Source organism: Campylobacter concisus (genome assembly GCF_015229965.1).
GTDB classification, from domain to species: Bacteria; Campylobacterota; Campylobacteria; order Campylobacterales; family Campylobacteraceae; genus Campylobacter_A; species Campylobacter_A concisus_BD.
This window is the reverse complement of record NZ_JAAKZB010000016.1, coordinates 1-50514: the sequence shown is the minus strand read 5'-3', so window position 1 is coordinate 50514 and position 50514 is coordinate 1. Positions and strand designations below refer to the sequence as shown.

48 protein-coding genes, 1 tRNA gene and 1 pseudogene are annotated in these 50514 nt (G+C 39.5%); 28 read left to right on the top strand and 22 right to left on the bottom strand.

Annotation, left to right across the window (positions count from 1 at the left end; translation table 11 throughout):
• From G6W43_RS07675 to G6W43_RS07625, 11 genes are all read left to right on the top strand, one after another.
• On the top strand, positions 1 to 677 hold a 677-nt coding region (locus tag G6W43_RS07675; RefSeq protein ID WP_194169518.1), incomplete at its 5' end, for a YaaA family protein.
• Between the two features lie 124 nt (positions 678 to 801).
• Positions 802 to 1104 carry an HU family DNA-binding protein gene (locus G6W43_RS07670; protein WP_012001719.1) on the top strand — a complete coding sequence of 101 codons (303 nt, stop codon included), beginning with the start codon at positions 802 to 804 and terminating at the stop codon, positions 1102 to 1104.
• A 71-nt stretch (positions 1105 to 1175) separates the two neighbouring features.
• Positions 1176 to 1262: transfer RNA gene (locus tag G6W43_RS07665), tRNA-Leu, on the top strand.
• A 65-nt stretch (positions 1263 to 1327) separates the two neighbouring features.
• Positions 1328 to 3088, top strand: a complete 1761-nt coding sequence (locus G6W43_RS07660; protein ID WP_194169517.1) for a response regulator — start codon at positions 1328 to 1330, stop codon at positions 3086 to 3088.
• A gap of 94 nt (positions 3089 to 3182) precedes the next feature.
• Positions 3183 to 4088 carry an AEC family transporter gene (locus G6W43_RS07655; protein WP_002942203.1) on the top strand — a complete coding sequence of 302 codons (906 nt, stop codon included), beginning with the start codon at positions 3183 to 3185 and terminating at the stop codon, positions 4086 to 4088.
• Positions 4089 to 4151: 63 nt separating this feature from the next.
• Positions 4152 to 4499: a pyruvate kinase gene (locus G6W43_RS07650; protein WP_103617433.1), complete on the top strand. Its 348-nt coding sequence runs from the start codon at positions 4152 to 4154 to the stop codon at positions 4497 to 4499.
• Between the two features lie 9 nt (positions 4500 to 4508).
• Positions 4509 to 5171, top strand: coding sequence for a response regulator transcription factor (locus G6W43_RS07645; protein WP_002940533.1), 663 nt, complete (start codon positions 4509 to 4511; stop codon positions 5169 to 5171).
• Positions 5164 to 6333, top strand: a complete 1170-nt coding sequence (locus tag G6W43_RS07640; protein WP_103617432.1) for a sensor histidine kinase — start codon at positions 5164 to 5166, stop codon at positions 6331 to 6333. The genes G6W43_RS07645 and G6W43_RS07640 overlap by 8 nt, the downstream gene beginning before the upstream one ends.
• A gap of 126 nt (positions 6334 to 6459) precedes the next feature.
• Positions 6460 to 7935: an aldehyde dehydrogenase family protein gene (locus G6W43_RS07635; RefSeq protein WP_103569504.1), complete on the top strand. Its 1476-nt coding sequence runs from the start codon at positions 6460 to 6462 to the stop codon at positions 7933 to 7935.
• 125 nt (positions 7936 to 8060) lie between these two features.
• Positions 8061 to 8777: a metallophosphoesterase gene (locus tag G6W43_RS07630; protein WP_103617431.1), complete on the top strand. Its 717-nt coding sequence runs from the start codon at positions 8061 to 8063 to the stop codon at positions 8775 to 8777.
• Positions 8764 to 9789, top strand: coding sequence for a hypothetical protein (locus G6W43_RS07625; RefSeq protein ID WP_149712255.1), 1026 nt, complete (start codon positions 8764 to 8766; stop codon positions 9787 to 9789). Before G6W43_RS07630 ends, G6W43_RS07625 begins: the two co-directional genes overlap by 14 nt.
• A 77-nt stretch (positions 9790 to 9866) precedes the next feature.
• Here G6W43_RS07625 and G6W43_RS07620 read toward each other — a convergent pair whose 3' ends face one another.
• The gene (locus G6W43_RS07620; protein WP_103639446.1) at positions 9867 to 10688 is read right to left on the bottom strand and encodes a YihY family inner membrane protein; all 822 of its coding nucleotides are present in this window, start codon (positions 10686 to 10688) and stop codon (positions 9867 to 9869) included.
• Positions 10689 to 10691: 3 nt separating this feature from the next.
• On the bottom strand, positions 10692 to 11414 hold the full coding sequence (locus G6W43_RS07615) for a plasminogen-binding N-terminal domain-containing protein (protein ID WP_002942758.1): 723 nt from the start codon (positions 11412 to 11414) through the stop codon (positions 10692 to 10694).
• A 114-nt stretch (positions 11415 to 11528) separates the two neighbouring features.
• On the opposite strand from G6W43_RS07615, the gene G6W43_RS07610 reads away from it, so the two are divergent.
• The 5 genes from G6W43_RS07610 (at position 11529) to G6W43_RS07590 (ending at position 17299) form a co-directional block, all read left to right on the top strand.
• A complete protein-coding gene (locus G6W43_RS07610; RefSeq protein ID WP_021085605.1) occupies positions 11529 to 12698 on the top strand; it encodes a peptidoglycan DD-metalloendopeptidase family protein in 1170 nt (389 codons plus the stop codon).
• A 9-nt stretch (positions 12699 to 12707) separates the two neighbouring features.
• Positions 12708 to 14075, top strand: a complete 1368-nt coding sequence (mgtE, locus tag G6W43_RS07605) for a magnesium transporter (RefSeq protein WP_103617429.1) — start codon at positions 12708 to 12710, stop codon at positions 14073 to 14075.
• Positions 14060 to 14644 (top strand): NUDIX domain-containing protein, encoded by a 585-nt coding sequence (locus G6W43_RS07600; protein WP_103617428.1) that lies wholly within the window; start codon positions 14060 to 14062, stop codon positions 14642 to 14644. Before mgtE ends, G6W43_RS07600 begins: the two co-directional genes overlap by 16 nt.
• Positions 14645 to 14807: 163 nt before the next feature.
• Positions 14808 to 16925 (top strand): RNA degradosome polyphosphate kinase, encoded by a 2118-nt coding sequence (locus G6W43_RS07595; protein ID WP_262366897.1) that lies wholly within the window; start codon positions 14808 to 14810, stop codon positions 16923 to 16925.
• A 224-nt stretch (positions 16926 to 17149) separates the two neighbouring features.
• The gene (locus G6W43_RS07590) at positions 17150 to 17299 is read left to right on the top strand and encodes a hypothetical protein (protein WP_180997177.1); all 150 of its coding nucleotides are present in this window, start codon (positions 17150 to 17152) and stop codon (positions 17297 to 17299) included.
• 62 nt (positions 17300 to 17361) lie between these two features.
• Here the strand turns inward: G6W43_RS07590 and G6W43_RS07585 are convergent, their stop codons facing one another.
• The 4 genes from G6W43_RS07585 to G6W43_RS07570 are packed head-to-tail and all read right to left on the bottom strand — an operon-like array spanning position 17362 to position 20935.
• Positions 17362 to 18165: a 3'-5' exonuclease gene (locus G6W43_RS07585; protein ID WP_103617426.1), complete on the bottom strand. Its 804-nt coding sequence runs from the start codon at positions 18163 to 18165 to the stop codon at positions 17362 to 17364.
• On the bottom strand, positions 18162 to 18809 hold the full coding sequence (rpe, locus tag G6W43_RS07580; RefSeq protein ID WP_103573831.1) for a ribulose-phosphate 3-epimerase: 648 nt from the start codon (positions 18807 to 18809) through the stop codon (positions 18162 to 18164). Before rpe ends, G6W43_RS07585 begins: the two co-directional genes overlap by 4 nt.
• A 9-nt stretch (positions 18810 to 18818) precedes the next feature.
• The gene (locus G6W43_RS07575; RefSeq protein ID WP_148824741.1) at positions 18819 to 20192 is read right to left on the bottom strand and encodes a prephenate dehydrogenase; all 1374 of its coding nucleotides are present in this window, start codon (positions 20190 to 20192) and stop codon (positions 18819 to 18821) included.
• Positions 20189 to 20935 (bottom strand): hypothetical protein, encoded by a 747-nt coding sequence (locus tag G6W43_RS07570; protein ID WP_103608188.1) that lies wholly within the window; start codon positions 20933 to 20935, stop codon positions 20189 to 20191. Before G6W43_RS07570 ends, G6W43_RS07575 begins: the two co-directional genes overlap by 4 nt.
• Before the next feature lie 151 nt (positions 20936 to 21086).
• Here G6W43_RS07570 and rpmB point away from each other — a divergent pair, with 151 nt between their 5' ends.
• The 3 genes from rpmB to G6W43_RS07555 all read left to right on the top strand — a co-directional run bounded on the left by rpmB (position 21087) and on the right by G6W43_RS07555 (position 22764).
• A complete protein-coding gene (gene rpmB, locus G6W43_RS07565) occupies positions 21087 to 21278 on the top strand; it encodes a 50S ribosomal protein L28 (RefSeq protein WP_002942221.1) in 192 nt (63 codons plus the stop codon).
• 22 nt (positions 21279 to 21300) lie between these two features.
• Positions 21301 to 22431, top strand: a complete 1131-nt coding sequence (locus G6W43_RS07560; protein WP_194169516.1) for a potassium channel family protein — start codon at positions 21301 to 21303, stop codon at positions 22429 to 22431.
• Positions 22432 to 22557: 126 nt separating this feature from the next.
• Complete coding sequence (locus G6W43_RS07555; RefSeq protein ID WP_103581349.1) at positions 22558 to 22764, top strand: DUF465 domain-containing protein; 207 nt, start codon at positions 22558 to 22560, stop codon at positions 22762 to 22764.
• Between the two features lie 104 nt (positions 22765 to 22868).
• Here the strand turns inward: G6W43_RS07555 and htpG are convergent, their stop codons facing one another.
• A complete protein-coding gene (htpG, locus tag G6W43_RS07550) occupies positions 22869 to 24725 on the bottom strand; it encodes a molecular chaperone HtpG (RefSeq protein WP_103617424.1) in 1857 nt (618 codons plus the stop codon).
• A gap of 680 nt (positions 24726 to 25405) precedes the next feature.
• Here htpG and G6W43_RS07545 point away from each other — a divergent pair.
• A pseudogene (locus tag G6W43_RS07545) lies at positions 25406 to 25612 on the top strand (thiamine phosphate synthase); the annotation flags it as partial.
• Between the two features lie 36 nt (positions 25613 to 25648).
• On the opposite strand, the gene G6W43_RS07540 reads toward G6W43_RS07545, so the two are convergent.
• The 11 genes from G6W43_RS07540 to G6W43_RS07490 form a co-directional block, all read right to left on the bottom strand.
• Complete coding sequence (locus tag G6W43_RS07540) at positions 25649 to 26218, bottom strand: hypothetical protein (RefSeq protein ID WP_012001695.1); 570 nt, start codon at positions 26216 to 26218, stop codon at positions 25649 to 25651.
• Entirely contained in the window at positions 26219 to 26758 is a 540-nt protein-coding gene (mog, locus tag G6W43_RS07535) for a molybdopterin adenylyltransferase (RefSeq protein WP_009293784.1), read from the bottom strand.
• 13 nt (positions 26759 to 26771) lie between these two features.
• Positions 26772 to 28424: an ATP-dependent metallopeptidase FtsH/Yme1/Tma family protein gene (locus G6W43_RS07530; RefSeq protein ID WP_194169519.1), complete on the bottom strand. Its 1653-nt coding sequence runs from the start codon at positions 28422 to 28424 to the stop codon at positions 26772 to 26774.
• Positions 28411 to 29649, bottom strand: a complete 1239-nt coding sequence (gene mtaB / locus G6W43_RS07525; protein WP_194169515.1) for a tRNA (N(6)-L-threonylcarbamoyladenosine(37)-C(2))-methylthiotransferase MtaB — start codon at positions 29647 to 29649, stop codon at positions 28411 to 28413. Before mtaB ends, G6W43_RS07530 begins: the two co-directional genes overlap by 14 nt.
• On the bottom strand, positions 29649 to 31238 hold the full coding sequence (locus G6W43_RS07520) for a mechanosensitive ion channel domain-containing protein (protein WP_194169514.1): 1590 nt from the start codon (positions 31236 to 31238) through the stop codon (positions 29649 to 29651). The genes mtaB and G6W43_RS07520 overlap by 1 nt, the downstream gene beginning before the upstream one ends.
• A complete protein-coding gene (aroB, locus tag G6W43_RS07515; protein WP_149712250.1) occupies positions 31235 to 32272 on the bottom strand; it encodes a 3-dehydroquinate synthase in 1038 nt (345 codons plus the stop codon). Before aroB ends, G6W43_RS07520 begins: the two co-directional genes overlap by 4 nt.
• Before the next feature lie 3 nt (positions 32273 to 32275).
• A complete protein-coding gene (locus G6W43_RS07510; RefSeq protein WP_194169513.1) occupies positions 32276 to 33694 on the bottom strand; it encodes a COG3400 family protein in 1419 nt (472 codons plus the stop codon).
• 103 nt (positions 33695 to 33797) lie between these two features.
• Entirely contained in the window at positions 33798 to 34358 is a 561-nt protein-coding gene (locus tag G6W43_RS07505; RefSeq protein WP_149712248.1) for an ABC-type transport auxiliary lipoprotein family protein, read from the bottom strand.
• On the bottom strand, positions 34355 to 35287 hold the full coding sequence (locus G6W43_RS07500) for an MlaD family protein (protein ID WP_107829716.1): 933 nt from the start codon (positions 35285 to 35287) through the stop codon (positions 34355 to 34357). Before G6W43_RS07500 ends, G6W43_RS07505 begins: the two co-directional genes overlap by 4 nt.
• Positions 35288 to 36028 carry an ABC transporter ATP-binding protein gene (locus G6W43_RS07495; RefSeq protein WP_149708728.1) on the bottom strand — a complete coding sequence of 247 codons (741 nt, stop codon included), beginning with the start codon at positions 36026 to 36028 and terminating at the stop codon, positions 35288 to 35290.
• Entirely contained in the window at positions 36025 to 37131 is a 1107-nt protein-coding gene (locus G6W43_RS07490; RefSeq protein WP_103571330.1) for an MlaE family ABC transporter permease, read from the bottom strand. The genes G6W43_RS07495 and G6W43_RS07490 overlap by 4 nt, the downstream gene beginning before the upstream one ends.
• A gap of 85 nt (positions 37132 to 37216) precedes the next feature.
• Between G6W43_RS07490 and tgt the strand changes: the two genes are divergently transcribed.
• Positions 37217 to 38347 carry a tRNA guanosine(34) transglycosylase Tgt gene (gene tgt / locus G6W43_RS07485; RefSeq protein WP_194169512.1) on the top strand — a complete coding sequence of 377 codons (1131 nt, stop codon included), beginning with the start codon at positions 37217 to 37219 and terminating at the stop codon, positions 38345 to 38347.
• On the top strand, positions 38337 to 39035 hold the full coding sequence (locus G6W43_RS07480; RefSeq protein ID WP_194169511.1) for a CorA family divalent cation transporter: 699 nt from the start codon (positions 38337 to 38339) through the stop codon (positions 39033 to 39035). The genes tgt and G6W43_RS07480 overlap by 11 nt, the downstream gene beginning before the upstream one ends.
• A 50-nt stretch (positions 39036 to 39085) precedes the next feature.
• Here G6W43_RS07480 and G6W43_RS07475 read toward each other — a convergent pair whose 3' ends face one another.
• The gene (locus tag G6W43_RS07475; protein WP_087583177.1) at positions 39086 to 41659 is read right to left on the bottom strand and encodes an ATP-dependent Clp protease ATP-binding subunit; all 2574 of its coding nucleotides are present in this window, start codon (positions 41657 to 41659) and stop codon (positions 39086 to 39088) included.
• Between the two features lie 252 nt (positions 41660 to 41911).
• On the opposite strand from G6W43_RS07475, the gene G6W43_RS07470 reads away from it, so the two are divergent.
• Genes G6W43_RS07470 through G6W43_RS07445 form a run of 6 tightly spaced genes read left to right on the top strand, consistent with a single transcriptional unit; the run spans position 41912 to position 46776 of the window.
• Entirely contained in the window at positions 41912 to 43186 is a 1275-nt protein-coding gene (locus G6W43_RS07470; protein WP_342672227.1) for a S41 family peptidase, read from the top strand.
• 16 nt (positions 43187 to 43202) lie between these two features.
• Positions 43203 to 43913, top strand: a complete 711-nt coding sequence (gene purC, locus G6W43_RS07465) for a phosphoribosylaminoimidazolesuccinocarboxamide synthase (protein WP_149703079.1) — start codon at positions 43203 to 43205, stop codon at positions 43911 to 43913.
• Positions 43914 to 43921: 8 nt separating this feature from the next.
• Positions 43922 to 44158, top strand: coding sequence for a phosphoribosylformylglycinamidine synthase subunit PurS (gene purS, locus G6W43_RS07460; RefSeq protein WP_009293857.1), 237 nt, complete (start codon positions 43922 to 43924; stop codon positions 44156 to 44158).
• Complete coding sequence (purQ, locus tag G6W43_RS07455; RefSeq protein WP_107797119.1) at positions 44155 to 44820, top strand: phosphoribosylformylglycinamidine synthase I; 666 nt, start codon at positions 44155 to 44157, stop codon at positions 44818 to 44820. The genes purS and purQ overlap by 4 nt, the downstream gene beginning before the upstream one ends.
• The gene (locus G6W43_RS07450) at positions 44814 to 46121 is read left to right on the top strand and encodes an SH3 domain-containing protein (protein WP_103581139.1); all 1308 of its coding nucleotides are present in this window, start codon (positions 44814 to 44816) and stop codon (positions 46119 to 46121) included. Before purQ ends, G6W43_RS07450 begins: the two co-directional genes overlap by 7 nt.
• Positions 46102 to 46776, top strand: coding sequence for a lysophospholipid acyltransferase family protein (locus G6W43_RS07445; protein WP_258032540.1), 675 nt, complete (start codon positions 46102 to 46104; stop codon positions 46774 to 46776). Before G6W43_RS07450 ends, G6W43_RS07445 begins: the two co-directional genes overlap by 20 nt.
• 483 nt (positions 46777 to 47259) lie before the next feature.
• Here G6W43_RS07445 and lpxD read toward each other — a convergent pair whose 3' ends face one another.
• The 3 genes from lpxD to G6W43_RS07430 are packed head-to-tail and all read right to left on the bottom strand — an operon-like array spanning position 47260 to position 50371.
• Positions 47260 to 48213: a UDP-3-O-(3-hydroxymyristoyl)glucosamine N-acyltransferase gene (gene lpxD / locus G6W43_RS07440; RefSeq protein WP_194169509.1), complete on the bottom strand. Its 954-nt coding sequence runs from the start codon at positions 48211 to 48213 to the stop codon at positions 47260 to 47262.
• Positions 48213 to 48674, bottom strand: coding sequence for an acetolactate synthase small subunit (gene ilvN / locus G6W43_RS07435; RefSeq protein WP_223227516.1), 462 nt, complete (start codon positions 48672 to 48674; stop codon positions 48213 to 48215). Before ilvN ends, lpxD begins: the two co-directional genes overlap by 1 nt.
• Before the next feature lie 2 nt (positions 48675 to 48676).
• Positions 48677 to 50371, bottom strand: coding sequence for an acetolactate synthase large subunit (locus G6W43_RS07430; RefSeq protein ID WP_223228763.1), 1695 nt, complete (start codon positions 50369 to 50371; stop codon positions 48677 to 48679).
• Positions 50372 to 50514: the final 143 nt, after the last annotated feature.

The window sequence follows — 50514 nt, the reverse complement described above, 5'->3', positions numbered from 1 at the left end:
GTAAAAATTTGATATTTCCAGAGCTTTTTAACAAAAGGACTGAAATTTTAAATAGATATGATGACTTTTTAAAAAGTGCAAATTTAGACGAGATAAAAAAGCTTTTTGGACTAAAAGAGCTTGAAGATAGCGAGCAACTGCGAGAAAGTCTATCTAAAAAAGGTAGCATAAAAGCTATCTTAAGATATGATGGCGTTGCCTACAAACACCTAAACTACCGCGGACTAAGCGATGACGCTCAAAAATATATAGATAATAATGTTTTGATATTTTCAAATTTATTTGGGCCAATTTTAGCAAAAGATGAGATAGCTGAGTACAAACTAAAGCAAGGCGAAAAGCTAGCTGGCTTTGATATTTCTAAATTTTACGAGCAAAATTTTAGCAAGGCGGTCGATCGTTTTTTAGAAAATGATGAAATTTTAGATCTTAGAGCTAAATTTTATGAGAAATTTTATGTGGTAAAAAAAGAATTTACAACATTTTGTTTCTTGAAAAATAAAAAGATACTAAGCCACCATGCAAAAGCTTATAGAGGTGAGGTTTTGCGCCAGATCGCAAATGCTAAAGTGACAAGTAAAGATGAACTAATGGCTCTAAATTTTGAAAATTTAAAGCTTGTAGATATGAAAAAAATAGGGCTAAAAAACGAGCTTACATTTGAAATTTGTGAGTGAGAGTTCAAAATTTGGTCTTTTTTACTAAAAAAATGCAAAAAAAGAGCTAAATTTAGGGAAAAAGTATTGTATTTTTTTTTAAAAGAGTGTAGAATTGCCGCATAACTTCTTAAAAGGATGGTTCATGAAAAAAGCTGAATTTATTCAAGCGGTTGCCGACAAGGCTGGTCTTTCAAAAAAAGATACTCTAAAAGTTGTTGATGCTACTTTGGAGACAATCCAAGCGGTTCTTGAAAAAGGCGATACAATTAGCTTTATAGGCTTTGGTACTTTCGGTACTGCTGACAGAGCTGCAAGGAAAGCTAGAGTTCCTGGAACTAAAAAAGTAATCGACGTTCCTGCTAGCAAAGCAGTCAAATTCAAAGTTGGCAAAAAACTTAAAGAAGCAGTTGCTGCTGGCGCTGCTAAAAAAGGTAAAAAGAAATAATTTTCTTTTTCGGGGAGCAAGTCTCCCCTTTTTCTTTCTTCTCACAAATCTAAAATATCAATCTTAACTTAGCCCGAGTGGTGAAACTGGTAGACGCGTCAGACTCAAAATCTGATAAGGGCAACCTTGTGTCGGTTCGAGTCCGACCTCGGGCACCATTATAAGCTTAAACATTTTATAAATTTAGCCGATATTAAGTGCAACATCTTTAAAAGGATTTTAGATGAATGTTGCACCGCAAAAGTATGATTTTATAAATTTAGATGATTTGCAAAATCTCTCTAAAAGATTTTTAAATCATGGTGATCAAAATAGCTCAAAAGTAAATTTAAGCCAGCTTAACGAACTTTATGAAGCAAACAAAACAGATACCATCTACATAACTGAAGCTGATATCAAAGAATACAACAAACATCTAGCAATACAAAAAGCAGAAGAAATTTTAAAAGATTACTCGCAAAATTTAATAAACAGCAACAATAAAATTTACTCAGACGAACCTTCTAATAGCTTTAGCAAAAACGCCTACTTTAAAAATATAAATGCCACAGATGACGCTGCCATGCTGCCTGTCTTAAAAAGTGGCTACTTGGAAAACACAAAATTTAAAAATTTAAACGACTACGCCTACTCAAACACTCTAAAGACAAATTATGGTGAAGTGGAAGTCTTTTTAGACATTTATGGCGATAACGACGAGCTAGGCGTTGGAAAGTTAGAAAACAACAGCGCACTTTTTAACTTTGATAGCAATAATGACGGCACACTAGATCAAAAAGATATGCTCTTTGACAAGCTAAAAGTAAGAGGATACGACAAAGACGGAAATGAAAAAATAGCAAATTTAAGTGACATCACGGACAAGGTTGATCTTAGGCAGTTTATCAGCACAAATGTCATAAATCACAACCAAATAGCAAGAGAAGAGCTAAACCACAAAGCAATAACCACAAATAGTCCCGATCTTTACGTAGATACAAAAGAGATCGATCACAGGCACTCCTACTACGCCTCAGATCCAAATACCTTGTTTGCTGCCGAAAATAGGTATGAAAAGATAGGCAAAAATGATATAAATAATTTCTTTAAAAAATATGCTCAAAATGACGGCTGGGTCGATCTAAGGCACAATAATATCTTTGGTAAGGATAGCTCTTTTAAAAATTTCGCTTACACAAAAATAGGCTTTGATGATAGTGCAAGACTAAGCGAGTTTAACCCGATCATCGAGTCAAGCAAAGAGCACAAAAAAGGTGAAAATTTCTCATATACAAAATTTCAAAAAGATAGTTTTATGAAATTTTATAGCGACTACAACACCGAGCTTGATGAGCATGAAAAGACGATAGAAAATCTTAGCGCTAATTTAAAGAAATTTGACGAAAATGCAGACGCTTACATATCAAAGCTTGAATATACAAAATCCGCCAAAATGATCGCAATGGAAAATGAATTTAAGCAAGTAACTGGGCTTGATTTTAGCATCTCAAATTTAAAAAAAGTAAAAAAGGCTTTTACTACAAATGAAGCCACAGCTGCCACTGCACTGCGAGATAGCGATAGCGTCATAGCTATGAAGCTAAATCAAGATGGCACGATAAGACTAAAATTTGATAGTGGCAGAGAGCTAGACGTAAATGGGCTTTACAATGACACTGGCAAGCTAAATACGCCAAGCGAGCTAAAAACTAGCGTAAATTTAGATGCAAAAAAGATGGACAATGCACAGCTAAATAGCCTAAATTTCAATGATATCGGCGTCATGCAAAGCGGCAAGATCACAAGCCTAAAAGATGCTGGAGCGATCGCTATCATAAACCTATCAAATAAATTTGAGAGCAAATTTTTAATCAGCCTAAATAGCGGCAAAAGCATATCCGCAAGAGAAATTTATAATATCAACTATCTTGAAAACGATCTAAAAAATAAAGAAAAGATAGATGAAAGAGATAAATTTTACAAAAAGGTTGATACTAGGGTTTAAATTTAAGGATAAAATCCAAAAAAGTTTATTGTAATTTAATCTTTTGGGGCATATAATCAATTCTTTGTAAATTCCAAACTTAAAAGAGACTGCTATGAATTTCACACCACTTTTTGCAATATTTTTCATAATCGCAACTGGTTTTTTTGCTAAAAAAGTCGGCATTGTTGAGCAAAAGCACTCGATCCCATTTGTGGATTTTGTCCTTTGTTTTGCAATGCCTGCGCTAATCTTTGACAAAATTTACCACGTAAATGTCGATGCCTCACTTATAAACACGATCCTAATCGGCTTTGCATCAACCGCCATTAGCGCCGCTTTGGCATTTGTCATAGGTAAGATTTTTAAATTTACCAAAATAACAACCGTCAGTATGGTCATGCTAAGCCTTTTTGGTAACACACTATTTGTCGGTATGCCTGTCATTCAGGGCTTCTTTGGCGATGCGATGGTAAATGAGGTCATCTTTTACGATCAAATAGCCACTGGTATCCCACTTTCGATCCTTGGACCACTCATCCTATCTTTTGCCGCACCTGAGAAGGTTTCGCTATTTCAAAATACAATGAAAATTTTAAAATTTCCACCATTTATCGCGCTCATTATGGGTCTTGTCTTAAAAGAAGTCCCACTTCCAGATTTTATCTTTGCGCCACTTAGGATGTTTGAAGGCAGCGTCACTCCAGTGGCACTTTTTGCGATCGGTGTTGGCCTTAACTTTAGTAGCATCACAAGCTCATATAAAGGCGTTAGCGTCGTGCTTTTGTGCAAGATGATCTTGCCAGCTATCGTATTTTTCATCATATTAAAAGTCTCAGGTATCCAGATGAGCAAAACTTGGGTCGTTGGCCTCTTTCAATGTGCGATGCCGACATCAGCCCTTGCAAGTGCGATGGTCATAAAAGCTGGGCTTGATAGCTCACTAGCCATCTCATCAGTAGCCATTGGTGTACTTTTTTCATTTATCACGTTACCAGTTATCTATTTTGTATTTGCGTAAATTCACACTTATTTCACACTAAGTGACTACAATTGCAACATAATTTAATTTAAAGGAGACTTTATGAAAAAGTTAATCTTAGTTGCACTTGGTGCTATGTTTATGTTTGGCGGTCTTGCAAATGCTACTGAAATGATGCAAAAGGACAAGATGGGCAAAGATGAGATGATGAAGAAAGAGCAGATGATGAAAGATGATATGTCTAAAAAACATCCTGTCAAAAAACACGAAGCTAAAAAAGAAGACATGGGCATGAAAGACGAAATGAAAAAAGACGACATGGGTATGAAAAAAGACGACATGGGCATGAAAGACGAAATGAAAAAAGATGACATGGGTATGAAAAAAGACGACATGGGTATGAAAAAAGACGACATGGGCATGAAAGACGAAATGAAAAAAGGCATGTAAAGGCACTTGATGGTCAGAATTTTGCTTGTTGAAGATGATGAAACATTACTTGATCTAATAAGCGAGTATCTGGGCGAAAATGGTTACGATGTCACCACTACAAACAATGCCAAAGACGCACTAGATCTTGCATACGAGCGAAATTTTGACCTACTTATACTAGACGTCAAACTCCCGCAAGGCGACGGCTTCTCCCTACTTTCATCGCTACGTGAGCTTGGCGTCACAACACCTAGCATATTTACCACCTCGCTAAACACCATAGACGACCTTGAAAAAGGCTACAAAAGCGGCTGCGATGACTATCTAAAAAAGCCATTTGAGCTAAAAGAGCTACTTATCCGCATGCAAGCTCTCATAAAAAGAAATTTCTCACACCAAAACGGCGAAGATATCAAAATTTTAGATGATCTTTGCTTTCACCCACAGAGCAAAACTCTAAGTAAAAACGGCGAAAATGTAAATATCTCGAGCAAAGAGAGCGACCTGCTCGCCCTATTTTTGCAAAACAAGGGCAAAATTTTAACCAAAGATGAAATTTTTAATAAAATTTGGAAATTTGACGAGGAGCCAAGCGAGCTTAGCCTTCGTGTATATATCAAAAATTTACGCCAAATTTTAGGCAAAGATGCCATTTTAAACAAGCGTGGAGACGGCTACATCTATGTCTGAAAAGACGCAAATTTTATTTAAAATTTTATCCCTCTATCTTGTTAGCTCTGTGCTATTTTTGAGCTATTTTTTTATACACGACTACCAAAATAAAAAAGAAGCACTCATCTTAAACGAGGTAAAAAGCCTAAAAGAGATCAAGATGGGCATATATATGAAAGCCAGGATGAATGGCCTAGACTCGGTCTCAAGCCTCACAAACGAAAAGGGCGTACATGCTTGTATCGTGCTGGAGAATGGTGAGAAAATTTATAAAGATTTTGAGTGCAAAAATATCAACAAAGGCAAAAATGTAAATTTGATAGACGGCAAGGTAGCGATCTTTGAAAAGATCCAGTATATGGAGGACAACGCCACAGACGAGCTCGCACGCGCAGACATCTTTCTAGTTGGCAAAAATATCAACGGCGAAATTTTATCCTTGCAAATTTCGACCACACTAAAGGCTGCATTTTTCCTCTTTGCCCTGCTCTTTGTCGCCTTTTATCTAGCAAAACTAAGCCTAAGACCGCTTTATGAAAAGATAGATACGCTAAATCACTTCATAAAAGACTCAACTCACGAGATAAACACGCCCCTAAGCGTCATCTCGATGAGCATAGAAACGGCTGATCGCAACAACCTAAATGAGCGAAATTTAAAGCGCTTTAACAACATCAGCCTTGCCGCAAAAAGCCTAGGCAGCATCTATGACGCGCTCGTTCATCTAAGCTTTAACCTCGATAAACCAAGCAAAAAAGAGCTAATCGATCTAAATTTACTAACCACGCAAAGGCTTAGCTACTTCTCGCCATTTTTTGCTAAACGCGGGCTTAAGATAGATGCTAGCCTAAAGCCAAGCTTCATAAACGCAGACCTTGAGGATGTGAGTAAAATTTTAGACAACCTCTTAAGCAACGCCTCAAAATACGCAGCGCCAAATTCAAAGGTTAGCATCGTTTTAGAGCCAAATTTCTTTAGCATAAGTAACTCTGGGCGCGGCATCAGCAAAGATGATCAGATGAAAATTTTTGATCGCTACACGAGATTTAACGACGATCAAGGCGGCTTTGGCATAGGGCTAAATTTAGTCAAAGAGTGCTGCAAGAAAAATAACATCACCGTAAAATGCCAAAGCGAGCTTGATGGCGAGACTACGTTTTTGCTCACTTGGCAGAGTTAAATTTAAAACCACTCTACTCTAAACAATAAAATTTATTAAAAAAGAGAATTTATGTCCAAAATTTATTTTTGATAAATTTTATTAATATTATAATCCTTTTACAAAATCTTAATCAAGGAGAAAAGTATGAAACTACTTGAAAAATACGGGCTTTTCATAAATGGTGAGTGGCGTGACGCAAAAGACGGCGCTACACTTGATGCCAAAAATCCAGCAAACGGCGAGCATCTTGCAAAGATCGCTGACGCTACCGAAGAAGATGTAAATGACGCAGTTCGTGCTGCACGTGAGGCTTTTAATAAATTTAAACACACCACAGTTAGCGAGCGCGCAAAGCTACTAAACAAGATCGCTGATATCATCGACGAGCACAAAGAGCACTTAGCAAAAGTTGAAAGCATGGACAACGGTAAGCCGATTAGAGAGACGCTAAATGTCGATATCCCTTTTGCAGCCGAGCATTTTAGGTACTTTGCTGGCGTCATCATGGGCGAAGAAGGCAGCGCAAACGTGCTTGACGAAAAGCAACTCTCTATCGTTTTACGCGAGCCAATAGGCGTTGTGGGTCAGATCGTGCCTTGGAATTTTCCATTTTTAATGGCAGCTTGGAAGCTAGCTCCAGTGATCGCAGCAGGCGATGCGAGCGTGTTTAAACCTTCAAGCGAGACAAGCCTAAGCGTGCTTGAGCTATTTAGGCTGATAGATAAAATTTTGCCAAAAGGTTTGATAAACATAGTAACCGGCAGAGGTAGCAAGAGTGGCGAGTGGATCAAAAACCACCCAGGTCTTGACAAGCTAGCATTTACCGGCTCAACCGAGATCGGCCGTGATATCGCCATAGCTGCGGCTCGCCGTATCATCCCAGCCACACTAGAGCTTGGCGGCAAGAGCGCAAATATCTTCTTTAGCGACGCAAATTTAGACAAAGCGCTTGACGGACTTCAGCTTGGAATTTTATTTAACCAAGGTCAAGTTTGCTGCGCAGGGTCTAGAATTTTCGTAGAAGAGAGTTTTTATGACAAATTTATCGAGGCTGCGGTTAAGAAATTTAGCACTATAAAAGTTGGCGATCCACTAGATCCTAGCACTCAAATGGGCTCTCAGATCAATAAAAAACAAGCCGAGCAAATTTTAAACTACGTAGAGATCGGCAAAAAAGAAGGTGCAAAAGTAGCAGTCGGCGGCAAAGCCTACACCGCAAATGGTTGCGACAAGGGCGCATTTGTCGAGCCAACGCTGCTAGTTGATGTGACAAATGATATGAGAGTGGCTCAGGAAGAGATCTTTGGACCAGTTGGCGTCGTCATCAAATTTAAAGATGAAGCCGAGCTTATCAAAATGGTAAATGATAGCGAATACGGCCTTGGTGGTGGAATTTTCACACAAGACATCACAAAAGCACTTCGCGTTGCAAGGTCTATGGAGACTGGTAGAGTTTGGATCAACACTTACAACCAAATCCCAGCAGGAAGCCCATTTGGCGGATATAAAAACTCAGGTATCGGCCGTGAGACGCACAAGATCATACTTGAGCACTACACTCAGATGAAAAACATTATGATAGACCTCACCGGCAAGGTTAGCGGCTTTTACGCACAATGATTTTAGGGGGTTTTGCCCCCTACTGCTTTAAATTTCATAAATAAAATTTCATTCTAAATTTATCAACAATTAACAATCTTTATTTTTAAGTTTAATAGACTAAAATTTGGCGCAAAGGAGAAAATTTGAGCGAGCAAATTTACATTATCGGCGACGTTCACGGCTGTTTTAACACGCTTTTAGAGCTTATCAAGCAGTTTCCAAACAAAGAAAAATCTCAAATTTGCTTTGTTGGCGACGTGATAGATCGGGGGCTTTTTAGCTGCGATGTGGTCGAACTTATCATGCAAAATGACTATAAAATGGTAATGGGAAATCACGAGCGAAGGCTACTAAACAATAAATTTGAGTTTTTAAACAACAAAGTGCCATTTGACAGGAGCTGGTTCTTTGGAAACGGCGGTGAAGCGACATATAGATCATATCTTGGACAAAGCATGGAGTTTAAACAAAGGCATGTGGATTTTTTAGAAAGCAGGCCAGTTTATCTGGAATTTAAAGACCATAAAACCAAAAATGGCGAGCATCTGGTAGTCTCTCACTCAGCCGTTGGCAATATGTGGGAGCTAAGAAACGATAAATATGCTAGCGAAGAGTTTAGAAAGCACCTGCTCTCAGGCAGAGGCGATGAGCTGCAAGTTAGTGGCATCTTTAACGTCTATGGTCACACGCCAGTAAGAGAGGTAAAATTTTATAAAAATAGCGCAGATATCGATACAGGCTGCGTTTTTAATGAAGTTGGTTTTGATAAACTAAGTGCGTTAGAGTTTCCATCGATGAAAATTTATACGCAAAGAAATGTCGAAAATTTTAATAAAAAGGATAAAGATGTGGTTTTCTAAAAAGAGTTCTAGCTTTGCTAGCAGAGTTGATAAATTTTGGAGCGAATTTGGTAAAAATTTAGACGTCATCAAGCGTAATTTAGAGGATAAAAACTACGAAACAGCGAGCAAAATGACTGAAGAGGCGCTAAATTTATGTTTAGTAGATCCAACCTTTATGATAGGTCTTGTTAATGACAAGATCGATCTAGTGCTCACCCCAGAAGGGATGAAATATAGGCTTTTTTGGCTTAAATTTATCAAATCACGCATGCCAAAAGAGTATGAAGCAAAACTTACTTGCACGCTTGGCAAACCACGTGCACCACGCGAAGTAGCAACTATACAGATGTATGGCGTGAGTGTTGATGCAAGCGAGGTCATGGTCTATGCAAATTTTGAAGAAAAAAGCGTGGATATGTGCCTATACAACGAGACTTTAAGCAAGCTAAAAAGCGAAGATGAAAACAAGGCCTACACGCTAGCTTTTATACTTTGCGACAACGTTGTTGGCGAGACGGCGATGATAAACACGCTTGGGGAGTTTGAGATCGTAGATGAGCCAAGAGAAAAAGGCGTCGCACTTACCGACTTTGCCGATCTTATAGATGATAAATTTGGCAAAGAGGCATCAAGCGAACCGCTTAAGCAGTTTAGCTTTTATGAGCTTGAACCTCGCTCAGATGCGCTAAGAGATGATGTATTTATAGGCTATACGAGCCTGACTACGCTGCTAAATGAATACTATGACGGCAAAAGCGATATCTATAATGAAGCTTACGAGCTTGGCATAAATTTCTGCTTTTTAGCCCTACATCACGGCGGCGATGTGCAGTTTGGTGTTGATAGCAAAAACAAGATAGAAGATGAGCTAGAAGGTAGTACTTTTTGCGAAGGCATGGGCGCAGCGACTGGCACTAAGCACTCTTATGTTGATCTTATATGCTTTGACAAAGACGAGCTTGAAAAGGCTGTGAGTAAATTTAGCAAAGAGCTTGACATAAAGATAGAAATTTGCGAGTTTAAACGCTAGATACATAAAATTTAACGTAAAATATTGCATATCCTGCTAGCTGGTAAATTTACAAAAATAGCCAGCTGGCAATAAATTTATCCTTTAAATTTAGAGCTATTTGAGAGATAGGCGCAAAATTTTAGGCCGTATAAAAAGATGATCCACGAGATATAGATCCAGACAAAGAAGAAAAGCACGGCTGAAAATGAGCCATAGACGCTTAAATAGGTCTTGTTGTAAAGGACGTAATAGACAAAGGCTGACTTGCCAAGATACCAAACGAGTGAGGCGGCAAACGAGCTAAAAAACGCGCTTTTAAATTTTATCTCGTCATTTACTGAGATGAGATATGTGACACAAAATATCACCCAAATGATGAGATATGGCACTATGCTTAAAAAATTTATAGAGCTTGTGATCACGTTTGAATTTAACATCTCTTGAATGAGGCTTGATAGATAAAAGCTACCAGCAAGTCCGAGTGGCGCAAGCGTGATGAGCGTCCAGTACGAGCTAAGTGCCGACCAAAAGCCCCTAGCCTTGCTAGCTCTTGTCACTTTTAAGACTACGTATTCATAATCGCTAAAAAACATAGCTGAAGTAAATATCATCGCCACAAAGCCAACTATGCCTAAATTTCCGCTATTTTGGAGGAAATTTTGCAAGTAGTTTGAGATAATCTCTTGGTTGCTTGGCAAAAGAGCCGAGAAGACAAAGTCTTGAATTTTGGCGTAATAATCCTCAAAGCTAGGCAGTTTTGTAAAGATAGAAAACGATATGAGAAGTATCGGTATGATCGATAAGATCGTGTGAAAGCTAAGGCTTGCTGCGTAGTGAAAGAGCTCTTTGTCCTTAAGAGCAGCTAGCAAATTTAAACCACTCTTTAAATCGCTCTTGCTTAAGGACAAACGGCTCATTTATCAGTTATCTTCTTCAAAAAGTTTTTCGTAGTGAGCGTCGTAGTTGTTGATGTGCTCGCTATTTAGCTTCCAAAATACAGTGTCTATGTCGCTAACTCTTGTGTAAAAAGGCAGTTGATAGTACTCAACCTCGCCAGTTTTGAACTCTTTTAGCACCTTAAAGCTTTGACAATCAGCAAAAACGCTTCTGCCATCCATCGCGACAAAGATAAGACCAGCTGCACTTTGAGCGCACATCTTTCTAAAGTCGTCTCTGCTTGGATTTGGCTTGTATTCGTAGCTTAAGTATGCTCCAACAAGATCTGGGTGGATAAATATCATATTAGGAAATGCGCCTAAAACCTCTTCATAAATTTCTTTATTTGGCACGACGATTAGTGAGCGGTTATAAAGGTAGTTTAGCACGACTATATCGCCACTTGCAGGTGCGATGCCAGGGAGTGGAAGAGCCTTTTGCTCGAGCAGGTCAAACACCTCAAATCTAACCTTCGCAAAGCCGGCATTTTTAGAGACAACGCTCACTCTTGCGATGATAGAACTATCAGTGTCAAATTTGTGAAGCACGACGCCGCTTGATCCGATCAAAATTTCAGGACTATCAACTATCGTTGCTGTGCCGTCACTCTCGACGCTAATAAGAGGAGTTCTATACTCGTTTAAAGAAAAATCAGCCCCAAAAGCAAAGCCAAAAAACAGCGATAAAATCACGATTATACGTTTCAAAAATATCTCCTAAGTTTAAATTTTTAGAGCGATTATAGCCTAAAATGCTTTATCTTTTGCAAAATTAAAGCAAGTTTTAGTTAAAATCCCCTCCAGCTTTTTAAAAGGATATCGATGCCTCGTATATTTGTGATTTTTGCAATATTATGTATAAATTTATATGCCATAAAACCAACTGTCGATGAGCTTAGTTGGCCAAATGGCAGCAGCTTTTTAAATTTCCTTGAAACAAATAAAATTCCACTTTCACTTTACTACAACCTAGCAAGCGAAGATCAAGAGCTAACAGAAGAGATCATCGCTGGCACAAAATATCAAATTTACAAAGACGATAACGGCGAGGTTAAGCAAGCCCTCATCCCCGTTAGTGACGAGCTTCAGATACATATTTATAGAGATGACAAGGGCAAATTTCAGCTTGAGTTTATCCCGATCTTATACCAAAGCGAAGATAAAGTTTTAGCCCTAAAAGTCGATAAATCAGTCTCTGAAGATATCTTTGACTACACTGGCTCTGGCACGCTAGCACTTGGCTTTAAAGAGGTTTTTAGCGGCAGCGGGATCGATTTTAAAAAGATAAATAAAGGCGATACGATCGCTATTGTCTATAACCAAAAACTACGCATGGGGCGCTCTTTTGGCACGCCTGAAATTTACGCAGCGATGATAGAGACTAAAAACAAACGCTACGTGATGTATAAATTTGAAGATAAATTTTATGATAAAAACGGCAAGAAAAATGACAAATTTTTGCTCGTTCGTCCTCTTGCAAACGCTAGGATCACATCAAATTTCACCCTAAAAAGATGGCATCCGATCCTTCAAAGATATAGAGCGCACCTTGGGGTTGATTATGGTGCTCCAAAAGGCACACCGATCAAGGCCGCAGGCGATGGCACGGTCAAATTTGTCGGACAAAAGAGTGGTTATGGTAGAACCGTCATCATCTCTCACGCTGGTGGCTACGAGACACTTTATGCCCACTTAAATGGCTTTGCAAAGGGCATAAGAAGCGGTCTAAAAGTAAAACAAGGCACGCTGATAGCATACGTTGGCACAAGCGGCATGAGCACTGGCCCACACTTGCACTTTGGCCTCTATCTAGGCGGCAAACCGATCAATCCAGAAAGCGCCATCAAGGTCGTAAAAAATATAGAAGACAAAAAAGAGTCTGCTAAATTTAAAGCAGTCATAAATAGAAATGATGAGCTGATAAAACAGGCTCTAAGCAACGACAAAGAGTATCACAAGGTGGAATTTTTCCCTAACGTAATAGATTTTTAAAGGTAAAACTTGAGCCAAGAACTAGAAGAAGCAAAAGAGCTGATAGATCAGCATTTAGATGAAAATTTAGAAGACGGCGAGCTCTCTGCATACGAGCTAGCCCAGCACCTAAAAACACTTAAAAAGCATGACGAGGAGCTTTTTGCCAAGTATCTTGAAAAGCTAGATCCTGAAATTTTGGGTGACGTGGCGATAGAGTTACCTGATCACATGCTAAAAGACGTGATCGATACGCTTCCAGCTGAAAAGATCGTAGAAGCGCTCGAAGAGCTAGAGAGTGACGATGCGACCGACCTACTCCAATACATCGAGGATATCGACGAGGACAAGGCTAGAGAGCTTTTTAACGAACTAGATAAAGAAAATCAAAACGAAATTTTAAGACTTAGAAGCTACGATGAGGATAGAGCTGGTGCACACATGCAAACAGAGCTATTTTCAGCTCATCTTGAAGAGAAGCTTGGCAGCGCAGTTGCAAGACTAAGACAAGAGAAGCAAGAAGGCAAACTAGAAAATGTCTCGCAGCTTTTCATCATCGATAAAAATAGTGTTTTGCAATACGCCATCCCGCTTGAAGATCTCATCCTTTTTGACTTTACAAAAACGCTAAAACAAAATATCGAATCAACCCAGATCGACCACTACAAGCCTCACATGGCAAATGATATGGATCTCATGCAAGATGTCGCTGATATGTTTCAAGAGTACGATCTAAACGTTATCGCAGTTACAAGTAGCACTGGAATACTGCTAGGTCGTATCACGTATGATGATATCCACGACTACATCCAAGAGAGCGCTACAGAGCAAATTTATAACCTAGCTGGCGTTGATGACGAGTCAGAAGAGGACGATACGCTATTTAAAGCGGGTCGTGGCCGTGCGGTTTGGCTTGGTGTAAATTTACTAACAGCACTTTTTAGCTCATCTATCATCGGACTTTTTGATGAGACGATCGCAGCTTACGTCGCACTTGCCGTGCTTATGCCAATAGTTGCTTCAATGGGTGGCAACACTGGCACGCAAGCACTTGCTGTTACGGTTCGTCGTTTGGCACTTGGCGAGATAGAATTTAAAGATGCAAAGAGCGTTTTAAAGCGCGAGGTGACGATCTCACTCGTAAATGGCCTCATCTTTGGCGCTATCATGGGCGTCATAGCCGCTGTTTGGTTTGATAAAGGCATGCTTGGCGTGGTAATTGGCCTTAGTATGGTTACAAATTTATTCTTTGCTGGCTTTTTTGGCACGATCATACCTTTGACTCTAAGGCGCTTTAACATAGATCCTGCTGTTGGTTCAGCCGTCATTCTTACTACATTTACTGATGCGATAGGATTTTTTAGCTTTTTAGGACTTGCAAAATGGATACTACTATAACAAATTTAGAAATTTTACCTCTTGGTGAGTCAAAATACCTAAAGCCATTTAAGATGAAATTTAAACAAAATGGCTTGCAAAGGGACTGGGACTGCGTCAAGGTGATGAATAGCGTTAGTATATTTTTATATCACGAGCAAAAAGATGCATTTTTGTTTGTCAAGCAGTTTCGCCCAGCCGTTTGGTACTCGCAAGAAAAAGAAGGCATCAAAACAAGTGAGCAAGGCTTTACTTATGAGCTTTGCGCAGGGCTTATGGATAAGGGGCTAAGCGAGGAGCAAACCGCTAGAGAAGAGGCAGTCGAAGAGGTTGGATACGAGCTAAAAGAGATGGAGCGCATCACGATGACGTATGGCGCTTTTGGCTTTGGCGGCAACACTCAAACGATGTTTTATGCAAAGATCGATGAGAGTATGAGGGTAAATGCAGGTGGCGGCGTCGATGGTGAAGATATCGAGCTAGTTTTTATAAAACGAGAAGATATGATGAAATTTGCCTTTGACGAGAGCAAGGTCAAGGGCTTTGGGCTCATCTTTGCTTACTTGTGGTGGGAGAAATTTAAAGGTTAAAAAGAGACCTTTTTGATAAGCGCAAAGACAACAACCGCCACAACAAAAATGCCAACTAATATAATGTAATCCGACATAAAAAACCTTTACGTTTAAAATTTGCACTATTGTAACTAAATTTTTAACAAAATAAGAACTTTATAACCGCACATATCATAAAATAATCAAAAATCATAAGGAGAAAATGATGAGCGAAAACGAAACTCTTTTTATCAACCGCGAATTAAGCTGGCTACGCTTTAACTCAAGGGTGCTCGCTCAGTGTGAAAAGGATATACCTTTACTTGAAAAGCTAAAATTTTTAGCGATCTATATGACAAATTTAGATGAGTTTTACATGATCAGAGTTGCTGGTCTAAAGCAGCTTTTTGCAGCTGGTGTGACGACAAGTAGCAGCGACGGCATGAGCCCACTTGATCAGCTACGTGAGATCAGAAAATATCTTCAAGATGAGCAAAATTTGGTCGAAGCTCACTACAAAAGCACCGTAGATGCGCTTAGTAAAGAGGGTCTTTTTATCAAAAACTACGACGAGCTTGATGATAGCTTAAAGCAAAAATGCGACGAATACTTTTTCTCAAACATCCTGCCAGTTATCGTGCCTATCGCTGTTGATGCGACCCATCCATTTCCGCACCTAAACAACCTTAGCTTCTCGCTTGCCGTTAAGCTTGCTGATATCGAGCATCCTGAAATTTTAAAATACGGCATGATAAGAATTTCAAGAGTTTTGCCAAGATTTACCCAGCCAAGTAGTAACGTCTTTGTGCCGATTGAAACAATCGTGCACCGCCACGCAGAAGAAATTTTTCCAGGATATAAGCTCATTAGCTCAGCTGCCTTTAGAGTGACAAGAAACGCTGATATCGTCATCGAAGAAGAAGAGGCGGATGATTTTATGATGATACTTGAGCAAGGGCTAAAGCTTCGTAGAAAAGGGGCTTTTGTGCGTATGCAGATAGACAAAGACGCTGACGCTGATATCTTAGAGTTTTTAAATTTTCACATGAAAATTTTTCATAAAGATATCTACTTTTCAAGCATCCCGCTCACACTTAGCTCTCTTTGGGAGATAGCTGGGAGTAAAAATTTTAGCCACCTAGCAAACCCGCCCTACGCCCCAAAGACCCTGCCTCCATTTGGCAACGGCGTCTCGATTTTTGACGCCATAGACAAAGAGGACGTGCTGCTAGTTCATCCATTTGAGAGCTTTGATCCAGTCGTTAGCTTTATAAGAGAAGCGAGCAAAGATCCAAAGGTGATCTCCATACGCATGACGCTTTACAGGGTCGATAAAAACTCGCCGATCATTCAAAGCCTAATAGACGCTGCAAGCGACGGCAAACAAGTAACCGTGATGGTTGAGCTAAAAGCAAGGTTTGACGAGGAAAACAACCTTCACTGGGCAAAGGCGCTTGAAGATGCTGGCGCACATGTGATATATGGTATCACAGGATTTAAAGTCCATGCAAAAGTTAGCCAAGTGATCCGCCAGATCGGCGATAAACTCAAATTTTACATGCACTTTGGCACTGGCAACTACAATGGCAGCTCAGCAAAAATTTACACTGACGTGAGCCTATTTACAAGCAAAGAGGAATTTAGCCAAGATACGACCTCATTTTTTCACATCCTATCAGGATATAACAAAAACCGCCGCCTAAACGCCCTTAGTATGTCGCCCTTTCAGATAAAAGAGCGCATCATCGAAAAGATAAGAGTGGAGGCTAGCAAAGGTAGCGAAGGCAGGATCATCGCTAAGATGAACGCGCTAATAGACGAAGACGTGATAAATGAGCTTAGCCGCGCCTCAAACGCAGGCGTAAAGATCGATCTTATAGTTCGCGGTGTGTGCGGACTAAGGCCAGGTGTAAAAGGCAAAAGCGAAAACATCAGAGTTCGCTCGATCATCGGTAAATACTTGGAGCACGCTAGAATTTTATATTTCAAGCACGCTAATCCAAAAATTTACATCTCAAGTGCTGACTGGATGCCACGAAATTTAGAGCGCCGATTGGAGCTTATGACGCCTATTTTTGAGCCAAGGCTTCAAGAGAGACTGCTTGAAATTTTAGAGCTTCAGCTAAGCGATAACGACCTAGCATTTGAGCTACAAAATAACGGCGAATACACAAAAGTAGCTAGACGCGAGGGCGAAAAAGTGATCTCTTGCCACGAAGTTTTAGAAAACTACATCTCTAAAATTTATAAATCCGTCAAAAAAGACACCGACAAAGCAAAAGCAGATATGCTTGCAAGCAAGCTTTTAAAAGAGAGCTAAAAGATAAATGGCTTTTAAATTTAAGTTTAGAAGCCATTTTTACCATAAATCCTAAATCTTAAATCCAAAGACTAATTTTAGTTTCTGGCTAAATTTAACTCCAAATTTAGCCAGCAGTTTTAACAAAAGAAATTTATTCAATTTAACGCAAGCTCTAAATTTAGCTACAAAAGCAAAACTGCCTAGCAAAATACGTCATCAGTAGTGACGGCTTGGCTATACACATGCAAAAACTAACATTCACGAGAAATTTATCACAATGGCAACGTTGTTTCAGGGATTTTGCAAAGATCGGCGCTTGCAGGGCGATAGATCGTGACGTTATTGAAAGCATGATGATTGCAAACCGCGAAAAGATAGACGATCTCGTTTAAATAGGTCATAGCTAAATCAAATTTCTAAATTCCCAGCCAAGTGGCTTAAATTTAAACCAGCCCTACTCCAAAGCTTTTAAAACTGGTTCTGGTTTTAGCTTTACGCTTGGGGCATTTTTGCTAAAGCTTATGAGATCCTCTGTTGTTTGTATGCTAAATGGCAGGCGAGTTAAGCAGACTTTGAAAATTTCAGCCGCTGCTATAGCGTCATTTAGGGCTCTGTGGTGGGTGTTGTTGATGCCAAGGAGTTCTTTTAGCGAGCCAAGGCCGTATTTTTGCGAGGCGATCGTGCGGCGGCTAAGATCGATGGTGCAAAGCTTTCTGTTTAGCAGCATGCCAAGACCGATCTCATTTAGGCTGTGCGAGATAAATCCGTAGTCAAAATTTACGTTGTGCGCGATAAAGACGCTAGTTCCAAGAAAAACTTTAAATCGCTCAAGTACGTTTAGCAAATTTGGTGCACCGACTAGATCGCTTGCTCTTATGCCAGTTAGCTCTGTGATATTTTCAGGCACCACACTAGCTGCCACGAAGCTTTCAAAGCGCCCTATTTCGGTGCCATTTTTCATTTTTATAGCGCCTATTTCTATGATCTGGCCATTTGTCGTGCCACCAGTCGTTTCGATATCCACGACACAAAATTCCTGCTCGCTAATATCTCTAAATCTCGTGCCAAGCTCGATCTCGTTGCTTTCATTTCTAGTGATATCAAGCCCAAGGGTTCGCCACATATCAAGGTCGCGCACGTCAATGAGCGATGAAATTTCCTCGATATCGCTAAATTTCAAGATAAACTCGTGATAGCCTAAATTTTGCCTAGCTAAAATTTCAATGCTATTTTCTAAACGCTGTTTTTTTGGTTTCAAAACTCAAGCTTTATGGCGCGAATGGCTTGTTCGTAAGAATTTGATGAGAAGATATAGTTGCCAGCCACCAAGACATCAGCCCCAGCCTCTTCAAGATCAGGCGCATTTAGTCCGTTTACGCCGCCATCTACTTCGATGAGACACTTGGCGTTTTTGCGCTCTATTAGCTCCCTTAGCGCCCTTGTTTTCTCAAGCACGACTGGCATAAATTTCTGACCACCAAAGCCGGGATTTACGCTCATTAAAAGCACCATATCGACTTCATCGATGATATGCTCGATCGCACTAACTGGCGTGTGCGGATTTAGCACGATGCCAGGACTTACGCCGTTTTTTCTGATGTGATCGATGAGCCTCATTGGATGCTTCTCTTCTTCTATGTGAAAGGTTAGAAATTTTGGCTTTAGCGGCAAAAAAAGATCAGCAAAAAATGAGTTATTTTCAACCATCAAATGTATATCAAGTGGCTTTGTAGCAGCCTTTGCAACGGCACTTACCACGACTGGCCCGATAGTTAAATTTGGCACAAAATGCCCATCCATAACATCAACATGCACCAGATCGCACCCAGCCTCGCAAATGGCTCTTATCTCAGCTGCTAAATTTCCGAAATCAGCCGACAAAATACTAGGTGCAACGTACATTTTAAATCCTTATTTACTTATAAAAATCACGCCAGTTTGGCTCTCTTTTGCATTTAATGTGGCAAAAATTCCACTGCTTGCCCTGTCAAAAAACATCTCATTTTCGAAAAATTTAAAGTTGCTAAGTTTTACCTTTAAATTTCTCTCGATGAAAATATCTAAAATTTTGCTTGCAATGATACTAAAAATTTGAGAAAATCCGCTTAAACAGCCACACTCCAGATCGCCATTATCTGAAAAAATAGAGCAAATTTTGCCAAGCTTGTCCTTTTTAACACCAAGCAAAATTCTCATCTGTACGTCGCCATAAAAGAGCACGCAAGCCCTCAAATAGTCATTTTCGCCCTCTACATTAAAGTTGCTGATCTTTGCATCAAGGCATAAAATTTCACTCTCTATCAAAGGCGAGAGCACGTCCGTGACACTTGAGATCACAAGTGGCAAAAACTCAACCAAGTTTTTATTCATCTTTGTAGGCTCTATATCGATAAGGCGCTTTTTAAAATAGAGCGTCGAGTCATCTTTGAAAAAGTCATCCATCTTTTTATATAAAAGTATCTTTGCCGCTTTTAAATTTGATGCAAGTGTCTCTGAGATGTTGCCCTCATTTAAGCCGCAAATCGCCACTATAGCGCCACTTTTTTGGCTCAGCTCAGATAGCTTTATCAAAAAACTAGCACCTATGGTATTTAAAGCACCGACCGAATCAGACCAAAAAACAAAGAATTTAAAGCCTATCTTTTGCAACCTTTCGTGAAATTTATAGTCAAATTTCTGCACAAAAGAGCTATCTATGAGCCCTGCTGTCTTGTAAATGACAACATCGCCTCTTACAAAGGTGCTAAATTCTTTTTTGCCTAAAACGATGTGATTTAAGGTGCTGATGGTGTATTTGTAGGCTTGTTTGGCAGCATTAAATTCTTCTACGCTTTTTACAAATTTACACTTGTAACACTTTTGCTCCAAAAGCGAGTTGATGTAGTCTTTATACTGCTCGTTTTTGTTATAAATCACGATGGCTTCGCTGCTATCTGCTAAAGTATCATTTAAAAATAGCGTCGCAACTTTTTCATTTTCAAAGAGTGAAAATCTCAAAATATTTTTTGAAGTCTTTGCGACAAGCTCGTAAAAAGTATCATCATAGTCGCAGACTGCAAACTCAGCACCTATCTGCTTAGCGATACTTGAGAGGTGCTCGCATGTGCTATTTAGCCAAAGTGGGCTAAAAAATGTGACATTTTTTAATGAAAGCAAAATGGCGCTTATCTGCCTTGCGCAAATTTGCTCTACTTCGGCCTTTTTGATGCTTGAAGGGGTGATATTAACCTCTAAAAATCCAAATGGCCTAACAATGGCTAAAGAGCCCTCAAAAGTTACTTTCATTTTCTAAGAGCCTTTTTTAAATTTATAACCATATCAGCCGAAGCATGGACGCTAACATCGGTGATCCTATCTATGCCAAAGTCAAAAAATTTAGCAGTACTTGCCTCATAAGAGAGCAAAATTTTAAAGTATTTTAAGACCAAAATCTCCTCTCTATTGAGCCTGTCGCTCTCCCATCCTGCAAGCTTTAAAAGTACTCCAAATAGCGAGATATCAAACCTTCGCTGCAAGATCCTATCAAAGCTCATATCAGAAAAGCCAACGATATGTTTAAGCGAATGTGGATACTTCAAAAAGATAAGCTCGCAAAATATAAGCAAAATTAGCGCGTAGGCAGCTAGAAATAAATTTTTTTGATTTTTTAGCCCAAGATAGTTTAGAAGTTTACTCCAGTCAGATAGAAATTTGGCATTAAACTCCATCATCGAGTGTAAATTTACACCAAAATTCTTATATCTTTTTGGAGATTTGATAAAAACAAAATAAGAGCAAATTATCATTTTTAGGTTGTCTATGCCTAGCGGATAAGCCATAGCGTAGATATCTCTAGTGTAGTTTTGAACGCCAAAATCGCCTAAATTTACTATCGTTGCAAAGTACGCTTTAAAAGTCTCACTCCCTCTAAAAAGCTCCATAGCAGTAGTGATGTCGCCCTCATCCAAGTGCTTTTGGCACTCGTAAAAAACATCGGGCATTGTATAGATAAAATTTGAAATTTCATCTATTTGATTTTTAGTTAGCATTTTTGTTTTACCGATTTTTTATTTTGGGGCTATTTTAGCCTTAATTAAATAAAAAATCAACAAAACTTATAAATATAAATGTTCATTTTAAGCAATACTTTGGTTTTGTTTAGATAAAATCAGCAGAAATTTTTGTTTATAAGGAAAAAAAATGTCAAAAAGATGTGCGATAACTGGCAAAGGACCAATGGTAGGCAACAACGTGAGCCACGCCAACAATAAAACTAAAAGAAGATTTTTACCAAATCTTAGAACTATCCGTGTTACTCTAGAAGATGGCACAACAAGAAGAATAAAAGTTGCTGCTTCTACTCTAAGAACTATGAAAAAACAGTCAAACTAAGAGATAAAATGAAGAGGAATTTATGTCTTTTCTCTCAAGACTTTTAAAATTCCTCAACTGGTCAAACTCCGCAAAACCAGAAATAAGCCTAGATACTGAGCTTTACGAACAACTAAAACCTTTTAGATTTCCACTAATTTCAGTCGTACTACTGTTACTTTTTGGAACACTTGGTTATATCTTTATAGATAACTTCTCTCTCATAGATGCCTTTTACCAAGCAGGCATGACCTTCACGACGGTCGGTTTTACCGAAGTTGCACCCATAACTCCAAAGGGGCGAATTTTTACTATAACATTTATCCTTGTTGGCTTCATCATTTTTACGCTATCAATCGGTATCGTTGTAGAAGTTCTAAAAAGAGGCACATTAATTAGCATTTTAAAGGAAAGGCGTATGCTTTACAAGATCGCAAGACTAAAAAATCACTTCGTTATTTGTTATCACAACCTCTACACGATCGAGCTTAGCGCTCAGTTTCGTGAAAATCACATACCATTTGTAGTGGTTGATGACAGAGAAGATATCGCAGAATTAGCTCAAATTTACAAGTATCCATACTTCATAAAAGCTCAGCCTCACACTCAAATCGCCTTTTTAAAAACGCATCTTTCAAGCGCAAAAGGACTAATCACTCTTAGCCCAAATATCGCTGACAATATCGCACTTATCGCATCTGTTAGACTTTATGAAAAAGAGATAGGCCGCAAAAAACCTTACCATATCATCACAAACTCCGATAGTGAAGATGACACACAAAGGCTTAAAAAACTTGGTGCTGACAACGTCGTAAGCCCATCTCGCCTAGTCGCACAGCGTCTAAGTGCCATGAGCGTAAGACCTGATATGGAAAATTTACTCGAGCAATTTCTATACACAAAAAGCTCGCCTATCGATATAGAAGAAATTCTTGTGCCTGACTACTCTTGGATAAGGTTTAAAAGACTAAAAGAGACACACCTAAGAAATATCACAAATGCTGACGTGGTAGGCATTAGAGACATAAATAACAAATTTATCCCGATGCCAAATGGCGACACTCTAATTGGCACAGGCACAAAGCTTTTAGTCATCGGCACAGTTGATGGCATACGGCTAACCAAACGCCTAGTAAAGAGCAAACACAAGCCAGAAGAACTAAAATACATTTAGTTTTTTCATTTTGTGATAAATTTGGCTTAACCGCTATATACCAGAAGCTTTTATATATCTAAATTTAGATAGCCAAACATTTACAAAGCCTTGTTAGAATTTATAAATTTTTTACAGGAGCTACGTATGTTGCACGAATACACTGATCTCATAAATGAGTTGAAAAAAGCTGATGTTTATTTTGCCGCACTTTGCAAAAAGCATGACGAGCTAAATGAAAAGATAGATAGTAAAGCAGCGCAAGCCTCTGAGCTTGATGCCTTGAAAAAAGAAAAATTAAAACTAAAAGATGAAATTTACGCTCAAGTTTTAAAATATAAAGAGCAAAAATAAGCAAAAGCCAAACTAACAATGGAGCCAAATTTAACTTAGCTCGTATTTTAAGCTTTTACTAGACTACAAATTAAAAAGCCCAAATTTCTTTGGGCTTACAAATTTTATATAGCTTTTATCATCACTTTTGTTAGAAGTTCTGAAAATTTAGCTGGATTTTCTAGGCTCATGCCCTCATTTAGCCTTGCCATATCAAGAAGCAAAGGTGCTATGTCATAAACCATTGCCTCATTTTTCTCAAGTTTTGCAAAAATTTCATGATCGGCATTTATCTCCAAGATCGGCTTAACTTTTGGAGCATTTGCGCCTTGTCCCATCTGTTTTAGCATCTCTTGCATAGCGTAATCAGGATCGTTTTTATCATATATTAGCACCGCAGCCGAGTTTGAAAGTCTTGAGCTAAGTCTAACGTCCTTGACCTCGTCTTTTAAGATCTCTTTCATCTTAACAAGTGTGTTTGCAACCTTGCTCTCATCGACCTTCTCATCACTTTTGATCTCGTCGTTTATATCAGCATGCGAGACTGATTTTAGAGGTGTTTTGTCAAATTCATTGACCATTGGCATGACGATCGTGTCGATCTCTTCGTCCATTATTAACACTTCGATGTCGTTTTTCTTAAAGCTCTCAAGAAGCGGCGAATTTCTTAGCATATTTTCGTTGTTGCCGCTGATGTAGTAGATCGACTTTTGATCCTCTTTCATCGCCTCTTTGTACTCTTTTAGGCTGATAAGTCCATCTCTTTTTGAGCTTTTAAATAGGCAAATGTCTAAAATTTGCTCTTTTTCAGCGTTAAAGCCATAAAGTCCCTCTTTTAAAACCTTGCCAAATAGTTTGTAAAATTTGATGTATTTATCGCGGTCACTCTCTTTTACTTTTGCAAGTTCGCTTAAAATTTTCTTCACGCTTTGCTCTTTGACGCTTCTCATGATCGCATTTTCTTGTAAAATTTCGCGGCTAACGTTTAGTGGCAAATCCTCAACGTCGATCACGCCTTTGATAAATCTTAAATACGGCGGCAAAAGCTCTTTTGCATCGTCAGTTATAAAAACCCTCTTCACATAGAGCTTCACACCACTTTGATAATCAACCCTAAAGAGATCAAACGGCTCCGTGCTTGGCACATAAAATAGTGTCGAATACTCGATCTTGCCCTCGGCCTTTGTGTGGATATAAAGTAGCGGATCGCTGCTATCGTGTGAAATTTGCTTATAAAAGTCGTTGTAGTCTTGCTCTTTTAAGCTGGCTTTATTTAGCCTCCAAAGCGCATTTGCCTTGTTTATCTGCTCGTTTTTAGTCTCATAAGTGCCCTCTTTTTCGCCTTCTTTTGGTGCGACGTAGCTCTCTTTATCCATAAAAATAGGATAAGGGATGTGGTTTGAGTATTTTTTGACTATCTCTTCGATACGCCAAGAATTTGCAAATTCATTGTCGTTTAAATGGAGGATTATATCCGTGCCAAATCCATCTTTTTGGGCATCTTCGATCTCGTAGCTTTTTGCATCAGATGTCCATTTATAGGCCTTCTCACTTAGTGTTCGTTTGCTTATGACTTCGATCTTACTTGCCACCATAAACGCTGAGTAAAAGCCCACGCCAAACTGGCCGATCAGCGAGCTATCTTTTTTGGCATCGCCACTTAAGCTTTGCATAAAACCTTTTGTGCCACTTCTTGCAATGGTGCCTAAATTTGCGATGAGCTCGTCTTTATCCATGCCGATACCGTTGTCGCTGATGGTTAAAGTCTTAGCTTTTTCATCTACTTTAATGTCGATCCTTGGAGTGTAGCTTAAGCTTTTATACTTTTCATCAGTCAAGCATAGGTAGTTTAGCTTGTCAAGTGCGTCGTTTGAGTTTGATATGAGCTCTCTTAAAAATATCTCTTTGTTTGAGTAAAGAGAGTGGATCATCAAATTTAAAAGGTCATTGACCTCGGTCTGAAATTCAAATTTATCTGCCATTTTCTTTTCCTTGTTTTAAAATTTTTGGCAGATTATAGCACAAAGTGATAAAAATATACTTAACCTTGATAGTATTACTATCAAGTTTTTTAACAATTTTTTAGGCATATATGGTAATTTATAAATAAAATAAAAATATATATTTAATTTTTATTATTTAAAATGCTATTTTGTATAGTATTTATTTAAAATAATACAAATTTAGCTATAAATCATTTACAAAATGTTGCTAGTCTGTCTTTCAAAATAAGAAACAAATACCGATATAAATGGATAACAAAGATCAAAAACCAATAAATCTAAACGATTGGCTTGAAGTTTTAAACGTTTTATCTATCTTTTAACGCTGCATGAGGTGGCAAATTTGAGTTTGAAAACTAAAAAAGTTCTGTGATGTTTGACTTGAAAGGCATGCAAATAATAGCCGCTTTAAAAAATTTAATTTACCAATAATCACTATGCAAGCAATCTTTGATACCATGCTTTGCAAATTTTCGCCACTCTGACTTAATCCGCAAAATATAACATAAACGCTGTGTATTTCATTAAATTTAGCAACAGTAACAAACTAAAAACTAGTCAAAAAAGACACATACAAAAGTAAACATCAAAATAGCAGCTAGAAAGCATCAAATTTAAAGAGGTAGCAGTAGTGGATAAAATAAAAATTTGCCACCTCTTGCAAGGCGGGCTTAGAGCCAAAAGGGCTAAATTTTATAAGCGAGCTAAAAAACTTAGATAAAGAAATTTACGCACTTGGCGGACTAAACAACCAAAACTACAAAGAGGCCATAAAAGCTGGCGCAAACGGCATTTGCTTCATGAGTTTAGCGATGAACAGCGATATGGAGCTTGTAAAAAAGATAGTAGAGAGCAAAAACGGCTAAATTTAGTATAAATTACATAAAATAATACGTAAAATTTTACTCATTTTTGCTAGCGATATATGTTTTTATATCAAATATAAGTAGCGTCACAAGCGATGGCAGCATATAGGAGTTTAGCACTAAAAGCAGCGACTTTGTCAAATTTGACTTTATTAAAGTCTCTATGTTAAAGCCGCTGTTGTAGTTAAAAAAATATAGCAAGGCAAACTCGCTAACAAGAACTATGCGAGTGATCTTTAGCAAGATGTCATTTCCCGGTCTTGCAAATTTATCATCGACCACAAGCGACAAAGTGATCCAGCCAAGCAGCCAAATTGAGCAGGCTAAAGCATAAACAGTAATGCTTTCATCAAATTTTTCAAGTAGTAAAAATACCAAAGGTTGCAAAAATACAAGGCTAGCGATAAACCAAAGAAGTGAGCTAAAGGCTAGCAGGCAAACACAGCCAAAGATAGAAATGGCAGAGATAAAGCCAAAAACCTCTAACCCAAGATAGTAGGCCAGCGCATAGGATAAAAAAGAAAAAACAAGCCAAATTTTAATAACAAGTCGCCACCTATTTGCAAAGGCGGTGGCTTTTAAATTTAGGCTATCTGTCAAACTCATTTACGAGATTTTCTTTTGTTTTGGACGGAAAACTTTCATCACGTTTTCATCAGTCTCAATAAATGCACCCTCGATCAAGTCGATGCAGTATGGCACCGCTGGAAATACCGGCTCCAAGCACTCTTTTATCGCTTTTGGCTGACCTGGTAAATTTATGATGAGCGCGTGGCCTCTGATGCCTGCTGTTTGGCGTGATAGGATCGCTGTTGGGACATATTTTAAGCTCGCAGCTCTCATTAGCTCGCCAAAGCCTGGCATCATCTTCTCGCAAACTGCCTCAGTAGCCTCTGGGGTGACATCTCTCACTGCTGGTCCTGTGCCCCCAGTAGTTAGCACAAGGTCGCATCCTAGCACGTCTATCATGTGCACGAGCCTCTCTTTTATGAGATCAAGCTCATCGGGGATCACCTCGTAAAAATACTCTCTCTCGCTTACTATCCAACCGTCAAGTACCTCTTTAATCGCTGGGCCTGATTTATCCTCGTATGTGCCCTCACTTGCGCGATCGGACATAGTTAGAATCCCTATTTTTGCTTTCATTTTTTCTCCTTTATTAGTAGTTTTCATTTAAAATTTTAGCAAGCGTCTCTTTATCTACGCTCTCGTAAGCAAGCAGATATGAGCTTATCCTTGCGATTTGCTCATTTGTGCCCTTTAAAAAGGACATTATCTCATCTTTTGCTTGTTTTAAAATTTCTTCCACATCGTTTGGATTTGGCACGAAAGAATTTCCCATGCCATACTCATAAACCATCTTTGAGGCGATCTCTTTTGCTAAATTTAGATCGTTGCTAGAGTTTGAAAAGATGTCGTTCTCATCTATCTCGAGCTTACACATGCCAGAGATTAAAACCTTTATGCGTGAGAGCATTTGCGACTTTGACTCGATCTCTTGCTCAGTCGCCATAAAGCGGTCTTCAATGAGCGAAATTTTTTCAAATTTCACATCAAACCAGTAGGCACTTAGCGCCTTTGCGCCTTGATAGATGGCTTGAATTTTCTTCTCGCTCTCGCTGTAGCTTAGCACCTTTTTCTTGCCGAGCAAGACCTTGTTTAAAACAGCCTCAAAGTCTCTCATCCTAAGCACGCTTTCGCCGTTTCTTAGAGCGTTTATCGCTGCTTCATTTACAAGCGTGCTAAGTGCCGCACCAGAAAAGCCAACGCTCATCCTAGCGATATCCTCAGCTGGCACTTCGCAGTTTTTATCTCTTAGATATGTGTTTAGGATAGCCACCCTGTCGTTAAAATCAGGCATTGATAAAAATATACGCCTATCAAAGCGCCCTGATCTAAGCAGCGCCTCGTCGATCATCTCGATCCTATTTGTCGCGGCTATCACTATAACGCCTGAGTTATCTTCAAAGCCGTCCATCTCGGTTAGTAGCTGATTTAGCGTAGCTTCTCGCTCGTCGTTTCTAGTGCCACCCCTGCTCTTGCCAACGGCGTCTATCTCGTCGATAAAGATGATTGAAGGTGCGTAGGATTTGGCTCTGCTAAAGAGCTCTCTAACTCTTTTTGCGCCCATACCAACGTAAATTTGCACAAAACTTGCGCCATTTTGGTAAAAAAACGGCACATTTGCCTCGCCAGCGACCGCCTTTGCCACAAGTGTCTTGCCAACACCTGGAGGGCCGATCATTAGCACACCTTTTGGCATTTTGATACCAAAATTTCTATATTTTTGCGGATTTTTAAGAAAATCAACTATCTCACTAAGCTCGCTTTTGACCTCACTAATGCCAGCTACATCGCTAAATCTAACGTTTGAGATGACTGGCATCGCATTTTGATTTAGCACGCTTTCTATCTCAAAAGCGCCGTCTTTTTTGCTTAAAAGGCTCTCCTCTTTTTTCTTGATAGCCCTAAAAATATAGGAGTACCAAAGCACAAGACAAACAAAGATGATGCTTCCCCAAACCATGCCAGGCGTGATATACTGCACGCTTCGCTCGACTGGGACCTTTTTGATAAGCTCTTTTATGTCTATGCCCTCTTTTATGATGGCAAAGCGGTTATTTTGCGCATAGAGGATGACCTCATCTTCGTCGATGACCGCTTTATCGATGAATTTTCCATCCATTAGTTGCATATATTGCGAGTAGGTGATATTTCGTGGCTCTTTGCTCACTGCAAAAAGTAGCGCTATTATCAGAGCTACAGCGGCTATTATCAGGATATTTTTCTTGTTAAATTTAAATTTTTGCATAATTGGCATCTGGCTTAATTTCATATTCGCTTACCTCCAACCACTCTTTTGTTATGTCGTTTTGACTAGAAATTTTAGCTTTGTTGTAAAACTGATCAAAGCCCTCGTAAAAGTCGCCGTTTTTTTGCTCGACTAAAATTTTTAAAGTCTCATTGTGCTTTTTTCTAAAATTTTCATTATTTTGCAAGGCAATGCCTTGTAAAACCTTTAGCCTTGCCTTTGCCACGTCGCCACCTACATTGCTTTTTAGCGTCGCTGAGTGCGTATCACGCCTAGGCGAATAGACAAAAGCGTGCAGATGTGTGATAGGAAATTTCTTGAAATTTTCCACCGCCTCTGCCCAAATTTCTTCACTCTCACCTGGATGACCCACGATATAGTCAGTCCCCAAAGCAAAGCCAAGGGAGCTTAGCTCATTAAAAAGCTCTAAGTCACTAAATGCGTTATTTCGCCTGCGCATGATCTTTAGCATCGCCTCGCTTGTGTGCTGAAGTGCGATGTGAAGATGACGCTCCAGCCACTCCTCTTTTAAAATTTCTCTAAAGCTCTCATCTATCTGGCTTGGCTCGATACTGCCAAGTCTTATGCGTCTGATGCCTGAAATTTTGCCTAAATTTGCTAGCAGTTTGCCAAGAGAGCTATTTGTATCTTTGCCGTAGCTGCCTATGTTTGTGCCAGTTAGAACGAGCTCATTATAGCCATTTTGAGCTAAAATTCTAGCTTCTTTTAGTATCATCGCCTCATCCATGCTCCTAGCTCTGCCGCGCACTGATGGGATGATGCAGTAGCTGCAGTTAAAGTTGCAACCTTCTTGAATTTTTATAAAGGCCTTTGTGTGATTTTCGTAGTTTGTGACGATGTTTTTATCGACTGAGTTTAAATTTCCAAGCTCGAAAAACGGCTTCTCTTGTTTTAAAAGCTCGTTTAGATCGCTCTTTTTACTAGCTCCTAGCACGCCAAAAATGCCGCTTGCAAACAGCTCCTTACCCTTACTAACTGCGCCACATCCTGTTAGTATGACCTTTGCGCCGCGCCTTTTTACGCCGTTTATATAGTTTCTAACGCCACTATCAGCCGAGTTTGTAACGGTGCATGAGTTTATCACGACGATATCAGCGACATCTTCGTCGTTTGTGATCTCGTAGTCTTTTATGTAGCTCTTTAAAAGCTCGGTGTCATAGATGTTTGTGCGGCATCCAAATGTTTTAAAAAATATCTTTTGCATTAGATATTTTCGCCCTCTTGCTCAGCGTGAGCTACGTGATCGCTTGGCGTTTCTTTTTTGCCTATAAACATAGTTTGTGTTGGGTAAGCTATCTTTATATCATCGTGAGCCAAAAATGCCTCTATGATCTCAGCGCTTATCGTGCTTCTAAGAGCGAGCGTGGCGTATGAGTTTGACATAAACCAGCATGAGATATTTATGCCATAAGGCTCAAAAAATGTATAAATTCTTGGCTCTACGTTTGGATTTTTGATGCTGTACTGGCTTCTTAGCTTATTCATCTGACGTTTTGCGATGTCAGTGTAGCCTTTTGAATATTTTTTTACTATATTTTTTGCTAGATAGGCGGCCTTTTTGTGGTTACTATCAAAGCTTATCACGACATCTATGCCGTCCCAAACGGTCTTCATGCCGTAGTGTGAGTAGTTTGCGATGAGGTCTGTAAAGATGTAGTTATTTGGCACAAAGATGATCCTGCCTGCACGGCGGTTTGTCTTATAGGTCGAGTAGCTAACGTCTTCAAAAACGGTTAGGCGAAGCAGCGAAATGTCTATCACATCGCCCACAAATTCGCTACCGTCGTGATAGACTCTGACGCGGTCTCCCACATGGATCGTGCCACCAAACATGATAACCATCCAGCCAAGCATACTCATAAACATATCTTTCATCGCGATGGCGATACCAGCTGAGGCGAAACCTAGCACGGTTACTAGATATGTGACGTTTTCAATGTATGAAAAGAGCAAAATTATGATGATAACTGTGATGTTTAGCACATTTAAGAATTTATTGACCGTGTAAAATCTCTCGTTATCCGTGATCGTTCTTTTAACGATAAATTTAGCGATAAATGTTAGTCCGATCGTTAAAAGGATGACGATGGCTGTGTAGCCCATGCTTAAAAACTGAGCCTTGATGTCAGAAGTCGTCATATTTACCGCTTCATCTGCTCTTTTTTCATAGACGCTATAAGTGGTATCAGCGATCTGTTTTGCCGCTTTGAAGTCGCCTATCTCTTGCTTTACAAGGTTTAGACTTGCTCTATTTTGCTCGCTATCATCTATCAAATTTAGTCTATTTAGCAAATTTTCTTTTGCTTCAAGCTTCTCAAGCAAGGTGTCAAGCTCTTTGATGTGTCTTTGGTACTCGATCTTGTCGCTTCTTATCTTTTTGATGTATGAAAAGCCAGATATCAGCGCCACTGGGCTATTTATCCTAGGTGGTGTCTCCATTTCTGGGGCTGCTAGCATATTTGAAAATGGCGTTTTCTCATACTCTTTTAGCAAATTTATCTGCTCTTTTAGAGTTTGACTTCTCTTTATGAGATCGCTACCTCTTTTTGAGCCTTTATCAAGCTTTTTAAGCTCATTTTCATTTTGCTCTAGCTCATCAAGAAGCTTTTGATAGGTGTTGTAGTTGGCGTATCTTGTGATCCAGATGTTGTTTTTTAGGGAGTTATCTAGGTTTGAAATTTCTTTTATAAGCTCGCTATTTTGTAAATTTTGTGAGACATTTTGCTCAAGTGTGGCGTTTTCTTCAGCGTAAAGCGCAAAGCAAAAAACTAAAAAAACTAAGATCTTTTTCATTTAAATTCTCTCAAAGTTTCTAAAACGTCCTCTTTTTTGACATCATTTTTGATGAACGCACTGCCAATTTTATCTGCGATGATGAAATTTATCTTATCACCTTTTGTCTTTTTATCCATAAAAAACGCCTCGTAAAATGCATATTCATTTTCTATTTTATAGCTTACAGGCAGATCAAATTTCTCTAAAACCTGCTTTATCTCCTCTGCCTGCGCCTCGCTCATTAGGCCAAGTCTAACGCTTAGGCGATTTGCCATATTCATACCTATCGCCACCGCTTCGCCGTGTAAAAATTCTTTGTAATTTGTCTCATTTTCAATGACGTGAGCAAAGGTGTGGCCGTAGTTTAGTATGGCTCTTAGCCCCTTTTCTTTCTCATCTTGCTCGACCACTCTAGCCTTTAAATTTATAGACTTTTCAACTAGCTTTGCTAAATTTTCGTCGTCTAAATTTACGCTTTTTAGCCAGTCAAACATCTCTTTATCAAAGGTTATCGCCATCTTCAAAGCCTCAGCCACGCCAGCTGCAAATTCTCTCTTTGGCAATGTTTTTAAGAAATTTATCTCACAAAAAACTGCCTTTGGCTGATAAAATGAGCCTATTAAATTTTTACCAAATTTGTTATTTACGCCCGTTTTTCCGCCCACGCTAGCATCGACTTGTGCTAAAAGCGTGGTTGGGATATTAATGAAGCTTATCCCTCTTTCATATATGCTTGCCGCAAAGCCAGTCATATCGCTAATGACGCCACCGCCAAGAGCTATGAGTGTAGATGAGCGGTCAAATTTACTAACAAAAAGCTGCTCTAAAATTTGCTCTATTGTCTCAAGGTTTTTATACTCCTCGCCGTCTGGCACGCTTATGATAAATTTCTCATCGCACTTTAAAACACTAAGTAGCTTTTCAAGGTTAAGCCCCGCCACTTTGGCATTTGTGACGATGCCGACCTTGCCCTTTAGCTCTAATCTCTCAAGCTCGTTTATATAAATTTTATAGCTTGATGCCTTTTCCTTAAGGTTCAAATTTATCTGCATTTTCTACTCACTTACTGGCACAAAAAGCTGTGCGTTTTGGCTTAGTTTTTTATAAAGTCTATTTAAATTTGTCGATAAAAAGGCAAAAGCGCTACCATTTGCCACGCTCTTGCTAAACATCACAAAATGAAGCAGATCATTTGTGCCTTTTAGCTTTACTAGCGGGTTTTTAAGGCTATGATTTTCTATCTTTATGCGCTTTGAAAAGAGCGTGCTAATGCTCTCAAAGTGCTCTTTTAGCGCCTCATCGTCGCTATGCTTGTTATCAAAATAGTAAAATCTCATCTCCAAATCAAGCTGCGCACAGCAATCTGTAATGACAGCTGATTGATTTTCCACCTCTTGGCTTTGATCGCCCAGTATCACGCCCTCTTTTATATTTGAGAGCAAAATTTTACCCGTTTTTAGCACTGGAATTTTAAGCTCATAAAATAACTTTTGAAATTTAAAAAAGTACCTATCGTCGCTTATAATTAGTCCAATGTCGTGTTTTAAAACGTCATCTTTTATCGATTTATTGTCACTATTAAAATAATCCATCAAAACAAGGATATTTTTCTCTTTTATCGCCTTTAGCGTCTCTAAATTTTCACCTAAAGTTGGATTTATCACTCTAAAAATAAGGCGTTTGTTATTTAGTTTTGAATGCACATATAGGCTATCTTTTATTAGCTTGCTAACTCGCTCTTTACTCATTGATCTCATGTCGATTAGCGTGTAGATGTTGCTGCCAAATGGGCTTGGAAACTGCCCACTTTCGCGTTTTATAGAGCGATAAACGTTTTGAAGCACGTTTGGATCGCCAACGATTAGCAAGATATCGCTTGGTTGTATCATTGTATTTGGCTTTGGCAAGATGATCTCAGCGCCCCTGTAAATAAGCGCTATCCGCCATCTTTTTTGAGCGATCGAGCTTACATGACGATACATGTATGAGCTGCCAATAGGCACCTTAACCTCCATGATCTCGCCCTCGCTAAAGCCGATATTATCAGCATACACAGGCATATCTGGCAGATAGTCCATGAGCCTTGAAGCTGCGATATCTCTTATATCAACCACGCTTAGGTGCTTATCGCTTGCAAAAGTCTCCTTGCACTTTTCATCAAGCTCCCACGAGTTCATAAAAATGGTCTCAGTCTTTGTGCTGATCTGTCTTAAATTTTCATAAACAGCAATCGCTTCATTTTTGTTCTCACTCGCGATACAAAACTGGCTAAAATAGCCGTCGCTTATGCTCTTTAGCTTTGAAAGACTGGTTGGATCAAACTGATAAAATGTGAAATTTTCGTAATTTGCCTTTTGGCTGTGATCTTCGTTTGAAACAACGATGTAGTGGTGTAAATTTGACTTTGCTCCAAGAAGTCTATCTAAAAAATTTCTTGCAAAAGCTCCACCAGCGATTATTAAAATTTTCTTCATTAATTCTCCGTATTTTAAAGCCGCATTATAACAAAAGGTCTTTAAAATAAGCTATTTTTGGCTGTAAATTTAAGCTTTCACAGCCAAAAAATTTAAGAAAATTTTAGTAGATTATTTCAGAGATTAAAGTATCGATAGCTGAGTTTGCAGCCTTGTTTATCGTCTCAAAAATGGTGCTTGAGCTTGGGTCTGGGCAGAAAATTTCTTTTGTGATCATGCCTGATTTTAGCGAGGTATTTGCGTTAAATAGCTCATACGCTAGCGAAACTTCGGCCTTGTCGCCTCTTATTTGAAGTGAGATGATGCTAACTTTTAGCCTAAGATCTTTTGCATTTGGCGAAAATATCGGCTTTGCAGCGCAGTTTGAGTAAAGCCCTTTTACGAGCGACTTATAGATCATCTCGCTTGGTTCAGAGACAAATTTAGCGTCTGTCAAATATCTTATCTTGTTGTTTTCAGCGACGATTAGTATCTTTCTGGTATCGACCATATCAAGGGCGCTTACGTTTTCTATAAAGACATTTTTTAGCTCTTTTTGCTTGTTTTCAGCCGAGCACTCTTTGTTTGAGTAGTGAATTTCATACATAGTTGCCTGTGGCACGTCGGTCTTTAGCGAGCAGCCAAAAAATAAAAATGCAGCCGCTAGAAAGATTAAATTTCTCATTTTTTATCTCCTTTGTCATTTGGCACTGGATTTGTGAAGAAAAACTCGTAAGGATTGTCCTCAAGTCTTTGAAGCGCGCCTCTAAACTCACGTAGCGTCTTATCAAATCCATTTAAAAACTCGCTAGCCTCTCTAAGAAGCGGAGAAACCGTGTTTCTAAGGTCATACTCGCCGTTTTTTACCTTTTGAGTGATGATATCTTGAAGCGAGCTATATCCAGTGACAGCCGAATTTGCTGATTTGAAAACTGAATTTGCGCTTGCGATTAGAGTGTTTAAATTTTTAGCAAGCTCTTTTGTGTCTGTTTTGTTTAGGCTATCAGTGAAATTTTTTACATTTTTAACGATACTATCAACCTCGCTTAAGCCATTTTCATCGGTTAAAACCTGAGTAAATTTATCGATATTTCTTAGGATTGACTCGATGTGAGAGATATTTTCAGCTGAGAAAAAGCCATCAACCTTATCAAGGGTTTGATTTATCTTTAAAGTGATGTTCTCAGCGTTGTTTCCAAGCTTTGAAAGAAGGCTCTCTTCAAGCTTTAAGATAGGTTTATCGCCTGGTTTAAAATCCTTCGTGCCTCGGCTTATATTTATACTTGCCACGCCGCTAATAGCCTGAACTTCGATGCTAGCCACGCTATCAGCCTTGATAGGCAGATCCTCTCTTATCTTCATCGTGATGTTTATAAGAGCGTTTTTGTCATCGACAAAATTTATATCGCTAACGCTTCCTGCTGGCACGCCGATAAATTTAACCGTAGAATCAACCTTTAGCCCGCTTGGCAGCTCGGTCGTGTGGATGTAATACTCCTTAAAATCAACCTTTGTGTTATTTTTGCTAGTCATCCACCAGATAAATATGGCAAACGCTGTAAGGCAGGCTATGAAAAACATGCCGACAATGGTATAAGAATTTCTATTTTCCATCTACTTTTTCCTCATTTTAAATAGCTCTTCAAGCGGGTTGTTTTCAAGATGCTCAAGCTCTTTTATATCTCCCTCAAAGGCTATCTTTTTGTTGTCTATTATCAAAAATCTATCCAAAATATCAAAAATACTATCCGCATCATGCGTCACCATGACGACAGTTACGCCGATGCTATCACGAAGCTCTTTTATGAGCGCGTCCATCTGACGTGAGCTAACAGGATCAAGTCCGCTATTTGGCTCATCTAAAAATAGCACCCTAGGGCTTAGCACCAAGGCTCTTGCAAGTGCGGCTCTTTTTTTCATACCGCCACTTAGCTCGCTTGGATAGAGCATTGAAACCTCTTTTTTAAGCCCCACTTTTTGTATCCAAAACATCGCTATCTCATCGATCTGGCGCTTGTTAAATTTAGAGTACTCATGGAGCAAAACACCCACGTTATCAAGGATCGTCATCGAGCTATAAAGCGCTCCAAACTGAAACATTGTCCCACTTTTTAGCTTTATCTCTTGCTGCTCTGCTTGACTACTTTTCCACATATTGACACCATCAAAAAATATATCGCCCTTATTTGGCTTTTTTAGATATATCATCGTCTTCATTAGCGTCGTTTTACCAGTGCCACTGCCGCCTAAGAAGCCGTAAATTTCAGCCTCTTTGACGCTCCAGCTCACATTATCGTGCATTATCTTGTCGCCATAACTTGTCGTTATGTTTTTTCCAACTATTATCTCGTTCATATCTTTAGCCACATAAAAATTATCGCGAAAAATGCATCAAGCGCAATGACCCAAAATATCGCATTTACAACGCTAACGGTTGTCATCGCTCCAAGGCTTTGGGCGTTTTGACTAACGCCAAATCCCCTCATGCACCCAATGATCGCTATCACCGCACCAAAAAATGGAGCCTTTATCATGCCAACGGCAAAGTGCCTAAGCTCGACCATCTCGCGAAATCTATTTAGATAGTCGCTAAAGCTGATATCAAGAATAGTTTGGCAAATGATCATCTGCCCTAAGATGCTTATGCTATCAGCTATAAAGATGATGACAGGCACGCAAAGCACCATGGCGATGATGCGAGGCAAGACCAAGAAGTTAAATGGCTCAAAACCCATCGTCTTCATCGCGTCTATCTCCTCAGTTAGCTTCATAGCGCCTATTTGCGCGGTAAAGCTAGAGGCCGACCTGCCCGCCACGACGATAGCAGCGATTAGAGGAGCCACCTCTCTAAGCGTTAGCATGCCCATGATCTCAACTATAAATATACTTGCCCCAAAGCTTGCAAGCATCGCACTGCCAAGATAAGCAAGCACGACGCCTATCAAAAAAGCGGTGAGCGATACGATGAAAACGGCATTTACACCGCCATCTTTTATGTAGTTGCTAAATTCTCTAAACCTTAAATTTGCAGGATTAAATAAAATCCTCACGCTTTTTATCAAAAACTCGCCCAAAAACGAGCCAAACTCAAGCAAATTTACAAATCCCTCGCAAATTTTCTCCCCTAAGCGTGAGAAGAAATTTAGGCTATTGTGGGGCGGCATGTAGTTAAAATCAATCTTCTCGTCATTTAAAAGATCGCTCATCGCCTTTATCTTCTCATTATTTGTAACGATCTCAAATTTCTTGCCATTTAGCGTGTTTTTTAAAAGGATCAAAACAGCGTAATCAATGCTCTTTAGCTCGCTAAAGTCAAATTTAACATTGCCGTTAAGCTTTTGGATTTTTTTAAAAATGCTTTGTAAATTTTTTGCGTCTTTGTAGCTAAACTCGCCTGCAAATTTTATGGTCGCAGTGCCGTTTGCTTCGCTAAAAACGATATCATTTCTCTTTTGCAAAAAGTTCCTTTGCCTTAAAATTTCTGGATTATATTATAAATTTTGTTAAAATAAAAAATAAAAAATCAAAAATTAAGGGACTTAGATGAAATTTGAAGTTATAAAAAAAGATGGCAACGCAAGGCGCGGCATTCTCACGACTGCTCACAGCGTGATACAAACGCCAGTTTTCATGCCAGTTGGTACGGTTGGCGCAGTTAAAAGCTTAGACGCCTTTGATATGAGTGAAATTTTAGACGCAAAGATAATCTTAGCAAACACCTACCACATGTATCTGCGCCCTGGCAGCAAGGTCGTGCGTGAGTTTGGCGGGCTTCATGGATTTTCTAAATTTGATCGCTCGTTTTTAACTGATAGCGGCGGATTTCAGGCATTTTCGCTTAGGTCAAACACCAAAAACGACGATGGCGGAATAAAATTTAAAAGCCACATCGACGGCAGCACGCACTACTTCACGCCAAGATCCGTCCTTGACACGCAGTATGACCTAGGCAGCGACATCATGATGATACTTGATGATTTGGTTGCCTTGCCAGCTGAGCCAAAAAGGATAGATCTTAGCATAAAACGAACGATAAAATGGGCAAAAGAGGCGATTGATTACCACAAATTTATGCAGAGTAAGGGCGTTGGCTTGCAGCAAAATATCTTTGGTATCGTTCAAGGTGGCACCAACTATGAGGCACGTAAATTTTGCGCTGAAGCCTTAAATCAGATGCCATTTGACGGCCTTGCCATAGGAGGGCTAAGCGTTGGCGAGAGCAACGAGGCGATGTATGACACGGTTGAGGCGGTTATGCCATTTATGGATGAGCTAAGACCTCGCTATCTAATGGGCGTTGGCACGCCTGAAGACCTAGTTGAAAACGTGGAGCGAGGCGTCGATATGTTTGACTGCGTCATGCCAACAAGAAACGCAAGAAACGGCACGCTTTTTACTAGCTTTGGCAAGATAAATATAAAATCAGCCAAATTTATAAACGACCACGCGCCGATAGACCCAGCTTGCCAGTGCTACACCTGCAAGCGCTACTCCAGAGGCTATCTAAACCACCTTTTTAAGGCGAGGGAGCTAACATTTTTTAGACTAGCAAGCCTTCACAACCTGCACTACTATCTAAATTTGATGAAAGAGATGAGAGAGGCGATAGAGGTCGGCGAATTTGCTAAATTTAAGCGAAATTTCTACGCAAAAAGGAGCACAGATGAGCTATAAAAGCGCACTTTGTGGATATTTTTATGGAGAAGAGTTTGACTACATCACGCTCATCTCGCCGTCACAAAAGCAAGTTTTTAAATTTTTATTTAAAGATGGCAAAATTTACAAAGAAGATCTTGAGCATGAATGCGACAAAAGCGCGTTTGAAGTAGCTATTAAGGGGATTTGCAATGAATACGCAAATAAAATTTTAGAGCACCAAGACGAGCTAAATGAGTATGAGAAAATTTATGCTAGCCAGAAAAATTTTGACAAATTTATAAAAAGACACCACTTTTTAAAGTATGAGATCAGAAAATTTCAAAATAGCATTTCGCACTTTTACGAAGCTCTTGCGATCTGCCAAAGTGAGCAGCAAGGGCTAAAAAAAGAGCTTAAAAACAGCATCCACGAAGCAAGTGTTTTTAAAACAATAGCTAACGAATATGCCTGCAGGGTCGAAGACATCTATACATTTATACAAAGCGCTAAAAATGACAAGATAAATAAAAATATCTACCTCTTGACGCTCATTTCGGCTCTATTTTTGCCGCTAAATTTCATCACTGGCTTTTTTGGTATGAATACAAATGGCATGTTTTTAAGCTCATTTAAAGATGGTACGTTGATAGTTTTTGCCTTTGTAGCGATGCTTTGCGTGCTGTTTTTTATATTTTATTACAGATTAAATAAGGATATTAGTTAAATTTATAGTAGGCTTGGCAAGTTCGTCCAACCTGCCAAGTAAATTTGAAGTTATTTTTTCTTAATGATGATCTTCTCGCCGTTGCTATCAATGGTGATCTCATCACCGCTTTCAAGCTCATCTTTCAAGATCATATCAGCAATTTTATCTTCAACTAGCTCATAAAGCGCTCTTCTAAGAGGTCTTGCGCCATAAACTATGTCAAAGCCAGCTTTTGCGATAAATTTCTTAGCCTCTTCGCTTAAAACTGCCTTGATACCGCGGTTGTGAAGAGTTTTCTCAAGCTCTTTAAACATGATCTCAACGATAGAGATTAGTCCTTGCTCGTTTAGAGGATTGAAGATGATAGTATCATCAAGCCTGTTTAAAAACTCAGGTTTAAAGTAGTTTTTAAGCTCGTTTTTAACAGCCACGTCACGGTCTTCGCCCTTTAGCTCCATTATGAAATTTGAAGCGATGTTTGAAGTTAAAATAATGATCGTGTTTTTAAAATCAACCGTTACACCTTTATTATCAGTCGCACGTCCGTCGTCTAAGATCCCCAAAAGTATGTTAAATACGTCCTTGTGAGCCTTTTCAACCTCGTCAAAAAGTATGACTGAGTATGGTCTTCTGCGAACTGCCTCTGTTAGCTGACCGCCCTCATCGTAGCCTACATATCCTGGAGGCGCACCAAGAAGCCTGCTCACGCTGTGTTTTTCCATATATTCGCTCATATCAAAGCGGATAAGCGCCTTCTCATCGTCAAATAAGAATTTAGCCAAAGCCTTAGCAGACTGAGTTTTGCCAACGCCTGTTGGTCCAAGAAATAAAAACGAACCAATCGGCCTTTGACCCTCATTTAGCCCTGCTTTGTTTCTCTTAACAGCACGCGCAAGTGCGTGTAGTGCATCATCTTGACCGACAACACTCTCTCTTAGATGCTCTTCGATGCGCAGATATTTCTCTTTTTCGCTTGTTAGCATCTTTTTAACTGAAATTCCAGTCCATTTGCTCAAAATTTCAGCCACAAGCTCTTCATCGACTTGATTTTTAAGAAGCACGCCCTCTTTTTTCATGTGTTCCCATTTTTCTTCAAGCTCGTGTTTATGCTTTTTGGCGTCAGCTATTTTGCCGTACTCTATCTCGGCAGCCTTTTGAAGATCACCATTTCTTTTTGCTATCTCAGCTTGTGATTTTAAACTATCGATCTCTTTTGTCGCTTTTGAAATTCCGCCAAAAACGGCCTTTTCGTTTTCAAATTTAGTATCAAGCGCTAGCTTTTTCTCATTTAGATCAGCTATCTCTTTTTCGATCTCGCCAAGTCTTTCTTTGTTTTTATCCGCATCCTCCATCTTTAGAGCTTCTTTTTCTACTTGAAGCGTTACGATCTCGCGTTTTATCTTTGAAAGCTCGTATGGCTCGCTCTCTATTTGCATCTTAAGCTCAGCTGCTGCCTCATCTATAAGATCTATCGCCTTATCTGGCAAGAAGCGGTTTGCGATATATCGGTCGCTTAGCCTTGCAGCGGCAACTAGCGCGCTATCTGTTATCGTGATGCCGTGATGAACTTCAAGGCGCTCTTTTATACCACGTAAAATTTGCAATGCCTCATTTACACTTGGCTCTTTAACGTCTATAGGCTGAAAACGTCTTTGAAGCGCTGCATCTTTTTCAAAGTATTTTCTATACTCTTTTAATGTTGTCGCACCAACAGCGTGAAGCTCTCCACGTGCAAGAGCTGGTTTTAGGATATTTGCAGCGTCCATTCCGCCCTCGCTCGCACCAGCTCCAACTATGGTGTGAATTTCATCTATAAAAAGTATGATATTGCCAGCTTTTTTGACCTCGTCGATGACAGCTTTTAGCCTATCTTCAAACTCGCCTCTATACTTTGCTCCAGCTACAACTGCGCTCATATCAAGTGCGATGACACGCTTGTTTGCAAGGCTTGTTGGCACATCGCGAGCCACTATCTTTTGAGCTAGCCCCTCAACGATAGCTGTTTTACCAACGCCTGGCTCACCAAGCAAGATAGGGTTATTTTTGCTCTTTCTTATTAAAATTTGCATCATTCTAGTGATCTCTTCATCACGTCCGATGACTGGATCAAGCTCTTTATTTAGGGCTTTTTGTGTTAGATCGATACCAAATTTCTCTAAGCTATCAAGAGTATCATCGCCAGTTTGGCTATCTATCTTTTTACCACCTCTTATGCTCTCAAGATTCTTTTTGATCTCTAAGATGTCGCAAAATTTGCTTAAAATTTGTTTGATCTCACTAAGCTCAAGAGCCGAGATGATCCAAGTATCAACAGCTATGTAGCTATCGCCCATGCTTACCATTAAAGCTTTTGCATTTTCAAGCGAATTTATAAGCTCTCTTGAAACTGAAACGTTATCTTTTGTGACGTTTGAGCTGCTTGGGAGTGACGAGATCTTGCTTTTTATCTCAAGCTCGACTGCGTCTTTGCTTATGTTCATCTTATTAAATACTTGATTTAAAATAGAATTGCTATCAGCGAGTAAAGCCCAAAAGACGTGAAGTGGCACAACTTGTGGATTTTTAGAAAAGATCGCTAAGCTAACGCCTTTTTCAAGTGTCTCTTGCATCTGCGCTGTTAAATTTTCTGTTATGTCAGCCATTAAAGCTCCTTAAGTTATTTTATAATGGCGGCATTATATAACTTTAGTCTTATATTGTCAAGTATTTTTATAGCCTTTGTCACTCTTTTTATATAATTGCTAAAATTTGCTGTTATAAATTTGTGTTAAAAATAGACAAAAGTTAAAAATATAAGGTTAAATTTATGCTTTTTTTAGCCAAATGTTAATAAAATTAAGCCAAAAAATATAGGAGATATTTTGAATAAATTTACTAGATCTTTTGCGCTAAAAATAACAGGCGCCCTACTCATCTCAAGCGTAGCAGTAAATGCACTTTTTGCTAAAACTGAAGATGAGGCGAGTGCAAAACTTGAAGCACTTTCAAAACTTACAAAAACCATCTCAACTGTTGAAAAATACTACGTTGATGACATTAAATTTAAAGAGATAATTGACAAAGCCATCGCTGGTTTGATGCAAAATTTAGATGCTCACTCGAGCTTTTTAAATGAAAAAGCATATAAAGATATGCAGGTGCAAACAAGCGGAGAATTTGGCGGACTTGGCATAACAGTTGGCATGAAAGATAGCGCACTAACCGTTATCTCGCCTATCGAGGACACTCCAGCTGATAAAGCAGGCATAAAAGCAGGCGATATCATTTTAAGGATCGATGGCAACTCGACTATCGGCACAACGATAGATGAAGCCGTAAATAAGATGCGCGGCAAGCCAAAAACTCCGATAACAATTACGATTTTGCGAAAAGGCGAGCAAAAGCCATTTGACGTAAAGATCATAAGAGATCTTATAAAGGTTGAGTCTGTCTATGCAAAAATGATAGAAAATGAAAACATCCTTTATATACGCGTCACAAATTTTGACAAAAACGTTGTTACAAAAGTAAAAGATGCTATCAAAGAGCATCCAAAAGCAAATGGCATCATACTTGATCTTAGAAACAACCCTGGCGGTCTTTTAAATCAAGCTGTCGATCTAGTGGATCTTTTCGTAGATAACGGTATCATCGTCTCTCAAAAAGGTCGTGAGGCATCTGAAAATGTAGAGTATAAAGCAAGCGCTAGCAAAACATTATCAAAACTCCCACTTGTTGTCCTTGTAAATGGCGGAAGTGCAAGCGCTAGCGAGATCGTAAGCGGGTCACTGCAAGATCATAAGCGTGCGGTGATAATCGGTGAAAACACATTTGGTAAAGGCAGCGTTCAGGTGATCCTACCAATAGACGATACAGAAGCGCTAAGACTAACCATCGCAAGATACTACTTGCCAAGTGGCAGAACTATCCAAGCTGTTGGCGTAACACCAGATGTAGTCGTGCATCCTGGCAAAGTGCCACAAAGTGATGATAGCGCATTTAGCATCAAAGAGAGCGAGCTAAAAGCACACCTAAAGAGCGAGCTAAACAAGATAAATCCAACAAGCGAAGGCAATAAAACTGAAATAAAAGATGATAAAAATATAATCACACAGAAAAAAGTTGATGAGGATATTCAGTTAAAAACAGCGATTGATACGATCAAAATTTTAAAGATAAAACAACAATAATCTAAAGGAGAACAACATGCAAAAAAGAGAGCTTATCTACGAGGGAAAAGGCAAGAAAATGTACGCCACAGACGATCCAAATCTACTTGTGGCTGAATTTAAAGACGATCTAACAGCATTTGATGCTCAAAAAAGAGGCAACGAAGCTGGCAAAGGCGCACTAAATAACAAAATCTCTACTCAGCTTTTTAAACTGCTAGAGAGCAAAGGTATCGTCACTGACCTTATTGAGACCATCAGCGACACTGAGCAAGTGGTCAAAAAATGCGAGATCATACCTCTTGAAGTTGTTGTGAGAAATATCGCAACTGGCTCACTTAGCAAAAGACTTGGCATAAAAGAAGGCACAGTTCTACCTTTTACACTTGTTGAGTTCTACTACAAAAACGACGATTTGCACGATCCACTAGTTACTGACGAGCACTGCATCATCATGGGTCTAGTAAAAAGTGAAAAAGATCTTCAAACTCTAAGACACACAGCAAGAGAGATCAACTCTATCTTATTTAAATTCTTTGCAGAGAGAAATTTAAAACTAGTTGATTTCAAAGTCGAATTTGGTATCGACAAAGATGGCAACATCATCTTAGCTGACGAGATAAGCCCTGATAGCTGCAGATTTTGGGATGCAACAACAAACGAAAAACTTGACAAAGATAGATTTAGACAAGACCTTGGTAGCGTAAAAGTAGCTTACGAAGAAGTTTTAAGAAGAATTCTTTCTTAAGGACAAAGATGAAAGCTGTCGTAAATATAGCATTAAGAAGCGGGGTCTTAGATCCTGCTGGCAAGGCAGTGGAGCACGCGCTAAATTCGCTTGGATTTAGCGGTGTTTCAAATGTCAGGATAGGCAAACAAATCGTTTTAGACATCGACGAGAGCGATAAAAACAAAGCAAAAGAGCAGCTAAAAGTGATGTGTGAAGAGCTTCTAGCAAATACCGTCATCGAAGACTACGAGATCGTGCTATGAAAGTAGCGATCATACTTTTTCCTGGCACAAACTGCGAAGAAGACACAGCTCACGCTTTTGGACTACTTGGCTGCCAAACGCAGATCATCTGGCACAAAGAAGATAAGATCGATGCTGATCTAGTCGTTTTGCCTGGTGGTTTTAGCTACGGCGACTATCTAAGGACGGCTGCGATAGCTAAATTTAGCCCAGCGATGCAGGCTGTAAAAGAGCATGCAAAAAAAGGTGGCTATATCCTAGGAATTTGCAATGGCTTTCAGATGCTTCTTGAGCTTGGACTTTTAAAAGGTGCAATGAGAAGAAATGAAAATTTAAATTTTGTCTCAAAATACCACCACCTAAAAGTAGTCTCAAATAACAATAAATTCCTAGCAAATTTAGACAAAAACGAAGTGGTAAATATCCCCATCGCTCACGGCGAGGGCAACTACTACACTGATGAAGATACGCTAAAAAGCCTATATGATAATGAGCAAGTCCTGCTAAAATACTGCGACAGCCACGGCAATGAGATAAATCCAAATGGCTCAGTTGATAGTATAGCTGGGATTTGCGATGAGAGCAAAAAGATCTTTGGTCTTATGCCTCACCCAGAGCGCGCTTGCGAGAAAATTTTAGGCACAGATGATGGCATGAAGATGTTAAAAGGGCTAGTTTGGTAAAACGAACACTTTTTATCGCCCTACTCGCGCTAAATTTATTTGCCGCAAACACTGATGAAGTCAGCGTTTTTGACATGATGGATGAGGCAAGAGAGGATAAATTTGTAAATAGCCCAAGTTCAAAGCCGCAAACAAAGACTCCAAGCGAAGAAGATATATCAAGAAAACTCGTCTCTCCACGCTCTATCGCCCCACAGCCAGAGCGTATCACCCCAGAGCAGATGCGAAATATCGTGCCGACAAACGAACCAGACATCAGCGTCCCTGATAATCAAGTCTATGACAAGATCAAAATAAAAGACCTCCTTTTAAAAGCGACAAATATCCCTAAAAATGTCGTCGTAGGAGAAATTTTTAGCGTTGAGATCGTAGCTGATACGCAAAGCGACCTTGAGTTTGAGTTTGAGACACAGCTTGATGAGACAAATATCAAATGGCTAAATAAGAAGAATTTTCAATGGGTAAAAGGCGATGAAAACAAATACATCGGCACTTTCTACCTTGAAGCAACGAGCATTGATGCAAAGACTTTACGAGTTAGCTTGGATCTAAAAAGAAATGGCGAGAACTATCAAAACTCAAACATAAATATCTTTTTACCAAAGCTAAAAGAGCTTAGAAGTGACGAGAACTACAACCACATCGTCGCTGACAACCTTGAGGTAAAGAAATTTAAAACGACTAAATTTGATGACATAAACAACATCATGGTCGTTGAAATTTACGGCAACAATGTCGATCTAAGCGCCTTTAATATCGAAAATAAAACGATCCTAAAGCAAGGCGTAGATACGATAAATGGCGACTTTAACTCGCAAAGTGCATATTATTTTGCGGTATTTAAGCCAAACAAAAAGACACTTGACTTTAACTACTACAACCTAAAAAAAGCTAAATTTGAGAGCTTTTCACTGCCTGTAAGCGTCGAAGAGGACGAGGTTAGCACGCAAATCGGTCTAAATCCAAAACAAAGCGAATTTAGCACCTACAAAGATATCACTATCTACTCTTTGGTCGCTATCTTTATCTTGCTAGCGATCTGGCGTAGAAAGCTAAGCTACTTCTTTGTAGCGGCCGTTTTTATAGCACTTGGAATTTACACTTACAATCCTTTTGGCAAAGCAGTGCTTAAGCCAGATGTGAGCGTCACTATCTTGCCAACTAAAAATTCAACCGTTTTTTATACATCTCGCAAAAATGAAAATGTTGAAATTTTAGACACAAAAGATGACTACTCAAAAATTTTATTCGCAGATGGTAAAATCGGCTGGGTAAGAAAGGGTGATCTTGTCAAAAATTAGAGCTTTTTTCTTTTCTATTGAATTTGTTATAAGCGTCGTTATTGTCGTACTTTTTATGTGGCTCTTTAACTCAAAAAATAGAGCCATAAGAAAATTTTGGGGCAGATCGCAGAGATTTTTTGGTGGATATAAGCTAGAAGTGATCGGTAAATTTAGCGACGAAGCAAATATCTTGCTGATAAATCACCAAAGCATGCTTGATATCATTGCACTTGAAGAGATCCATCCTAAAAATATCTGCTGGATCGCAAAGGCACAGATAGGCAAGATCCCGATCATCGGTAAAATTTTGAGCCTTCCAAAGATGATAGCAGTCGAGCGAGAAAATAAGCACTCGCTAATAAAGCTTTTAAGCGAAGCAAAAGACAGAGTAGAAAATGGCCGTGTTTTAGCGATATTTCCAGAAGGCACAAGGTCTCAAACCAAAGAGCTCTTGCCATTTAAAGGTGGCGCAAAGTTGCTAGTTGAAAAGCTAAATTTAAAGGTTCAGCCTATCGTAATCGTCGGAAGCGATGCGATGAAAGTGAAAGAATTTAGCTTTAAAAAAGCTGACATCAAGCTCTTTTGTCTTGATCTAGTCGATACCTCGAAAGAAAACTGGCTAGAGGCGACTAGAGAGAGCATGCAAAAAGTCCTAGACGAAAATAGAAAATAAATTTAGCTTTGTAAATTTCTTTTCTAGATTTCACATTTTAAGCAACCACATAAAGAGTTAAAATTAATAAGCGATAAAACAAGTGTTGGTGTGATATTACCTTATAAATTTAGGCAAATCATCTTAGTAAAAAAGAATTTTATCCACCAGCGTTTTGCTAATATCTTTTAGAAGTTTTTATATATCAAAGTACGTATCCAAATTTGCTTTTTACCGCCACGAGCAAACAACCTGTAGTAAATAGGCTACTCTCTACATTATTAAGTATAAAAATTACTACATCTTATAACACTTTGCTCATACTAGTTCAGCCATTTTATTATGAGCGTTAAATTTTATTTAAATCTAATGCTTAAACTAGATCTCTTGCTGGCTATTTTTATTAGCCATAAATGTTAGTTTGTGATTGCGGTGAAATAAAATAAATAGAAAAATTTAAATTATAGAAGTACGACAACTATTTGGCGGAGAGCTCCGCCAAATTTAGTTTTTCTTAAAAAATCTCAATATCTTTGCTTGTAGTTTAAACTGCTCTGAAAGCTCCATTATCGGATAAGCTCCAGCGTATTTTTTGCCGCCAGCTAGGTCTTTGCTAACGCCGCCGCGTGCCGCGATCTGAGCAAAGTCTCCTACGCTTACGTGGCCAGCTGAGCCACTTTGTCCGCCCATGACGACATTTCTGCCCAGCACTGTTGAGCCAGCAAGTCCAGTTTGTGAGACGATGAGGCAGCCATTTCCAAGCTCGCAGTTGTGGCCTATTTGAACGAGATTGTCTATCTTTGTGTAGTTTGCGATCATCGTGCTTTCAAAAACGCCACGATCTATCGTAGTGCAAGCGCCGATCTCGACAAAATCGCCCAAAACAACGTTACCGTTGTGATAAATTTTCACATGCTCGCCAGTTTTTGTATGCGCATAGCCAAAGCCGTCGCTGCCGATGACGCAATTTGCTAGCAGGTGGCACTCGTTGCCGATGACGCAGTCATTATAGATGACGACATTTGGATGGATGATGCAGTTTTTACCGACACTCACGTTATCGCCCAAAAACGCTCCAGCCATCACTATCGTATTTTCGCCCACACTCACGTTTGAACCTATATAGACATTTGGCATTATAGTTGCACTCTGGGCGATATTTGATGGTTTTGGCTCGCAAAAAAGCGGCTTAGCGTAAATTTTGCTAAGGATAGCAAATGCAAGGTGCGGGTTGTCGCACACAAGCGCTACCATGCCAGCTGGCACTAAGTCTAAAAGTGATTTTGTCACCAAGATAGCTCCAGCGTTTGAAGTGCTTATAAATTTAGCATTTTTCTCACCATCGCAGTATGTTAGCTCAGCTTTATTTGCATTTTTTAAAGAATTTAGAGCAAAAATTTCAAGATCTTCTCCGCTAAAAGTAGCATCTACTTTTAAGGCTATTTCGCTTAGTTTCATCATATATCCATTATCACAGATCCGCCGCGCACGACATCAACTGGGTTAAATTTCTTTATCGATTTTAAAAAGCTCTCTACCCTGCTCGCATCGTCAGCCACCATGACGACGATGTAGTTTTCGTTTGTATTTGTGACGATGCCGTTGTATGACTTTAGTATCGCCTCAAGGCCTGCAAAATTTTCACCAAGCGGGATTTTCACAAGAGCCATCTCTTTTTCGACGAATTCGCCGCTTTCTATGACTTTATATGTTGGGATGAGCTTGTGAAGCTGCTTTACGATCTGCTCTAAAACCCTCTCATCGCCGCTTGTGACAATGCTTAGTCTTGAGAAGTTGCTCTCAGGTATCGGAGCGACTGTGAGCGTGTCGATGTTGTAGCCCCTACCCGCAAAAAGCCCAGAAATTCTAGCCAAAACGCCATGTTCATTTAAAACTATAACCGAAATCGTTCTTCTGATACTCATTTTTCTTCCTTGCTCTTTAATATCATATTATAGATCGCAGCCCCTGCTGGAACCATAGGAAGCACGTCCTCAAAGCGGTCGATCCTCACGTCGATAAGTGCTGATTTTTTACTCTTGATCGCCTCTTTTAAAGCCTTTTTAAACTCATCTTTGCTCTTGCATACAAAGCCAACGCCGCCAAATCCCTCAGCGATCTTGACAAAATCAGGCTGCAAGCTAAGATCAGTCGATGAGTAGCGCTTTTCATAGAAAAATGTCTGCCACTGGCGCACCATGCCTAAGAAATTGTTGTTTAAGATGATGTTTATGACAGGGACATTTGTCTCATAAGCAGTCATTAGCTCTTGGATATTCATAAGTATCGATCCATCACCTGTGAAATTTACAACCAAATGCTCAGGCATCGCACACTTTGCGCCGATCGCTGCAGGCAGGCCATATCCCATCGTGCCAAGGCCGCCACTTGTGACAAGCTGTCTTGGGCGGTTAAATGGATAAAACTGTGCCACCCACATCTGGTGCTGACCGACGTCAGTTGCGATGATAGCCTCAGAGCCAACTATCTTTGCGGTCTCTTCAACTACCCATTGAGGCTTTAAGACCTTGTCACTATCTGTGTAGCCAAGTGGGTTTAGCTTTTGATATCTATCTAAAATTTCTCTCCAAGGCGCATAGTTTTTAGGCTCACCTTTCACCTCTTCATAAAGCTCGCTTAACACGTTTGTAAGATCGCCAACTATCGGATAGTGAGCGTTTATGATCTTTGAGATAGAGCTTGGATCGATGTCGATGTGGATGATCTTTGCATGTTTGGCAAACTCATCAGTTTTGCCTGTGACCCTATCGCAAAATCTAGCGCCAAGTGATATGAGAAGGTCGCACTCGCTAAGAGCCATATTTGAAGCGTAGCTGCCGTGCATGCCTGCCATGCCTAAATTTAGCTCATCTTTTGCATCAAGCACACCAAGAGCCATAAGCGTCTCGACCGCTGGGATGCCAGTTTTTTTCATAAATTTACGTATGATCTCGCTTGCATTTGATGCGACCGCACCGCCGCCGATGTAAAGAAGCGGTCTTTTTGCTTCATTTATCGCAGCTGCTGCTTTTTTGATCTGCTTAGAGTTGCCTTTATATGTCGGCTTGTAGCTTGGGATAGAAATTTCTTTTGGATAGACAAAGTCGCCAAGCCTTGAAGTTACGTTTTTTGGGATATCGATATGAACTGGTCCTGGGCGGCCTGATCTTGCGATGTAAAACGCCTCTTTTATGATGCGAGGTAGCTCCTCGACGCTATTTACTAAAAAGTTGTGTTTGACACAGGGGCGTGAAATGCCGACTGCATCGATCTCTTGAAAGGCATCTGTGCCTATCATAAAGGTTGGTACTTGACCGCTTATAAGCACAACTGGGATGCTATCGCTGTAAGCTGTGGCAAGACCAGTGACTGCGTTTGTAAAGCCAGGACCGCTTGTCACAAAAGCCACGCCAACTTTGCCACTAACCCTAGCGTATCCGTCTGCTGCGTGAACGGCTGCTTGCTCGTGGCGAACCAAGACGTGCTTAAAATAAGTTTGTTTATATGTCTCGTCGTAGATATTTAAAGCTGCACCGCCAGGATAGCCAAAAACTATCTCAACGCCCTCTTCGTGCAAGGCTTCGCTTATCATCTGTGAACCAGAAATTTGTTTTATCATCACTTTAGCCTTTTGATAAATTTATCGCAAATTATATCCCAAAGCATTTTAAATCCATTTTAACTTTTTAGCGAAATTTGGGCGTTATCTTAAATTTTTTGAAAAAAATTTGAGTTAAAAAAGTAATAAATACAAAATAT

Excerpts from the sequence above, each read along its gene's own strand:
- G6W43_RS07670 (WP_012001719.1), top strand. The coding sequence starts at position 802 with ATGAAAAAAGCTGAATTTATTCAAGCGGTTGCCGACAAGGCTGGTCTT.
- G6W43_RS07660 (WP_194169517.1), top strand. The coding sequence starts at position 1,328 with ATGAATGTTGCACCGCAAAAGTATGATTTTATAAATTTAGATGATTTG.
- G6W43_RS07655 (WP_002942203.1), top strand. The coding sequence starts at position 3,183 with ATGAATTTCACACCACTTTTTGCAATATTTTTCATAATCGCAACTGGT.
- G6W43_RS07650 (WP_103617433.1), top strand. The coding sequence starts at position 4,152 with ATGAAAAAGTTAATCTTAGTTGCACTTGGTGCTATGTTTATGTTTGGC.
- G6W43_RS07645 (WP_002940533.1), top strand. The coding sequence starts at position 4,509 with ATGGTCAGAATTTTGCTTGTTGAAGATGATGAAACATTACTTGATCTA.
- G6W43_RS07640 (WP_103617432.1), top strand. The coding sequence starts at position 5,164 with ATGTCTGAAAAGACGCAAATTTTATTTAAAATTTTATCCCTCTATCTT.
- G6W43_RS07635 (WP_103569504.1), top strand. The coding sequence starts at position 6,460 with ATGAAACTACTTGAAAAATACGGGCTTTTCATAAATGGTGAGTGGCGT.
- G6W43_RS07625 (WP_149712255.1), top strand. The coding sequence starts at position 8,764 with ATGTGGTTTTCTAAAAAGAGTTCTAGCTTTGCTAGCAGAGTTGATAAA.
- G6W43_RS07620 (WP_103639446.1), bottom strand. The coding sequence starts at position 10,688 with ATGAGCCGTTTGTCCTTAAGCAAGAGCGATTTAAAGAGTGGTTTAAAT.
- G6W43_RS07610 (WP_021085605.1), top strand. The coding sequence starts at position 11,529 with ATGCCTCGTATATTTGTGATTTTTGCAATATTATGTATAAATTTATAT.
- G6W43_RS07600 (WP_103617428.1), top strand. The coding sequence starts at position 14,060 with ATGGATACTACTATAACAAATTTAGAAATTTTACCTCTTGGTGAGTCA.
- G6W43_RS07590 (WP_180997177.1), top strand. The coding sequence starts at position 17,150 with ATGCAAAAACTAACATTCACGAGAAATTTATCACAATGGCAACGTTGT.
- rpe (WP_103573831.1), bottom strand. The coding sequence starts at position 18,809 with ATGTACGTTGCACCTAGTATTTTGTCGGCTGATTTCGGAAATTTAGCA.
- G6W43_RS07575 (WP_148824741.1), bottom strand. The coding sequence starts at position 20,192 with ATGAAAGTAACTTTTGAGGGCTCTTTAGCCATTGTTAGGCCATTTGGA.
- G6W43_RS07570 (WP_103608188.1), bottom strand. The coding sequence starts at position 20,935 with ATGCTAACTAAAAATCAAATAGATGAAATTTCAAATTTTATCTATACA.
- rpmB (WP_002942221.1), top strand. The coding sequence starts at position 21,087 with ATGTCAAAAAGATGTGCGATAACTGGCAAAGGACCAATGGTAGGCAAC.
- G6W43_RS07560 (WP_194169516.1), top strand. The coding sequence starts at position 21,301 with ATGTCTTTTCTCTCAAGACTTTTAAAATTCCTCAACTGGTCAAACTCC.
- G6W43_RS07555 (WP_103581349.1), top strand. The coding sequence starts at position 22,558 with ATGTTGCACGAATACACTGATCTCATAAATGAGTTGAAAAAAGCTGAT.
- htpG (WP_103617424.1), bottom strand. The coding sequence starts at position 24,725 with ATGGCAGATAAATTTGAATTTCAGACCGAGGTCAATGACCTTTTAAAT.
- G6W43_RS07540 (WP_012001695.1), bottom strand. The coding sequence starts at position 26,218 with ATGAGTTTGACAGATAGCCTAAATTTAAAAGCCACCGCCTTTGCAAAT.
- mog (WP_009293784.1), bottom strand. The coding sequence starts at position 26,758 with ATGAAAGCAAAAATAGGGATTCTAACTATGTCCGATCGCGCAAGTGAG.
- G6W43_RS07530 (WP_194169519.1), bottom strand. The coding sequence starts at position 28,424 with ATGCAAAAATTTAAATTTAACAAGAAAAATATCCTGATAATAGCCGCT.
- mtaB (WP_194169515.1), bottom strand. The coding sequence starts at position 29,649 with ATGCAAAAGATATTTTTTAAAACATTTGGATGCCGCACAAACATCTAT.
- G6W43_RS07520 (WP_194169514.1), bottom strand. The coding sequence starts at position 31,238 with ATGAAAAAGATCTTAGTTTTTTTAGTTTTTTGCTTTGCGCTTTACGCT.
- aroB (WP_149712250.1), bottom strand. The coding sequence starts at position 32,272 with ATGCAGATAAATTTGAACCTTAAGGAAAAGGCATCAAGCTATAAAATT.
- G6W43_RS07510 (WP_194169513.1), bottom strand. The coding sequence starts at position 33,694 with ATGAAGAAAATTTTAATAATCGCTGGTGGAGCTTTTGCAAGAAATTTT.
- G6W43_RS07505 (WP_149712248.1), bottom strand. The coding sequence starts at position 34,358 with ATGAGAAATTTAATCTTTCTAGCGGCTGCATTTTTATTTTTTGGCTGC.
- G6W43_RS07500 (WP_107829716.1), bottom strand. The coding sequence starts at position 35,287 with ATGGAAAATAGAAATTCTTATACCATTGTCGGCATGTTTTTCATAGCC.
- G6W43_RS07495 (WP_149708728.1), bottom strand. The coding sequence starts at position 36,028 with ATGAACGAGATAATAGTTGGAAAAAACATAACGACAAGTTATGGCGAC.
- tgt (WP_194169512.1), top strand. The coding sequence starts at position 37,217 with ATGAAATTTGAAGTTATAAAAAAAGATGGCAACGCAAGGCGCGGCATT.
- G6W43_RS07480 (WP_194169511.1), top strand. The coding sequence starts at position 38,337 with ATGAGCTATAAAAGCGCACTTTGTGGATATTTTTATGGAGAAGAGTTT.
- G6W43_RS07475 (WP_087583177.1), bottom strand. The coding sequence starts at position 41,659 with ATGGCTGACATAACAGAAAATTTAACAGCGCAGATGCAAGAGACACTT.
- purC (WP_149703079.1), top strand. The coding sequence starts at position 43,203 with ATGCAAAAAAGAGAGCTTATCTACGAGGGAAAAGGCAAGAAAATGTAC.
- purS (WP_009293857.1), top strand. The coding sequence starts at position 43,922 with ATGAAAGCTGTCGTAAATATAGCATTAAGAAGCGGGGTCTTAGATCCT.
- purQ (WP_107797119.1), top strand. The coding sequence starts at position 44,155 with ATGAAAGTAGCGATCATACTTTTTCCTGGCACAAACTGCGAAGAAGAC.
- lpxD (WP_194169509.1), bottom strand. The coding sequence starts at position 48,213 with ATGAAACTAAGCGAAATAGCCTTAAAAGTAGATGCTACTTTTAGCGGA.